This is a genomic window from Agrobacterium tumefaciens (assembly GCF_017726655.1).
Lineage (GTDB): Bacteria > Pseudomonadota > Alphaproteobacteria > Rhizobiales > Rhizobiaceae > Agrobacterium > Agrobacterium tumefaciens_B.
In genome coordinates this window covers 56,958-113,304 of record NZ_CP072308.1, presented here as the reverse complement: position 1 = coordinate 113,304, position 56,347 = coordinate 56,958, and the positions used below count along the sequence as shown (strand labels likewise).

General features: G+C 59.9%; 53 protein-coding genes and 1 other RNA gene (1 of these 54 running past the window's edge). 27 read left to right on the top strand and 27 right to left on the bottom strand.

The features are described 5' to 3' along the window. Positions 1–60 precede the first annotated feature (60 nt). A complete protein-coding gene (locus AT6N2_RS00535; protein WP_209087639.1) occupies positions 61–1,305 on the bottom strand; it encodes a PLP-dependent aminotransferase family protein in 1,245 nt (414 codons plus the stop codon). Positions 1,306–1,578: 273 nt separating this feature from the next. Between AT6N2_RS00535 and AT6N2_RS00530 the strand changes: the two genes are divergently transcribed. Further along, positions 1,579–2,028, top strand: coding sequence for an RbsD/FucU family protein (locus tag AT6N2_RS00530; protein WP_209087637.1), 450 nt, complete (start codon positions 1,579–1,581; stop codon positions 2,026–2,028). Between the two features lie 127 nt (positions 2,029–2,155). Here AT6N2_RS00530 and ilvC read toward each other — a convergent pair whose 3' ends face one another. From ilvC to AT6N2_RS00515, 3 genes are all read right to left on the bottom strand, one after another. Beyond that, positions 2,156–3,175 (bottom strand): ketol-acid reductoisomerase, encoded by a 1,020-nt coding sequence (gene ilvC, locus AT6N2_RS00525; protein ID WP_063949261.1) that lies wholly within the window; start codon positions 3,173–3,175, stop codon positions 2,156–2,158. A 49-nt stretch (positions 3,176–3,224) separates the two neighbouring features. Further along, complete coding sequence (locus AT6N2_RS00520) at positions 3,225–3,878, bottom strand: TetR/AcrR family transcriptional regulator (protein WP_063949262.1); 654 nt, start codon at positions 3,876–3,878, stop codon at positions 3,225–3,227. 222 nt (positions 3,879–4,100) lie between these two features. After that, a complete protein-coding gene (locus AT6N2_RS00515; RefSeq protein WP_063949263.1) occupies positions 4,101–5,006 on the bottom strand; it encodes an AraC family transcriptional regulator in 906 nt (301 codons plus the stop codon). A 180-nt stretch (positions 5,007–5,186) separates the two neighbouring features. Here AT6N2_RS00515 and AT6N2_RS00510 point away from each other — a divergent pair, with 180 nt between their 5' ends. Next, positions 5,187–6,233 carry an NAD(P)-dependent alcohol dehydrogenase gene (locus tag AT6N2_RS00510; protein ID WP_144577447.1) on the top strand — a complete coding sequence of 349 codons (1,047 nt, stop codon included), beginning with the start codon at positions 5,187–5,189 and terminating at the stop codon, positions 6,231–6,233. Positions 6,234–6,458: 225 nt separating this feature from the next. On the opposite strand, the gene AT6N2_RS00505 is transcribed toward AT6N2_RS00510, so the two are convergent. Both AT6N2_RS00505 and AT6N2_RS00500 read right to left on the bottom strand, forming a co-directional pair. Continuing rightward, a complete protein-coding gene (locus AT6N2_RS00505) occupies positions 6,459–7,724 on the bottom strand; it encodes an NAD(P)/FAD-dependent oxidoreductase (protein ID WP_209087635.1) in 1,266 nt (421 codons plus the stop codon). A gap of 168 nt (positions 7,725–7,892) precedes the next feature. Further along, entirely contained in the window at positions 7,893–8,648 is a 756-nt protein-coding gene (locus tag AT6N2_RS00500) for a pyridoxine 5'-phosphate synthase (RefSeq protein WP_209087633.1), read from the bottom strand. Positions 8,649–8,876: 228 nt separating this feature from the next. On the opposite strand from AT6N2_RS00500, the gene AT6N2_RS00495 reads away from it, so the two are divergent. Next, a complete protein-coding gene (locus tag AT6N2_RS00495; protein ID WP_209087631.1) occupies positions 8,877–9,578 on the top strand; it encodes a MerR family transcriptional regulator in 702 nt (233 codons plus the stop codon). On the opposite strand, the gene AT6N2_RS00490 is transcribed toward AT6N2_RS00495, so the two are convergent. Continuing rightward, positions 9,579–10,706 carry an ATP-dependent DNA helicase gene (locus AT6N2_RS00490; protein ID WP_209087629.1) on the bottom strand — a complete coding sequence of 376 codons (1,128 nt, stop codon included), beginning with the start codon at positions 10,704–10,706 and terminating at the stop codon, positions 9,579–9,581. Between the two features lie 124 nt (positions 10,707–10,830). Here AT6N2_RS00490 and AT6N2_RS00485 point away from each other — a divergent pair, with 124 nt between their 5' ends. The 5 genes from AT6N2_RS00485 to AT6N2_RS00465 all read left to right on the top strand — a co-directional run bounded on the left by AT6N2_RS00485 (position 10,831) and on the right by AT6N2_RS00465 (position 14,418). Continuing rightward, complete coding sequence (locus AT6N2_RS00485; RefSeq protein ID WP_209087627.1) at positions 10,831–12,117, top strand: SDR family oxidoreductase; 1,287 nt, start codon at positions 10,831–10,833, stop codon at positions 12,115–12,117. Then, on the top strand, positions 12,117–12,599 hold the full coding sequence (locus AT6N2_RS00480) for a DUF2269 family protein (protein WP_209087625.1): 483 nt from the start codon (positions 12,117–12,119) through the stop codon (positions 12,597–12,599). The genes AT6N2_RS00485 and AT6N2_RS00480 overlap by 1 nt, the downstream gene beginning before the upstream one ends. 112 nt (positions 12,600–12,711) lie before the next feature. Further along, positions 12,712–13,092, top strand: coding sequence for a COG4315 family predicted lipoprotein (locus AT6N2_RS00475; protein WP_209087623.1), 381 nt, complete (start codon positions 12,712–12,714; stop codon positions 13,090–13,092). Next, positions 13,076–13,633 (top strand): RNA polymerase sigma factor, encoded by a 558-nt coding sequence (locus AT6N2_RS00470; RefSeq protein WP_209087621.1) that lies wholly within the window; start codon positions 13,076–13,078, stop codon positions 13,631–13,633. The genes AT6N2_RS00475 and AT6N2_RS00470 overlap by 17 nt, the downstream gene beginning before the upstream one ends. Continuing rightward, complete coding sequence (locus AT6N2_RS00465) at positions 13,630–14,418, top strand: anti-sigma factor family protein (RefSeq protein ID WP_209087619.1); 789 nt, start codon at positions 13,630–13,632, stop codon at positions 14,416–14,418. The genes AT6N2_RS00470 and AT6N2_RS00465 overlap by 4 nt, the downstream gene beginning before the upstream one ends. A 5-nt stretch (positions 14,419–14,423) precedes the next feature. Here the strand turns inward: AT6N2_RS00465 and AT6N2_RS00460 are convergent, their stop codons facing one another. Beyond that, positions 14,424–15,017, bottom strand: coding sequence for a LysE family translocator (locus AT6N2_RS00460; RefSeq protein ID WP_209087617.1), 594 nt, complete (start codon positions 15,015–15,017; stop codon positions 14,424–14,426). Between the two features lie 164 nt (positions 15,018–15,181). On the opposite strand from AT6N2_RS00460, the gene AT6N2_RS00455 reads away from it, so the two are divergent. Beyond that, positions 15,182–16,027: an aldo/keto reductase gene (locus tag AT6N2_RS00455; protein ID WP_209089566.1), complete on the top strand. Its 846-nt coding sequence runs from the start codon at positions 15,182–15,184 to the stop codon at positions 16,025–16,027. Between the two features lie 83 nt (positions 16,028–16,110). On the opposite strand, the gene AT6N2_RS00450 is transcribed toward AT6N2_RS00455, so the two are convergent. From AT6N2_RS00450 to AT6N2_RS00440, 3 genes are all read right to left on the bottom strand, one after another. Then, positions 16,111–16,794 carry an SDR family NAD(P)-dependent oxidoreductase gene (locus AT6N2_RS00450; protein WP_209087615.1) on the bottom strand — a complete coding sequence of 228 codons (684 nt, stop codon included), beginning with the start codon at positions 16,792–16,794 and terminating at the stop codon, positions 16,111–16,113. Between the two features lie 84 nt (positions 16,795–16,878). Continuing rightward, the gene (gene ilvN, locus AT6N2_RS00445; RefSeq protein WP_063949275.1) at positions 16,879–17,451 is read right to left on the bottom strand and encodes an acetolactate synthase small subunit; all 573 of its coding nucleotides are present in this window, start codon (positions 17,449–17,451) and stop codon (positions 16,879–16,881) included. A gap of 19 nt (positions 17,452–17,470) precedes the next feature. After that, entirely contained in the window at positions 17,471–19,264 is a 1,794-nt protein-coding gene (locus tag AT6N2_RS00440) for an acetolactate synthase 3 large subunit (protein ID WP_144577425.1), read from the bottom strand. A 382-nt stretch (positions 19,265–19,646) separates the two neighbouring features. Here AT6N2_RS00440 and AT6N2_RS00435 point away from each other — a divergent pair, with 382 nt between their 5' ends. Further along, positions 19,647–21,653: an ATP-binding protein gene (locus AT6N2_RS00435; protein ID WP_209087613.1), complete on the top strand. Its 2,007-nt coding sequence runs from the start codon at positions 19,647–19,649 to the stop codon at positions 21,651–21,653. Positions 21,654–21,659: 6 nt separating this feature from the next. Here the strand turns inward: AT6N2_RS00435 and miaA are convergent, their stop codons facing one another. Continuing rightward, complete coding sequence (miaA, locus tag AT6N2_RS00430; RefSeq protein WP_209087611.1) at positions 21,660–22,556, bottom strand: tRNA (adenosine(37)-N6)-dimethylallyltransferase MiaA; 897 nt, start codon at positions 22,554–22,556, stop codon at positions 21,660–21,662. On the opposite strand from miaA, the gene serB reads away from it, so the two are divergent. Further along, entirely contained in the window at positions 22,555–23,445 is an 891-nt protein-coding gene (gene serB, locus AT6N2_RS00425) for a phosphoserine phosphatase SerB (RefSeq protein WP_063949278.1), read from the top strand. The two genes, miaA and serB, sit on opposite strands and share 2 nt — an antisense overlap. Further along, complete coding sequence (locus tag AT6N2_RS00420; RefSeq protein ID WP_063949279.1) at positions 23,442–24,005, top strand: GNAT family N-acetyltransferase; 564 nt, start codon at positions 23,442–23,444, stop codon at positions 24,003–24,005. Before serB ends, AT6N2_RS00420 begins: the two co-directional genes overlap by 4 nt. A 26-nt stretch (positions 24,006–24,031) precedes the next feature. On the opposite strand, the gene AT6N2_RS00415 is transcribed toward AT6N2_RS00420, so the two are convergent. The 7 genes from AT6N2_RS00415 to AT6N2_RS00385 all read right to left on the bottom strand — a co-directional run bounded on the left by AT6N2_RS00415 (position 24,032) and on the right by AT6N2_RS00385 (position 30,530). Further along, on the bottom strand, positions 24,032–24,781 hold the full coding sequence (locus AT6N2_RS00415; RefSeq protein ID WP_209087609.1) for an SDR family oxidoreductase: 750 nt from the start codon (positions 24,779–24,781) through the stop codon (positions 24,032–24,034). 89 nt (positions 24,782–24,870) lie between these two features. Further along, positions 24,871–26,415, bottom strand: a complete 1,545-nt coding sequence (locus tag AT6N2_RS00410; protein ID WP_144577415.1) for a Do family serine endopeptidase — start codon at positions 26,413–26,415, stop codon at positions 24,871–24,873. 192 nt (positions 26,416–26,607) lie between these two features. Further along, on the bottom strand, positions 26,608–27,543 hold the full coding sequence (hflC, locus tag AT6N2_RS00405; protein ID WP_209087607.1) for a protease modulator HflC: 936 nt from the start codon (positions 27,541–27,543) through the stop codon (positions 26,608–26,610). Position 27,544: 1 nt separating this feature from the next. After that, positions 27,545–28,666, bottom strand: coding sequence for an FtsH protease activity modulator HflK (gene hflK, locus AT6N2_RS00400; RefSeq protein WP_144577411.1), 1,122 nt, complete (start codon positions 28,664–28,666; stop codon positions 27,545–27,547). Positions 28,667–28,809: 143 nt separating this feature from the next. Then, positions 28,810–29,337 (bottom strand): dihydrofolate reductase, encoded by a 528-nt coding sequence (locus tag AT6N2_RS00395; protein ID WP_209087605.1) that lies wholly within the window; start codon positions 29,335–29,337, stop codon positions 28,810–28,812. After that, complete coding sequence (locus tag AT6N2_RS00390) at positions 29,334–30,128, bottom strand: thymidylate synthase (RefSeq protein WP_063950534.1); 795 nt, start codon at positions 30,126–30,128, stop codon at positions 29,334–29,336. The genes AT6N2_RS00395 and AT6N2_RS00390 overlap by 4 nt, the downstream gene beginning before the upstream one ends. Before the next feature lie 93 nt (positions 30,129–30,221). Beyond that, positions 30,222–30,530, bottom strand: a complete 309-nt coding sequence (locus tag AT6N2_RS00385) for a DUF2853 family protein (protein ID WP_063950535.1) — start codon at positions 30,528–30,530, stop codon at positions 30,222–30,224. Positions 30,531–30,670: 140 nt separating this feature from the next. On the opposite strand from AT6N2_RS00385, the gene ssrA reads away from it, so the two are divergent. The 4 genes from ssrA to AT6N2_RS00365 all read left to right on the top strand — a co-directional run bounded on the left by ssrA (position 30,671) and on the right by AT6N2_RS00365 (position 32,356). Next, positions 30,671–31,044: a transfer-messenger RNA gene (gene ssrA / locus AT6N2_RS00380) on the top strand. Between the two features lie 229 nt (positions 31,045–31,273). Beyond that, positions 31,274–31,786, top strand: coding sequence for an SspB family protein (locus AT6N2_RS00375; protein ID WP_063950536.1), 513 nt, complete (start codon positions 31,274–31,276; stop codon positions 31,784–31,786). A 43-nt stretch (positions 31,787–31,829) separates the two neighbouring features. Next, positions 31,830–32,033: a DUF4169 family protein gene (locus AT6N2_RS00370; protein WP_063950537.1), complete on the top strand. Its 204-nt coding sequence runs from the start codon at positions 31,830–31,832 to the stop codon at positions 32,031–32,033. A 113-nt stretch (positions 32,034–32,146) separates the two neighbouring features. After that, on the top strand, positions 32,147–32,356 hold the full coding sequence (locus tag AT6N2_RS00365; protein WP_063950538.1) for a ribbon-helix-helix domain-containing protein: 210 nt from the start codon (positions 32,147–32,149) through the stop codon (positions 32,354–32,356). Between the two features lie 450 nt (positions 32,357–32,806). Here the strand turns inward: AT6N2_RS00365 and AT6N2_RS00360 are convergent, their stop codons facing one another. From AT6N2_RS00360 to AT6N2_RS00345, 4 genes are all read right to left on the bottom strand, one after another. Then, the gene (locus AT6N2_RS00360) at positions 32,807–36,523 is read right to left on the bottom strand and encodes an AsmA-like C-terminal region-containing protein (protein WP_209087603.1); all 3,717 of its coding nucleotides are present in this window, start codon (positions 36,521–36,523) and stop codon (positions 32,807–32,809) included. Between the two features lie 91 nt (positions 36,524–36,614). Continuing rightward, positions 36,615–38,027, bottom strand: a complete 1,413-nt coding sequence (locus AT6N2_RS00355) for an FAD-binding oxidoreductase (RefSeq protein ID WP_209087601.1) — start codon at positions 38,025–38,027, stop codon at positions 36,615–36,617. Between the two features lie 129 nt (positions 38,028–38,156). Next, positions 38,157–41,303: an efflux RND transporter permease subunit gene (locus tag AT6N2_RS00350; protein WP_209087599.1), complete on the bottom strand. Its 3,147-nt coding sequence runs from the start codon at positions 41,301–41,303 to the stop codon at positions 38,157–38,159. After that, positions 41,300–42,451: an efflux RND transporter periplasmic adaptor subunit gene (locus tag AT6N2_RS00345; protein WP_209087597.1), complete on the bottom strand. Its 1,152-nt coding sequence runs from the start codon at positions 42,449–42,451 to the stop codon at positions 41,300–41,302. The genes AT6N2_RS00350 and AT6N2_RS00345 overlap by 4 nt, the downstream gene beginning before the upstream one ends. Before the next feature lie 226 nt (positions 42,452–42,677). On the opposite strand from AT6N2_RS00345, the gene AT6N2_RS00340 reads away from it, so the two are divergent. The 3 genes from AT6N2_RS00340 (at position 42,678) to AT6N2_RS00330 (ending at position 46,581) form a co-directional block, all read left to right on the top strand. Continuing rightward, the gene (locus AT6N2_RS00340; RefSeq protein WP_209087595.1) at positions 42,678–43,088 is read left to right on the top strand and encodes a carboxymuconolactone decarboxylase family protein; all 411 of its coding nucleotides are present in this window, start codon (positions 42,678–42,680) and stop codon (positions 43,086–43,088) included. 102 nt (positions 43,089–43,190) lie between these two features. Further along, positions 43,191–45,665 (top strand): ATP-dependent helicase, encoded by a 2,475-nt coding sequence (locus AT6N2_RS00335; protein ID WP_209087593.1) that lies wholly within the window; start codon positions 43,191–43,193, stop codon positions 45,663–45,665. A 103-nt stretch (positions 45,666–45,768) separates the two neighbouring features. Continuing rightward, entirely contained in the window at positions 45,769–46,581 is an 813-nt protein-coding gene (locus AT6N2_RS00330) for a glycosyltransferase family 25 protein (protein ID WP_144577396.1), read from the top strand. A 198-nt stretch (positions 46,582–46,779) separates the two neighbouring features. Here the strand turns inward: AT6N2_RS00330 and betI are convergent, their stop codons facing one another. Beyond that, the gene (gene betI / locus AT6N2_RS00325; RefSeq protein WP_209089563.1) at positions 46,780–47,373 is read right to left on the bottom strand and encodes a choline-binding transcriptional repressor BetI; all 594 of its coding nucleotides are present in this window, start codon (positions 47,371–47,373) and stop codon (positions 46,780–46,782) included. A gap of 137 nt (positions 47,374–47,510) precedes the next feature. On the opposite strand from betI, the gene AT6N2_RS00320 reads away from it, so the two are divergent. The 4 genes from AT6N2_RS00320 (at position 47,511) to AT6N2_RS00305 (ending at position 50,264) form a co-directional block, all read left to right on the top strand. Further along, a complete protein-coding gene (locus AT6N2_RS00320) occupies positions 47,511–48,410 on the top strand; it encodes a choline ABC transporter substrate-binding protein (RefSeq protein ID WP_425292736.1) in 900 nt (299 codons plus the stop codon). After that, on the top strand, positions 48,407–49,270 hold the full coding sequence (locus AT6N2_RS00315) for an alpha/beta fold hydrolase (protein ID WP_209087589.1): 864 nt from the start codon (positions 48,407–48,409) through the stop codon (positions 49,268–49,270). The genes AT6N2_RS00320 and AT6N2_RS00315 overlap by 4 nt, the downstream gene beginning before the upstream one ends. A 92-nt stretch (positions 49,271–49,362) precedes the next feature. Beyond that, positions 49,363–49,845 carry a DMT family transporter gene (locus AT6N2_RS00310; protein WP_063950547.1) on the top strand — a complete coding sequence of 161 codons (483 nt, stop codon included), beginning with the start codon at positions 49,363–49,365 and terminating at the stop codon, positions 49,843–49,845. Beyond that, on the top strand, positions 49,842–50,264 hold the full coding sequence (locus AT6N2_RS00305; protein WP_063950548.1) for a DMT family transporter: 423 nt from the start codon (positions 49,842–49,844) through the stop codon (positions 50,262–50,264). The genes AT6N2_RS00310 and AT6N2_RS00305 overlap by 4 nt, the downstream gene beginning before the upstream one ends. Before the next feature lie 13 nt (positions 50,265–50,277). Here AT6N2_RS00305 and AT6N2_RS00300 read toward each other — a convergent pair whose 3' ends face one another. Then, positions 50,278–51,558 carry a DUF2778 domain-containing protein gene (locus AT6N2_RS00300; RefSeq protein WP_063950549.1) on the bottom strand — a complete coding sequence of 427 codons (1,281 nt, stop codon included), beginning with the start codon at positions 51,556–51,558 and terminating at the stop codon, positions 50,278–50,280. A gap of 455 nt (positions 51,559–52,013) precedes the next feature. Here AT6N2_RS00300 and pncA point away from each other — a divergent pair, with 455 nt between their 5' ends. After that, positions 52,014–52,640: a bifunctional nicotinamidase/pyrazinamidase gene (gene pncA, locus AT6N2_RS00295; RefSeq protein WP_063950550.1), complete on the top strand. Its 627-nt coding sequence runs from the start codon at positions 52,014–52,016 to the stop codon at positions 52,638–52,640. Positions 52,641–52,744: 104 nt separating this feature from the next. Here the strand turns inward: pncA and AT6N2_RS00290 are convergent, their stop codons facing one another. Next, positions 52,745–52,981: a DUF2164 domain-containing protein gene (locus AT6N2_RS00290; protein ID WP_063950551.1), complete on the bottom strand. Its 237-nt coding sequence runs from the start codon at positions 52,979–52,981 to the stop codon at positions 52,745–52,747. 182 nt (positions 52,982–53,163) lie between these two features. Here AT6N2_RS00290 and AT6N2_RS00285 point away from each other — a divergent pair, with 182 nt between their 5' ends. Beyond that, positions 53,164–53,883, top strand: a complete 720-nt coding sequence (locus AT6N2_RS00285) for an AzlC family ABC transporter permease (protein ID WP_063950552.1) — start codon at positions 53,164–53,166, stop codon at positions 53,881–53,883. Beyond that, positions 53,880–54,194, top strand: a complete 315-nt coding sequence (locus tag AT6N2_RS00280) for an AzlD family protein (RefSeq protein ID WP_209087587.1) — start codon at positions 53,880–53,882, stop codon at positions 54,192–54,194. The genes AT6N2_RS00285 and AT6N2_RS00280 overlap by 4 nt, the downstream gene beginning before the upstream one ends. Here AT6N2_RS00280 and AT6N2_RS00275 read toward each other — a convergent pair. Beyond that, positions 54,191–56,032, bottom strand: a complete 1,842-nt coding sequence (locus AT6N2_RS00275) for an aminopeptidase P family protein (protein ID WP_209087585.1) — start codon at positions 56,030–56,032, stop codon at positions 54,191–54,193. The two genes, AT6N2_RS00280 and AT6N2_RS00275, sit on opposite strands and share 4 nt — an antisense overlap. 294 nt (positions 56,033–56,326) lie before the next feature. Between AT6N2_RS00275 and AT6N2_RS00270 the strand changes: the two genes are divergently transcribed. Next, positions 56,327–56,347, top strand: partial view of a hypothetical protein gene (locus AT6N2_RS00270; protein ID WP_003522343.1) — the 5' portion only. The gene runs 153 nt beyond the window's last position; the window shows 21 of its 174 coding nt (coding positions 1–21); its start codon is at positions 56,327–56,329; its stop codon lies off the right edge, out of view.

Here is a 56,347-nt window from a genome sequence, read left to right as displayed (position 1 = left end):
ATGTCCGGCAGGACAGAGGGGGGTGAAGCCGCACCCTCCACCGCTGCCGTAAGCAGATGATCAAATCGCCGGGACTACCTCAGCCGTTTCTGCCTGAGCCGTCGAGATCAACCGTCCAAGGCGCTTCATGCCTTCCTCGATCATCGCTTCGTTGGCGCAGGAGAAGCTGATGCGCAGCGTGTTCGTACCCGAACCATCTGCAAAGAAGGCGCGGCCGGGAACGAAGGCTACCTTTTCCGTGGCGATGGATTTTGCCAGAAGTGCGGCCCCATCCATACCCTCCGGCAGCGTCACCCAGATGAACATGCCGCCTTCCGGCTTCGTCCAGCTGGTGGTCTTCGGCATGTACTTCTCAAGCGCGGAGAGCATCGCATCACGCCGTGCGCTGTAGGCTGCCTTGATCTTCGCCACCTGCTTGTCAAACCCGCGCGAGGCGACGCGTTCGATGGCGATCTGGTTGATCGTCGAGGAATGCAGGTCGGCGGCCTGCTTCATCAGCACCAGCTTGCGGATGACAGGCGCGGAAGCGACGATGTAACCGACACGAAGGCCGGGCGCGAGCGTCTTCGAGAAGCTGCCGCAATAGATGGTGCGGGTGTTCTCGATGCCGCCCGAGCGGGCAATATCGAGCGCCATAATCGGCGGCACCGCCTCGCCATCGTATCGCAGCGACTGGTAGGCGGCGTCTTCGATGACGGCGATGTCAAGCTCATCGGCCAGCGCCAGAACCTTTTCGCGGCCGGCAAGATCGACGGTTTCGCCGGTCGGATTGGAGAAATCGGCCGAGAGATAGGCGAATTTCACCGCGCCGCCAAGCTTGGCGGCCGTCTCACGATAGGTCTCAGGCGTGCGGTTGCCGCCGGGATTGAGTTGATCGTAATTCGGCTCGTAGGCGTTGAAGGCGGAAAGCGCGCCGAGATAGGTCGGCCAGGTCACCAGCGCCGTATCCTTCGGCGACAGGAACAGCTTGCCGAGATAATCGAGCCCCTGCTGCGAACCGGAAACAATGAAGACGTTGTCGGCCGTGCATTCGATGCCGATCTTGTCCATTTCGCCCGCCAGCCATTCGCGCAGCGGCTTGTAACCCTCGCTCACGGAATATTGCAGTGCCGAGTTGACCTGCGAACCCGAAAAAATTTCCGCATAAGCCTGCTGGAACTCCTCTGCGGGGAAAAGAGCCGGGTCCGGAATGCCACCGGCAAAGGAAATGATGTCAGGCTGTTCGAGCAGCTTCAACAGCTCGCGAATTTCAGACGCTTTCATGCGCGAAGAGCGCGTGGCGAAAATTTGTTCCCAATTGAGCATGGGTACGTTTCCTCTTGTGTCGTTTTTGTGCGTGCATCTTTACAGAAATGTCGATACGTCAGCAATACTGACTTATCAGTTTTTCGAATTATTTCTGCCTCCCTGCACATTCCGCTTAACTGGTCTCAATCGAGGCCGATTTCGCGGACAAAGCCAGATACACCCTCTGGGAAGGCTTAACAATCTTCCGTTTGCGATTGACGCCGCGCGCTTTTCCGGCTGGATTGCGCGCCGGTGCCGCGGACGGCATGAGGATGATGGGAGTTAGAAGACATGTTGAAAAATATCGACCCGGCGCTAAACGCCGACGTTCTGCACGCGCTGCGCGCCATGGGTCACGGCGATACGCTGGTGATCTCCGACACCAACTTCCCCTCCGACTCGGTGGCTCGCCACACAGCGGTCGGGAAAGTGCTGCATATCGACAACGTCTCGGCCGCCCGCGCCATGAAAGCAATCCTGTCCGTGCTGCCGCTCGACACCCCGCTGCAGCCCTCGGTCGGCCGCATGGAAGTGATGGGTGCGCCCGATCAGCTGGAACCGGTGCAGGCCGAAGTGCAGAAGGAAATCGACGCGGCCGAGGGAAAATCAGCTCCCATGTATGGCATCGAACGCTTCGCCTTTTACGAAAAAGCCAAGCAGGCCTATTGCGTCATCACGACGGGTGAAACCCGGTTTTATGGCTGCTTTCTGCTGACCAAGGGCGTCATTCCGCCGAAGTGAGAGACCGCCGCTGGTGAAAACGGCGCATACGAGTTCGGGTGCGCTGTCGTCAACCATTCGCGCCTGACAAACGAAAAGGGCCGGAGCTTTCGCCCCGGCCGCAATATTTTCCACCAAGCGATGAAGCTTAGTTGACGGCCTTGTCGACCAGCTTGTTCTTGCCGATCCAGGGCATCATGCCGCGCAGCTTGGCGCCGACTTCTTCGATCTGGTGAACGTCGTTCATGCGGCGGATGCCCTTGAAACGGGCAGCACCCGAGCGGTATTCCTGCATCCAGTCCGAGGTGAACTTGCCGGTCTGGATGTCGTGCAGAACGCGCTTCATTTCAGCCTTGGTTTCCGCGGTGATGATGCGCGGACCGGTGACGTATTCGCCCCACTCGGCCGTATTGGAGATCGAGTAGTTCATGTTGGCGATGCCGCCTTCATAGATCAGGTCGACGATCAGCTTCACTTCGTGCAGGCACTCGAAATAGGCCATCTCAGGCGCGTAACCGGCTTCTACCAGGGTTTCGAAACCGGCGCGGATAAGTTCGACGAGACCGCCGCACAGAACGACCTGTTCGCCGAAGAGGTCGGTTTCGCACTCTTCCTTGAAGTTCGTTTCGATGATGCCCGAACGGCCACCGCCAACGCCGCAGGCGTAGGAGAGAGCGAGTTCGAGGGCGTTGCCGGAAGCGTTCTGGTGAACGGCAACGAGGCAGGGAACGCCGCCGCCCTTCTGGTATTCGCCGCGAACCGTATGGCCAGGGCCCTTCGGTGCGATCATGACGACGTCAAGCGATGCCTTCGGCTCGATAAGGCCGAAGTGAACGTTGAGGCCGTGGGCGAATGCAATCGCGGCACCATCACGGATGTTGCCGGCGATGTCGGCCTTGTAGATGTCGGCCTGCAGCTCGTCCGGCGTCGCCATCATGATGAGGTCGCCCCACTTGGCGGCTTCGGCAACGGTCATGACCTTGAAGCCGTCGGCTTCAGCCTTCTTGATCGTCGGCGAACCGGCCTTGAGCGCGATGACGACGTTCTTCGCGCCGGAATCCTTCAGGTTCAGCGCATGGGCGCGGCCCTGCGAACCGTAACCGACGATGACGACATTCTTCGCCTTGATGAGATTGAGATCCGCATCACGATCATAATAAACGCGCATTTGATGGTCCTTCCCTAATGCTTGTCTCTCAGTTGTCTGGACCGGAATCTCAGGCGACCTTGCCGCCCAGTTCCGAATGTACCTTTTCCGTCCCGTAGAGCGTCAGAAAGGCAATGACAGCCTTCTTTGCCCGGGCGGAAAAATCCTTTTCCGGCGCCTCGCCCAGCAGCATGCGCACATGCAGATCCGAAACGATAAGGCCGTAAAAACTGCGATATGCCTCTTCGGCATCATCGAAACGCAGGTAGCCGGAACGGCGACCTGCCTCGATTAGTCCCCGCGCGCGCCGGTCGATCTGGCGACGACCGCGCTCCAGGAGCAGATCACCGAGCTTCGAACCGTCCCGGCTGGCCTGGCCGATGGCGAGGCGGTTCAGCGCCAGCGACACGTCGCCCGCCAGAACATCCAGCAGATCATGCGCAAAAACCTCGAGGTGATCGGCAAGCTGCGGCGCGGAAACACGATCCCCCGCCTTCTCGAAGGTGCGGACCTTGCTCTGCTGAAAAGTGATCATCGCTGCAAGCAGGCCGTCACGATCACCGAACCACTTGTAGAGGCTTTCCTTGGAACAGTTGGCGGCCCGCGCCAGGCCCGACGTGGTGAGCGCTTTTTCGCCGCCCTCGACCAATAGACGCAACGCCTGGTCCAGAACGGCGTTCTGGCGCGGCGAAAATTCCTGCGCTGTGATCGGGTCGGAAGCCAAGTCTTTCCACTCCAATGGTTCGATTGATGTACCGTACGGTACGGTTCGAGCGCCATTTAAGCGGAGGCGGCGTTGGGGTCAAGCGGATTCTTCCGGGACGGAGAAGAATTGGTGCGGTGCAGCGTGGGATGACGTGCTTCAGGCGTGGTCGTCACTCACAGTGGATAGCGGGCGCGCTTTGCCCCTCTCTGCCCTGCCGGGCGCCTATATCGACGCCGCGCCCTACCCCGCAGCAAGCTCGCGAGAGACATCCACGTCTCGCGATGGCGCCATACCATAGAAGCGGCTGTATTCACGGCTGAATTGCGAGGGGCTCTGGTAGCCCACGCGGTGGCCGGCAGTACCGACATCCAGCCGCTCCAGCAGCATCAGCCGACGCGCCTCATGCAGACGAAGCTGCTTCTGATATTGCACGGGCGTCATGGCCGTAATCGTCTTGAAGTGATGGTGGAATGAAGACACGCTCATGCCGATCTGTTCGGCCAGTTCCTCCACCCGCAACTGGCGGGCAAAGTTTTCGCGCAGCCAGGCGATGGCGCGGGCGATGCGGTTGCCCGGGCTTCCCGCCGCGATGATGTTCATCAACTGGCCACCTGCCGGCCCTGTAAGAATGCGGTAGAGAATCTCCTGCTCGATCAGCGGCGCCATCGCGGCAATCTCGGTGGGACGATCGAGCAAACGCAACAGCCGGACGGCTGCGTCGAGAAGCTCCGGCGTGGCGGCATTCACGACGATGCCACGTTGCGCATTAACCGGCTCGGAGGGTGGATCGATCGGCACGCGACGCATGAGATCGAGCAGCTTTTCACCATCGATTGCAAGGGAAATGCAAAAATGCGGCACTTCTTGGCTCGCCTCCACCACGCGCCAGGCGACGGGGAGGTCGAGGGAGGTCAGCAGATAGTCGCCCGCCCCGTAATTGATGGTGTCCGTCCCCAGCTGAACGCACTTAGCGCCCTGGATGACCATCGCAAAACAGGGACGATAGCTCCCGTGGCAGGGTGCGCTGGGGGTGGTGCGCCGACTGATCCCGAGAGAATCGATGGCAGTCCTCACCTCGCCATCGGCTGTGGCGTGCCGCGCGGCGATGGAGGTAATCTCCTGATAGAGATTGAACGGCAGGGACATGAGGGATACCCTTCAAGTGAGGAGAAAGCCTTGTTTATCTAGAATGCCTAATGCACTTCGCAAAGAGACGGACAGTCAATTTTTGCAGGATCGTGCAAAAAGCTCGGAGGATCGCTCTAACGGCTTCAGCGTCTTCCATCGCATATTCCATCGTCCCCAAACTTCCGAAAGGATATTCAGATGGCAATTGCTAGAGGTTACGCTGCGACCGATGCGTCAAAGCCGCTTACCCCGTTCACTTTCGAACGCCGCGAGCCCAATGATGACGACGTCGTCATCGACATCAAATATGCCGGCATCTGCCACTCGGACATCCACACCGTCCGCAACGAATGGAAGAATGCCGTCTACCCGATCGTGCCGGGCCATGAGATCGCCGGCGTCGTGCGCGCCGTTGGCTCCAAGGTCACCCGGTTCAAGGTCGGCGACCATGTCGGCGTCGGCTGCTTCGTCGATTCCTGCGTCGGTTGCGCCACGCGCGATGTCGACAATGAGCAGTATATGCCGGGGCTCGTTCAGACCTACAACTCCGTCGAACGCGACGGCAAGACGGCGACGCAGGGCGGTTATTCCGACCATATCGTCGTTCGCGAGGATTACGTCCTCGCCATCCCGGAAAACCTGCCGCTCGACGCCTCAGCGCCGCTGCTCTGCGCCGGCATCACGCTCTATTCGCCGCTGCATCACTGGAATGCCGGCCCCGGTAAAAAGGTCGCGATCGTCGGCATGGGCGGTCTCGGCCATATGGGTGTGAAGATCGGTTCGGCCATGGGCGCTGAGATCACCGTCCTGTCGCAGACGCTCTCCAAGAAGGAAGACGGCCTGAAGCTCGGTGCGAAGGAATATTACGCCACCAGCGACGCCTCGACCTTCGAGAAGCTCGCGGGTACCTTCGACCTGATCCTCTGCACGGTCTCTGCCGAAATCGACTGGAACGCCTATCTCAACCTGCTCAAGGTCAACGGCACGATGGTTCTGCTCGGCGTACCGGAACATGCGATCCCGGTTCATGCTTTCTCGGTCATTCCGGCCCGTCGTTCACTCGCTGGCTCGATGATCGGTTCGATCAAGGAAACCCAGGAAATGCTGGATTTCTGCGGCAAGCATAACATCGTGTCGGAGATCGAAAAGATCGACATCAAGGATGTCAACGAAGCCTATGAGCGCGTGCTGAAGAGCGACGTGCGTTACCGCTTCGTCATCGACATGGCCTCGCTTGACGCTTAAGCGTTAGACTAGGCAAACACGCTACATCGGCACGCCGTCACCCCGGACTTGATGCGGGTCCAGCGCGATCAAGTCCCTGATCGCAAAACACTCTCTTCACGGCGCAGACGCGCCGTGGATGGATGCTGGGCAAAACCTGGCAGGACGGAGGAGACGGTTGGGTAGTTGCCGTAAATCAAGGGCGGGAAGCCGGTGCCTCCCCCCCTTTTTTCTCCGCCGCGACCCTCACGCCTCGTCCTTCAGCGTCTCTTTCTGGGTAATCAGACGCGCACTGTGCTGGCCGCTCAGATAAATCCACAGCCAGCTCCACGCCACGGCGAGCCGCGAGCGCGTGCCGATCAGGAAGTAGATGTGGGCGAGCCCCCAAATCCACCATGCCACCACGCCCTTCAGCTTGAACTTGCCGAAATCGATCACCGCCGCGCGTTTGCCGATGGTGGCGAGATTGCCCTGATGGCTGTAGCGGAAGGCCGCCGGTGAAGGTTTGCCGGAAAGTCGCGCCTTGATGACCTTCGCCACATAGGCGCCCTGCTGCTTGGCGGCGGGGGCAATGCCCGGCACCGGCTTGCCATTGTCCTGATTGACCGCTGCGGTGTCACCGATCACGAAAATATCCGCATCGTCCTGAAGGGTGAGTTGCGGACCGACAACCACGCGCCCTGCCCTGTCCGACGGCGCATCCAACCATTTTGCGGCGGGAGAGGCCTGAACGCCTGCGGCCCAGACCACAGTTCGGCTAGGGTAATGGGTCTCACCCACCGTCACCCCCTCGTCCGTGCAGGCCGATACCGGCGTCCCGAGCAGGACTTCGACGCCCAGCTTCTCGAGCGCGGACTTTGCATAGGCAGAAAGATCTTCGGTAAAGACGGGAAGAACGCGCGGCCCAGCTTCCACAAGCAGCACCCGCGCCCTTCGCGTATCGACATTGCGGAATTCCGCCGGCAGGGCTTTGTGGGCGAGCTCGGCGATCATGCCCGCCATTTCAACACCGGTCGGGCCTGCGCCGATGATGACGAAAGTCAGCAGCGCCTGACGCTCTTCCTCGCTGGTGGCGAGTTCTGCGCGCTCGAAAGCGAGAAGCAGACGACGCCGGATCGTGGTCGCATCTTCCAGCGTCTTGAGGCCTGGCGCAGAACGCTCCCACTCATCGTGCCCGAAATAGGCATGGCGGGCACCCGTGGCCAGCACCAGCGTATCGAACGAGATCGCCTGCCCTGTATTCAGATGCACGGTGCGGGCGGCCCGGTCTACACCGATTACCTCGGCGAGCAGGGTTCTGACCTCCGCACGGTCACGGTAAAGGTGACGGATCGGCCAGGCGATTTCGGATGTCGCCAGCGCCGTTGTCGCCACCTGATAAAGCAGCGGCTGGAACAGATGGTGATTACGCCTGTCGATCAAGGTAATGCGGACAGGGGCCCCCTCCAGCCCGTGTACCAGTTGCAAGCCGCCGAAGCCTCCACCCACGACGACAACATGATGGTCGTTCATATGTCTATGCCTTCCAAAGCCGGAGCTTCCGACCACACGTAAATTGCGGCCTTCGAATACCCGATCCTCAAAACAAAACTGAGATCAGCGGAACCGGTTCCGATCTATCCGCCGTCTCGCGCACGGAGCATGCGCAAGACGAAGCATAGGGCAAAAAATTGGCTTTGGTTATGAAATAGCCTGACCGCAGGCCTGCCGAAAACGCCGGACTGTTTCAGCCATACCATATTCCAGCGCGTCAGCAGTCAAACCATGGCCGATGGAGACCTCGGCGAGATATGGGATATATTTCATGAGCTTGGGCAGATTTGCGACGGTGAGGTCATGCCCGGCATTGACCGCAAGGCCGACCTCCCTGGCGTGTTCGGCTGTCTGTCCAAGCTTTTCGGCGAGCATATCGGCCTTTTGCGAATCGTCAAAGCAGCCGCCGTAGGGGCCGGTGTAGAGTTCGATACGCGCCGCGCCCGTTGCCGCCGCCAGCTCCACCGGTTCACGTTCTCCATCACCATCGGCAAAAAGCGATACGCGCATGCCGCCGGCTTTCAGACGTGAAACGACGTCCTTCAGGAAAATCCCGTGCGTGCGGAAATCCCAACCGTGGTCGGATGTCGCCTGAGACGGGTCGTCCGGCACCAGCGTCACCTGTTCCGGCTGCGTCTGTTCGCAAAGAACGAGGAAATCTTCGGTGGGATACCCTTCGATGTTGAACTCTGCTTCGGGAAACTGATCGTCAATAAGCGCCCGCAACACCGGCAAGTCGGAAAAACGGATGTGGCGCTGATCCGGCCGCGGGTGTACAGTCAGCCCGCTTGCACCCGCAGCGAGTGCAATTTGCCCGAAATGCGCGACGTCTGGCCACGGTAGATCGCGACGGTTGCGTAACATGGCGATTGCGTTCAGATTAACGGAAAGTTTTGCGGGCATGGCATGAGGCTCCGGTTCGGACGTCACCCCTGTTTCCCGCAGCTTGAAGTCATTCGCAAGAAGGCTGGCAAATTTTTTATTCCGGTGGGAACGAAATCACGCAAACGAGCATTACGGCCCTGATGTAGCATTGAAAATAAGTCATGATCAGAAGGACGTCCGCCTGAGGGAACAGGTCGCGGACGCCCTGGAAGGCAGCACACTGCCGGAAAGCGCGAGGGGGAGACTATGCAGGATGGGCGGCTGCCGTTCAAAAGCAACGGCGACGAAGACAAACCGAATTCAAGGTTCAGCAGTTTTTTACCCGATGTCAGCCTGCCCTCTTCACTGCCCGCCGAGCCAGTCCCCATTGCCGACATGGCGAACATTTTTGGCGTCACCCACAGGACACTTCATTTTTACGAAGAAAAGGCCCTGCTGACCTCAAGGCGTGTGGGCCAGATGCGGGTCTATACCCATCGCAACGTCCAGCGTATGGCCGTCATCAATGTGTGCCGCGAAGTCGGCATATCGGTCGCCACCATTACCGAGATCATGGAGAAACTCGGCCGCTCTGTCTCGCAGGAAGAGGCGGATGAGGTATTTCACACCGCGCTTCGCCAGCGAAAGCGGGAGCTGACGGCTGAGCTTTCGACCCTTCAGCGGCAGGCCCAGCAGATCGAGGATCTTCTCGTTGCCGGGGATCAGGATGCGGAAGGCGACGAGGAGGCGGAACGAACGCCGACGGCGACAATCGCCCTGAGCGAGACCGAGCGCAAATGCCTGGAACTGATGGCGGAGGGGTACGCGCCCGTCAGGCTCGCCCGCGCCCTTGGTCTTTCCGGCAGCGACCTCAATATTCTTGAGGCGAAGATCATCGGAAAGTTCAGCGCCAGCAATCGCTTTCAGGCGGTCGCCAAGGCGGTCCTGCTCGGCGTCATCCGCGCCTGATCAACGGACGATGGTGAGCGTTTCCGCCGCGCGTGTGATGGCGGTATAGAGCCACCTTTCGCGGGAATCGCGGAAAGCAAAGCTCTCATCGAAGAGAACCACATTGTTCCACTGCGAACCCTGCGCCTTATGCACCGTCAGTGCATAGCCGAAATCGAACTCGTCGTATCTCTTGCGGGTCGACCACGGAATTTCGGTCTCCACATCCTCGAACGCCGCCTTCAGAAGTTTGATCTTGGCCGCGCCGCGATCCATATCGTCGTCTTCAGGCCGGATCATCAGGTTGATACCGGGCTTCACCGTTTCGCGCGACGAGCTCATCACCTGCCAGAGCGAACCGTTGAGCAGGCCCTTGGCGGGATCGTTCCGCAGGCAGACCAGCTTGTCGCCCGATTGCGGATAATCGGCGGAAAACCCCTTGAGCTCGCGCAGACGCTGATTATAGCGGCGGCGGGTCCTGTTGGTGCCGACAAGCACCTGATCGGCCTCCAGCACCAGCGACTGCGTCACTTCAGACTTTGAAATCACCTGCGCGGAGCCATAATCGCCACGCATGATCTCCCGGCCCTCGCGCACATCCATGGCAAGATGGATGATCGGATTATCTTTCGCCTGGCGGTGGATTTCCGACAGAAGATAATCGGGCTCCTGCTCGGTAAAGAAACCACCGCCCGAAACCGGCGGCAACTGGCCGGGATCGCCAAGTACGAGGATCGGCGTGCCGAAGCTCATCAGGTCCTTGCCGAGCTGTTCGTCCACCATCGAGCATTCGTCGATGATGATGAGTGCTGCCTTGGCAAGCGGACTCTGGCGGTTGATGGAGAACATCGGCGCAATCGAGGTCTTGCCGGTTTCCTCGTCTTCAACGGTTTCCTCGCCACGCGGGCGGTAGATCAGCGAATGGATGGTACGGGCATTGGTCGCCCCGCGTGAACGCAGCACCTGCGCCGCCTTGCCGGTGAAGGCTGCAAACAGCACCTCGCCATCGACATTCTCCGCAAAATGTTTGGCAAGCGTCGTCTTGCCCGTCCCGGCATAACCGAACAGCCGGAAAACCGGTGTGCGGCCTTCCTTCAGCCAGCGGGAAACCGCCTTGAGCGCTTCGTCCTGTTGCGGTGAAAATAACATGCGCCCTCATCGCAGGATTCGAGCCTGATGCGCAACAGAAAAAGAACGAAAGATGAATCGCGCAATGAGAATGCGGCAATAAAACAGGGCTGGTTTTTAAATCACGACCGCTATCATGCCGCGCATGAAGATATTGATTCTCGGCGCGACAGGTTTCATCGGCTCGGAGGTGGTGCGTAGCCTTCACGGCAGAGGCCACGCCATCACTGGCCTGGCACGTTCCGTAACACGCGCCACCGACAAATGGCCTTTTGTGACCTGGATTTCCGCCGATCTCGCCCGCATGACGCAGGCATCGAACTGGAACGCGCTGGTCGGGGATCACGACGCCATCGTCAATTGCGCTGGCGCGCTTCAGGACGGCCTATTGGACGATCTGGCGGCGACTCAGGAAAAAGCCATGCTGGCGCTTTACGAGGCGGCGGCGCAGGCGGGTGGCAGGCTGGTGATCCAGATATCGGCCCGCACGGCGGGCGCCGCGGCCGACCTGCCCTTTCTTGCCACCAAACGCCACGCCGATGAGGCGCTCACCGCAAGCGGCCTGCCTTACGTCGTTCTACGCCCGGCCCTCGTTGTCGGTCGCAATGCCCATGGCGGCACGGCGCTGGTCCGCGCGCTTGCCGGCTGTCCTTTCATCCTCCCGCTCGTCAATAGCACAATGCCCGTTCGAACGGTCGCGATCGATGATGTAGCGGCAGCCGTTTGCGCGGCCATCGATGGTGAAGTCCCGCCGGGCAGCGATCTCGAACTCGCCGCAGAGGAAACACTGACATTGCAAGACATGGTGACCACGCACCGGCAGTGGCTTGGCCTACCTCCCGCCCCTGTCGTAAATCTTCCGGCAGCCCTCACGCGACCTGTCAGCCTGTTGGCGGATGCCGCAGGCAGGCTCGGCTGGCGCTCGCCGCTGCGTTCAACCGCCATGACGGTCATGTCGGAAGGCATCATCGTGGAGAGTGAGGCGCAACCGACGATGACATCGCTCAAGACACTGAAGCAGACGCTGACCGCTCACCCTTCCGGCGTGCAGGACCTGTGGTTTGCCAGATCCTATCTGCTGAAACCGCTGGTCATTCTTTGCCTGTCTTTGTTCTGGTTGTTGTCCGGCCTCATACCGCTGCTGAATATCAACGAAGCAGCGGCGCATTTTCTGGCCTTCATGCCGCAGGCGCCAGCAATCGCCCTTACACTCGCCACCTGTCTCATCGATATCGCCCTCGGCGTCGCCGTCCTGTGGCGGCCGCTGGCCAGAAAGGCGCTTATCGGCATGCTGCTCGTCAGCGCAGCCTATCTGACGGGCGGCAGCCTGCTGGAGCCGGGCCTGTGGCTCGATCCGCTCGGTCCCCTCGTCAAGGTGCTGCCCTCCATTGCCCTGACTTTCGTTGCCCTCGCCACGCTGGATGAACGCTGATGACGCTTGAGGAACTGCTGCGGCTTGCCCATGTCATCGGCGCAACGGTGCTGTTCGGCACCGGCGCGGGCATCGCCTTTTTCATGGTGATGGCGCGGCGAACGGAAAACCCGGCACTGATCGCGCATGTGGCAGGCACGGTCGTCATTGCCGATACGATCTTCACCGCCACCGCCGCGATCATCCAGCCAGTGACCGGCTATTTTCTGGCGCGCATTATCGGCTGGCCGCTCACCGAAGGCTGGATCGCCCTTTCGCTTGGCCTTTATGTCTTCACCGGCATTTTCTGGTTGCCGGTGGTGTGGATCCAGATGAGGCTGCGCGATATCGCCCGAGACTGCGCCGCCAGGGGACAAGACCTGCCGGCGCAATGGTTCCGCCTTTACCGCATCTGGTTCGCCTGTGGTTTTCCCGCCTTCTTCGCGGTTTTCAGCATCATCTGGCTGATGCTCAACAAGCCGGATATTCCCCTGTTCGGCTGATGCGGCGACATGACTAAACCGGAAAAAACGACGTTGAGCCGGGAATAAACCGGCGGGTGGCGGTGTCTCTTGATGTGCTGGCGGCTTGAGCCCGTCTGAACCCAAGGAGGATATGTCCATGAGAATCCGCTTTATCGTCCCCGCCATCGTTCTGGCCTTCGCCGGAACGGCCTATGCCGCTCCCGCGGTGGAAACGGTCAAGACCGCCAAGGGCAATGTGCTCGCAGGCGAAAAAGGCATGACGCTCTACACTTTCAAGAATGACAAGAAGGGCGTATCCAATTGTTACGACAAGTGCGCCGCGAACTGGCCGCCGTTTTTCGCGGCAGCCAGCGACAAGGCCGAGGGAGCTTACTCGCTCGTCAAGCGTAAGGATGGCAAGATGCAGTGGGCCAAGGACGGCATGCCGCTTTATTACTGGGTCAAGGACATGAAAAAGGGCGATGCCACCGGCGACGGCGTGAATGGTGTCTGGGATGCCGCAAAACCCTGACGGCATGACTGGAAAAGCGCGGGGGAGCCTCTCCCCCGCAGCCGGCACCTTCGAAGCGGAGATGCTGGCCCTCATTCCCATGCTGCGCCGTTATTCCCGCAGCCTTTCCAGCTCCGATGCCGATGGTGAGGACCTCCTGCAGGAATGCGTGGAAAAGGCGCTCGCCAACAAAAGACAATGGCGCGGAACCGGTTTGAAAACATGGGCTTACACGATAATGACGAATCTTTATCGCAACCGCCACCGCGCCGAGAAACGTCACCCGTCCGAGAGCCTTGACGGCCACGAGAGCATCGCTGGCACGGACGCGTTTTCCGACACTCTGGAGAACGATCGTCTGCACGGCGCGCTCGCCCTTCTTTCGCCAGAGATGCGGGCGGTGCTGATGCTGGTGACAGTGGAGGGCTACACCTATCAGGAGGCGGCCGAGACGCTGTCCATCCCGCTCGGCACCGTCATGTCCAGATTGTCGCGTGCCCGCGAAACCCTTCGCCAGCACCTGGCGGCGGATAACATCATACCCCTGCGGAGACCACGATGAACCGGCGAGAGGCCATTAGCCAGGACGATCTGCACGCCTATGTCGACGGGCTTCTGTCCGACGAAAATCGCGCTGCTGTCGAAGCCTGGCTCAGCGAAAGGCCGGAAGAACGCATCCGTGTAGAGGAATGGCAGAAGCAGGCCGATATTCTCCGCAACGCCTTCACCGCCTACGCCACGACCCATCCACGGGACGTATCGATGCTCAACCCGCCAGCCGCGAACGATGCCGCGCGGCTGAAGCCAGCGCTCGTCAAGATCGCAGCGGGGCTGATGATCTTCTTGGCGGGCGCTGCGGCAGGCAGGCTCCTGCCGGCGTCTTTCTCGACGCCACAGGACGTCACCCTCGCGGCCGCGACAACGGATATTCCCTCGCAGGCGAAAACCGCCTATCTCATCTATGCGAGCGAGGTGCGTCATCCGGTCGAGGTGGGCGCTGGAGAGCAGCAGCATCTCGCCGCATGGCTTGGCAAGCGGCTGGGTTATCCATTCGCCATCCCCGATCTGTCGAAGCTCGGCTATGACCTCGTCGGAGGACGCCTCATCCCCGTCAGCGGCAAGCCGGGGGCGATGCTGATGTATCAGGACAAGACCGGCCGGCGGGTGACGGTGCTGATCGGCCATAACGAGGAGAACCGCACCACGAGCTTCCGCATGGCGAGCGCGGACGGGATCGAGACCTTCTACTGGATCGACAATGAACTGGGTTACGCCGTATCGGCCGAACTGACGCGTAAGGAGGTGCAGGCCATTGCCGAGGAATGTTACCGGCAGTTTCCGACGTAAGGATGCTACTTCAGCATCGGCCAGAGGCTTACGACGAGCAGCACGGCCATGGTGATGTTGAACCATTTAAGCCGCACCGGCACCGACAGCCAGTCGCGAAGGGCAGAGCCGAAACCAGCCCAGGTCGAAACACTCGGCAGGTTGACTGCAGCAAAAGCGAGGCCAACGATCAGAACCGTCAGGAAATATTGGGTCTCGCTGGTGTAGGTCGCCATGGCGGTAACGGCCATCACCCAGGCTTTCGGGTTGACCCACTGAAAGGCGGCAGCGGCAAGGAAACTCATCGGCTCGGACGCAGCAGAACCTTCGCCGAGACTGCGCGAGGTGCCAATCTTCCACGCGATCCAGACGAGATAGAGCCCACCCGCGAATTTCAGCCCCGTGTACAGCGCTGGCACGGAATGCAGCAGGGCGCCAAGACCGAGGCCTACGCCGATCAGCAGCGACAGGAACCCCACCCCGATGCCAAGCATATGGGGGATGGTGCGGCGGAACCCGAAATTCACGCCTGATGCGAACAGCATCATATTGTTCGGCCCCGGGGTGATGGAGGTGGTGAAGGCAAACAGCACCAGCGCAATGAAGGTTTCAACGGTCATGGTTTCTCCTTGAAAAGAAACCCTACCCACGCCACCAGCATCAGACCAGCCGGCCGGATCGATGACCGCGGTCAAATTTTTTGATGGATCGATCCTTCCCCTGCCGGGTTTGAGAAGTCGCGACAATGGATTATCGTCCGATCATCAAGCGCTGGAGCACACCCATGTATGACGACATTCCCTCCGTCACCCTGCCCTCTGGCAAGCAGGTTCCGGCTCTTGGCCTTGGCACCTGGAACATGGGGGAAACAAGATCATCCGAGCGGCAGGAGATAGAAAGCATCCGCAAGGCGATCGACCTCGGCATGACACTCGTCGACACCGCCGAAATGTACGCTGACGGCAGGTCGGAAGAGGTTGTCGGCGCGGCAATCGCCGGCCGTCGCGACGAGGTGTTTCTCATCACCAAGGTCTACCCCTGGAACGCCAGCGCAAGGGGCGTTGTCGACGCATGCGAACGCAGCCTCGCAAGGCTCGGCACCGACCGCATCGATCTCTACCTGCTGCACTGGCGCGGCGAGCATCCGCTGGCGGAAACCGTATCTGCCTTCGAGCGGCTCAAACGGGATGGCAAGATCGGCGACTGGGGCGTTTCCAATTTCGATAGCGAAGACATGCAGGAGCTTTTTGCGGTTCCAGAGGGGCGCAACTGCGCCGCCAATCAGGTGCTCTACAATCTCTCCCGGCGCGGTCCCGAGTTCTCACTGCTGCCTTGGTGCCAGGAGCATGGCGTACCGCTGATGGCCTATTCCCCCATCGAGCAGGGCCGGATCCTGAAGAACCACGAACTGATCCGCATCGCCAAGGCGTATCAGGCAACTCCTGCCCAGCTGGCTCTGGCCTTTCTTCTCGAAAGAGACGGCGTCATCGCCATTCCGAAATCCGCCAGCGTCTCCCGCGTCGAGGAAAACCGGGGTGCGACGGACCTGGAGATCACCGATGAAGACTGGGCAGCTCTCGACGCAGCCTTCCCGCCGCCGACACGCAAGACAGCGCTGGAAATGCTGTGATCGCAACAACTTGAAGCGTGATGCGGAATCGGTTTCCGAAGGAGCTGAATCACTTTCACAAGAGCCGCTGACGGCAAAGCGGCTCACTCCTCGTAGATCATCTTCCTGGTCATGCCACCGTCAAGGACGAGGACCTGCCCCGTCATGAAGCCCGCATCGGCAAGATAAAGCACCGCATCTGCGATGTCCTTCCCCCTCCCCACTCTGCCCACCGGATGCTGTTGGTGATCCTTGGCACGCAACTTTTTATCATCGGCGATCCATCCCGGCGCGATTGCATTGACGCGGATGCTCGGCCCAAGGCTGATTGCGAGGGCATGTGTCATCCCCGTCAGGCCTCCCTTCGATGCCGCATAGGCCTCGGTCTGCGGCTCCGACATGAAAGCGCGTGTCGAGACCATGTTGACGATGCTCGCACCCTCCCGCATCAGCGGCACCGCGCGTCGGGTCATTAGAAAGGCGCTCGTCAGGTGACTGTCGGTGATCTTTCGCCAGGCAGCCAAGGTCATCTCGTGAATGAGTCCGTTATCAGGGTTGGCGATGCCGGCATTGTTGACGAGCAAATCGAGCTTATCCCATTCGAGCGCTTTGAATGCCTGGTCGACTGCCTGCTCATCCGCAACGTCACACTCGAGGGACCGATACGGGGCTTCATCCTTTTTTAGATCGAAGGAAGCGACGTCCCAACCTTTGCTGAAAAGGGTTTCGCATATGGCCGAGCCAATCAGTCCTGCTCCGCCTGTGACGATTGCACGCTTTTTCGTCATCCGCTTCTCCTCGCATCAAGGGTAATAAAAAACCGCCCCGGCAAATGCACGAGGCGGTCCTTTGTTTCATCGAACGCCGAGGCTTTACATGCCTTGTGGGCCGCGGTTCATCGCGGCAATGCCGGTGCGGCAGATTTCGATCAGCCCGAGCGGCTTGATGATCGCCACGAACTGGTCGATCTTCGACGACTTGCCGGTGATTTCGAAGATGAAGTGCTCCACCGTCGCATCCACGACCTTGGCCTGAAACGCATCGGCAAGCCGCAACGCCTCGGCGCGCACTTCACCTGTGCCGGCAACCTTGATCAGCGCCACTTCCCGCTCGATTGGCCGCTCCTGCCCGAGTTCGCGGGCGCGAACCGTCAGGTCGAGAACCCGGTGCACCGGTACGATCCGTTCCAGCTGCGCCTTGATCTGCTCCAGGACGATAGGCGTGCCGCGCGTCACGATGGTGATGCGCGACAGATGCGCCTCATGTTCCGTTTCCGAAACCGTCAGGCTTTCGATGTTGTAGCCACGGCCGGAAAACAGGCCGATGACCCGGGCGAGAACGCCCGGCTCGTTGCTGACGAGAACCGACAGCGTGTGGTTTTCGACGGCAGCCGTTTCCTTCTGAATGAAGTAGGCGGAGCCGGTGGGTTGTAGGTGTGCGTTCATGTCCTTTTCCTCTCCCGGCTCAGACTAGCTGACGGCCCTTGGCGTCAATGGCGTTGGCGACCGCTTCATCCGTCGCCTCATCCGGCAACAGCATCTCGTTATGGGCTTTACCAGACGGGATCATCGGGAAGCAATTGGCAAGGTTGGCAACACGGCAATCGAAAATAACCGGCTTCTTGACCGCGATCATCTCGGCAATCTTGTCGTCCAGCTCTTTCGGGTCGTCGCAATACATGCCAACCGCGCCATAGGCTTCCGCCAGCTTGACGAAATCGGGCATGGCTTCGGTATAGGAGTTGGACAGGCGGTTGCCGTGCAGCAGCTGCTGCCACTGCCGCACCATGCCCATATACTGGTTATTGAGAATGAAGATCTTCACCGGCAGGCCGTATTGGATAGCGCAGGACATTTCCTGAATGCACATCTGAATAGAGGCGTCACCGGCAATGTCGATAACCAGCGCATCGGGATGCGCAACCTGAACGCCGATGGCGGCCGGCAGGCCATAACCCATCGTGCCGAGACCGCCCGAGGTCATCCAGTGGTTAGGCTCCTCGAAACCGAAGAACTGCGCCGCCCACATCTGATGCTGGCCAACTTCCGTGGTAATGTAGGTGTCGCGTCCCTTCGATGCCTCATAAAGCCGCTGCAGCGCATATTGCGGCATGATGACATCGTTTGAGTTCTTGTAAGCGAAGGAGTTGCGGGCGCGCCAGCGTTCGATCTGCGACCACCAATCCGCCGTCTGCGCCTTCTCCGGCTTCTTCGGCAGGGCGCGCCACAAGCGAACCATATCTTCCAGAACGTGGCTGACATCACCGATGATCGGGACGTCGACGCGAACCGTCTTGTTGATCGAGGACGGATCGATATCGATGTGGATCTTTTTCGAATTCGGCGAGAAGGCGTTGATGCGGCCGGTAATCCGGTCGTCGAAACGCGCGCCGACGCAGACGAGAACGTCACAATCATGCATCGTCATATTGGCTTCGTAGGAACCGTGCATGCCCAGCATGCCGAGCCAGTTCTTGCCGGAAGCCGGATAGGCGCCGAGACCCATCAACGTCGAAGTGATCGGAAAGCCGGTCAGCTCGACCAGTTCGCGCAGCAGGCGGGTGGCTTCCGGGCCGGAATTGATGACGCCGCCGCCGGTATAGAAAACCGGCTTCTTTGCCTTGGACATCAATTCGATGGCGGCATGGATGGCATTGAGGTCGCCCTGAACCTTCGGCTTGTAGCTCTTCTGCTGAATGGCGGCGGAAGGCGGCGTATAGGTGCCGGTGGCGAACTGGATGTCCTTCGGAATATCGACAACAACAGGACCCGGACGGCCGGTCTGCGCAATGCGGAAAGCCTCATGGATGATGCCAGCCAGCTCGTTGACGTCCTTGACCAGCCAGTTGTGCTTCGTGCAGGGGCGTGTGATGCCGACGGTATCGCATTCCTGAAATGCATCCGAGCCGATCAGCGTGGTGGGAACCTGGCCGGACAGGCAGACGAGCGGAATGGAATCCATCAGCGCATCCTGCAGCGGGGTGACCGCATTGGTCGCGCCGGGACCGGAGGTGACAAGCATGACGCCAACCTTGCCGGTGGAGCGGGCATAACCTTCGGCCGCGTGGCCGGCGCCCTGCTCGTGGCGCACGAGAATATGCTGGATGTCTTCCTGCTGGAAAATCTCGTCATAGATCGGAAGAACGGCACCGCCGGGATAACCGAAGATGTGCTCGACGCCATTGTCCTTCAGCGCCTGCAGAACGATCTCCGCACCTGTCATGCGATTGCTGTTTTCCGTATTGTCCTTATCCGTCATTGCCTGTTTCCATCCCGCTTTGGCTTTGGATATCGAGGAGCCCGAGGGCCTGTTTGAAGACATAAAAAAAAGGCCCCTAGAGGAGCCTCGTTCAGCGCATGGGTGCTTTCGCCGGATGGTTACACCATCCTGCCCATGCGCCGTCCCACCACGATAAGTACGTTAAGATTTTTCATGGGCCGGAGTGTTAGCCACAAAAGCCCCAGCCGTCAACGCATTTTGCGGGAAAAAATCGCCGTCGCCTTCTTTTATTACTTTAAATCGTATCCCCACGAAATTTTCGAATACGGCAAGTACACATGTTGTTAAGCATAATCTTCTATATCAGGAGGGCGACTGTTGCCCGAACCACCGCGATCATCCGCATGTCACGGGAAAAGATGTGACGAACGACACGTTTCATAGCGCGTCCCCCATGGGCGAAAACGAACGGCGATCCGGCGAGCAGCCGGCGAACCGCATGCTCGGCCGCGTTATCGCCTGCGACGGGTCGCGCGCGACGATCGCCGCGGAAACGGAAGCGGGTACCACGGATGTCTCGCAACTCTGGTCCGTCGGGAGATTGATCTCCATTGAAATGGGTACGAGCCGCGTCGCAGCCCTCGTCTTCGCCATGCGCACGAGCGAAGAATTTTGGGCGGCGGACAGACCGAACAGGCTTCTGATCGACGTCGAAATGGTCGGCGAGGTCTACCGCACGGAGGATGGCAGCGAGCGCTTCTCCACGGGCATTTCCCGCTACCCCTATCTCGGCGCGGTGGCGCACCGCATCCGCACCGCGGATCTTGCCAAGATTTTCGACAGCAGCCGCCGTGATGCCTGCGTGATCGGCAAACTGACCCAGGACGACAGCATCAATGCCGCCATCAACATTCCGCAGATGCTGTCAAAACATTTCGCCGTCGTCGGATCGACAGGCGTGGGCAAGACGACAGCGGTATCTCTGCTTCTGAACAAGGCAATCGAAACAGACCCGAAACTGCGCGTGCTCATTCTCGATCCGCATAATGAATTTGCCGCCGCCTTCCCGGACCATTCCGTCGTCATCGACACCGACACGCTGGACCTGCCCTTCTGGCTGATGCGCCTCGAGGAATTTGCGGAGGTCATATTCCGCGGCCGCAGGCCAGTGCCGGAGGAAATGGATTTTCTCCGTGACCTCATTCCGGAAGCCAAGAAGGCGTTTCGCGGCAGCGATGGGTCCGCTGTCCGACGCACTTCCGATAAAAGTGCTATTACACCCGATACGCCGGTGCCCTATCGCATCGCCGATCTTCTCGCCCTCATCGACGAGCGCATCGGCCGGCTGGAAGGACGCGGCGAAAAACCGGCGCTGCGATCGCTGAAAGGCCGCATCCTCTCGGCCATCAATGATCCGCGCTATAATTTCATGTTCTCCAGCAACACGATCAGCGACACCATTCTGGAGACAGTCGCACATATTTTCCGCATCCCCGGCGATGGCAAGCCGATTTCCGTTTTCCAGCTGTCCGGCATTCCCTCCGAAGTCGTGAACTCGGTGGTCTCGGTCCTGTGCCGCATGTCGTTTGAACTGGCGGTCCTCGCGCGAGGATCGCTGCATATGCTTGTCGTGTGCGAAGAGGCGCATCGTTATGTGCCGGCAGACCCGGAGCGCGGCTTCTTCCCGACCCGGCAATCCATCGCCCAGATCGCCAAGGAGGGCCGCAAATACGGTATTTCGCTCGGCGTCATCAGCCAGCGGCCAAGCGAGCTTGACCAGACAATCCTGTCGCAATGCTCGACCGTCTTTGCCATGCGGCTGTCGAATGAGATCGACCAGAAGATCATTCTGTCGGCCGTACCGAACGCCTCGACCTCGACCACAAGCTTTTTATCGTCCATCGGCAACGGCGAAGCCATCGCTTTCGGCGAGGCCGTCAGCGTGCCGATGCGAATGCGTTTCGACCGCGTGCCGACAGCCAAGTTGCCGAAGGCGAGCGGCGCGGTCAGCCATGCGCCCAACGAGACGCCCGACACGGTGGACCTGAACAGCATCGTCACCCGCATGCGCGCCACGACAAAGCCGCTCATCAGCGGTTTCCAGCAGAGCTTCGAAGCCTCCTTCCCCGATTTGCCGGACCCCGCGCCCGCGCCAAAGCAGCCGCCAGATGTGAGCCGCTGGAAACAGGAATTGGGCGCAACCGCTGGCGCTCACGAGCCCTACCGGCCGGACATGCTGCCCGGCCGCACAGTCGCGCCGCCGACAGGTCGGTCCACGACCGATATAGCTTCAACCGCCGTCAACGAACTTCGCAAGGCGAGCCTCCAGATGCAGGCGCAGAATGGCCCGCCACCAACTGAGAGCCGCCCTTCGCTGCGCGACAGCCTGTTGAAAAAACCACTCGGCAGTCTCTACCGAAAGGACTGAGCCGCCCTACGGTTGGATACGCGTCCAGTCGTCTCCCATCTGGTTGCGAAACCATGTCATCTGCCGTTTGGCATATTGGCGGGTCGCCGCTGCCGATCTTTCGATCACCTCCTCCTCACCCACGCGCCCGGCCAGCATATCGGCGATCTGGGAAACCCCGATCGCCTTCATCGCCGTTGCGTCGGGCGCGAGGTCAAGCGCGAGAAGCGCTTCCACTTCCTCCACCGCACCGCTTTGCATCATGGTCTCGAAGCGGCGATTGATGCGATCGTGCAGCACCGACCTTTCCGGCAGAACGACGAATTTTTGAGCGCGCTCCGGATCGATAATCAACGGTCCCTTCGCCTGCTGAAAATCCCGGATCGATTTCCCCGTGGCCGCGAGCACCTCCAGCGCCCGGACGATGCGCTGCCCGTCCCCCGGCTGGAGCGTCTGCGCCATGGGCGGATCGCGGCTCACCAATTCGGCGTGAAGTTTTGCCGCCCCCTCCTCGATCAACCGGGCGCGCAGCCCTTCACGAATGTCATCGGGAACGGCGGGCATATCGGAGAGGCCACCCGTCAGCGCCTTGAAATAAAGCCCCGTGCCGCCGACGATGACCGGAAAGCGCCCCTGCCCGCGCAAATCGGCAAGGAGGCCTATAATGTCCCGCAGCCACTCGCCTGTCGAATAGAGGCTGCTGGCCGGAACATGGCCGTAAAGCAGATGAGGCACGCCTTCCATTTCCTCTTCGGATGGCCGGGCGGTCAGCACCCGCAGCGTGTCATAGACCTGCATGCTGTCGGCATTGATGACGACGCCATCCCGCTCCCGCGCTAAGCGAAGCGCAAGCGCGGACTTGCCGCTTGCCGTCGGTCCGGTTATCAGGATCGCATCAAAATTCTCATCAAGGTTTTTCATCATGGCTCTCGTTGCCACGCTTATCGCCAATCCGTCAAATCCCGTTCTGACACCGGCCCTCGGCGAAGCGGCCGCAAAGGCGGTGAGCGCATCCGGGCTCTATTGGCTGGCCGATGGCATCGCCTGCGATATCGCCCTGCCCTCCGGCACCGCGGCTGAGCAGGCGCGAGGCGCGATTGCCGCCACGCTCGCCGGAAAGCCGATCGATATCGTTATCCAGGAACAGGATCAACGGCGCAAGAAACTGCTGATCGCCGATATGGATTCGACCATGATCCAACAGGAATGTATCGACGAACTGGCGGCCGAAGTCGGGTTGAAGGACGAGGTGTCCGCCATTACCGCCCGCGCCATGAACGGCGAGATCGCGTTCGAGCCGGCGCTGCGCGAGCGCGTCGCCCTGCTAAAGGGCCTGCCTGTCTCCGTCATCGACGACGTCATCGAAAAGCGCATCACGCTGACACCGGGTGGCAGGGAACTCATCGCCACCATGAAGGCGAAGGGCTACTACACGGCCCTCGTGTCAGGCGGCTTTACTGTCTTCACGAGCCGGGTTGCCACAACGCTCGGTTTTGACGAGAACCGTGCCAATCTGCTGGGTGAAGCCAATGGCGAACTTGACGGTACCGTTGCCGAACCCATCCTCGGCAAACAGGCCAAGGTGGATGCGCTGACCGACATTGCCGAAAAGCTCGGCATCTCGCCTGATGAGGCAATGGCAGTCGGCGACGGCGCCAACGATCTCGGCATGCTGCACGTTGCCGGTGCCGGCGTTGCCCTGCACGCGAAGCCCGCCGTCGCCGCCGAAGCGCAGATGCGCATCGACCACGGCGATCTGACCGCGCTTCTATACATTCAGGGCTATCGCAAGACGGATTTCGTCGTTCCATGATCATTCGCGAGACAGAGAGACTCATTCTGCGCGAGTGGAAGGAAAGCGACCGCGACCTGTTCCGCGAAATCAACGCGGATGAAAAGGTCATGGAATTTTTCCCCTTCCGCCGCAGCCACGCGGAAGCGGATGCGGTGCTCGAAACCATCAACGGCATGATTCGCGGCAGCGGTTACGGCTTCTACGCCATGGAACTGCGCGAGACCGGCGAAGTCATGGGGTTCTGCGGCATATCCCCCGTCATGAACCTCGATCCGCCCTTCCCGATCGGCACGATGGAAATCGGCTGGCGGCTCGCTACTCGCTTCTGGGGGCATGGTTATGTGACCGAAGCCGCCCAATCGCTGCTCGTCATGGCCTTCGATGAAAAGGAGACGCCCGAAATCGTCTCCTTCGCCGTCCACGACAATCACCGTTCGACGGCAGTGATGGAGCGCATCGGCCTGAAGCGCGACCCGTCGCGCGATTTCGACCATCCGCGCGTACCGGAAGATACCCACCCGCATCTGCGGCCGCACGTGACCTATGCGCTGACGCTGGAGGAATGGCGGGCGCGATAGCGACACCGACCCGCCTTTTCAGACGGTCATTTCACCGCGGCATTACCGCCATCGGCAAACAGCGCCACCCCGGCCACGAAACTCGCCATGGGGCTTGCGAGAAAGAGCGCCGCCTGCGCAATTTCCTCGGGCTCGGCAATACGCTTCATGGCATGCAGCCCGGCAGCCCACTCCTTTTGCGCCTGATCGCCTGCCATCGGCGTATCGACGCCGCCGGGCAGCAGCGCATTGGCGCGAATGCCGCTGGCGGTATAATCGGCGGTAATCCCCTTCACCAGCCCCATCAATCCCGCCTTCGCAGCACCATAGGCCGACATGCCCGGTAAACTGACGCTGGTGCCGACGAAGCTCGAGGTGAAGACAATAGATCCGCCGCCCCGCTGCAACATCGCAGGGATCTGATAGCGCGCACCCAGAAAGGCGGATGTCAGGTTGACGTTGAGGACATAGGCCCATTCCTCAGGCGAAATCTCCGCCATCGGCTTCGGGGCACCCACGGCGCCCGCATTGTTGACGGCGATATCGAGCCCGCCGAACACGCTGGCGGCCGCATCCACCAGCCGCGCATGTGTTTCCGCAACACCGGCGTCACCGGCAACGGCGTGCACACGGCCACCGGCTCCACTGATTTTGTCAGCGACCTCATCCAGCGCCTTCTCGCCGCGCGCATTGATGACGACGGCAGCGCCCTGGGCGGCAAACAACGTCGCTGTCGCGCGACCTATTCCTGACGACGCACCGATGATGATCGCGACTTTATTGTCGAGTAGTTTCATGTCCTTGACCTCCGTTCAATGGAGGCCAAGGGATAGGGAGATGACGAGGCCGCAGCCACCCGATTCCTGATGGACCGGGCTGAAATCGCCTATTCCAGCGGCAGCGCTACAACGCGCAGATTGCCCTGGGCATCCGCCACCATCATATGGGCGTTCTTGCGGCCTTCCGATTTCAGCCCGTTGACACGCACCAGCACATCGCCTGGAACTTCCATGAAATCCTGACCAACTTCGACGATAACGTCGCCGGCCTTCATGCCCTTCTGTTCGGCGGCGGAACCGGGCTCGACGCTGGCGACCAGCACCCCTTCCACGCTTTCGGCAATGCCCTTTTCGCTGCGCAACTCATTGCTGAGCACCACGAGATTCATGCCAAGGACGGTCTGCGGTGCCTCGCGCACTTCGGGCGTCTGGTCCTGCGCCTGATCGTCGGCGCCATCGTCGTCTTCAGGGGCAAGCGTGCCACCATCGCCGTCTTCGCTCTGCTGGTCTTCGGCCGACGCCTTCTCATCGGTCGTATCCTGCAACTGGCCGAGCTTGACCTTGACGGTCTCTTCCTTGCCGTCGCGATAGACGACAACGTCGACTTCCTTGCCCACAGGGCTTTCCGCCACGATGCGCAACAGGTCGCGCATTTCATTGATGTCCTTGCCGTCGAATTTCAGGACGACATCGCCGGCTTGGATTGGGCCGTTCTCTACCGGACCACCCTTCGCAACGCCGGAAATGAGCGCGCCCTTGGCGCTATCCATACCGAGGCTCGCGGCCACGTCATCTGTGACGGGCTGGACACGAACGCCGAGCCAGCCGCGGCGTGTCTCGCCGAATTCAATGAGCTGCTGGACGATATTCTGCGCAAGCTCCGTCGGCACGGCAAACCCGATACCGATCGAACCGCCGCTCGGCGAAATGATCGCCGTATTGATACCGATCACCTCGCCCTTCATGTTGAAGAGCGGGCCACCGGAGTTGCCTTTGTTGATGGCCGCATCCGTCTGGATGAAATTGTCATAGGGGCCGGCATTGATGTTACGGCCGCGCGCCGAAATGACGCCCACGGTCAGCGATCCGCCGAGGCCGAAGGGATTGCCGACCGCCATCACCCAGTCGCCGATACGCATGCTGCGCGAATCACCGAACTTGACGGCCTTCAACGGCGCCTTCGGCTCCACCTTCAGGACGGAAAGATCAGTCTTGGTATCGGTGCCGACCAGTGTCGCCTTGAGCTTGGAGCCATTCGGGAAAATCACCTCGATGGCGTCAGCGCCTTCGATCACGTGGTTATTGGTGACAACATAGCCGGCAGGGTCGATCACGAAACCGGAGCCAAGCGAATTGACCTTTTCGCCGCCTTCCGGCTTCTGGCTGTCGAAATAGTCCTTGAAGAACTCCTGGAAGGGCGAACCTTCAGGCAGTTTCGGCGGAACCGGGCCCTTGCCCTCCGTCTTGACGTTCTGCGAGGTTGAAATATTCACCACCGCATCGAGCAGCGGCGCGGCCAGATCAGCGACCGATTCCGGCCCATGGCTCTGCGCTCTTGCCGCAACCGGCGCCGCAAGGCTGCCCGCCATGAGCGCCATGCCCGCGACTGCGGCAATGCTGCTGCGAAAGGGCGAAAGAAGGGTCACGGCCATAAGCGTCCTCGCGTTTCAAATCGTCATGCCCTGCATATATCGTCAAAGCATAAGGCGGAATGATGAAGTGTAAAAATACCTTTTCGTGAACAGGCGTGGACGCCATGCCCCTGACCACAGCTTTGGCACGAAAGCTGACCAAAAAGAAAGGGCCGGTAAAAACCGGCCCCTCCAAAATCAATCGATCCGTTATCAGTTCGCCGGCGCTGGCGCTGCGGGAGCGGCAGGGGCTGCCGGAGCGGGGGGGGCCGCACCGTCGATGTTGTTGAAGTAACGGAAGAAGGTCGAATCCGGCGACAGGACGAGTGTCGTGCCGTTGCCGTTCAGCGCGTTGGCATAGGCCGACATCGAGCGGTAGAACTCGAAGAAGTTGGGATCGCGCTGGAAGGCCTCGCCGAACACCTTGTTACGCTCAGCATCGCCTTCACCGCGCAGCACTTCGGACTGGCGACGGGCGTCGGATTCCAGTTCCACGACCTGACGGTCGGCGATGGCGCGGCGACGCTGCGCTTCTTCGTTACCGCGGGCGCGGATCAGTTCGGCCTCGGCCAAACGTTCCGACTTCATGCGCTCGAAGGTCTGCTGCGAGACTTCCTGCGTCAGGTCGGTACGGCGGATGCGGACATCCACAATGCTGATGCCGAGCGATTCCGCATCGGGGCGCAGATCGTCGCGGACTTCCTGCATCATCGACGCGCGTGCATCCGACAGCGCCGATTCAAAGCCGCGCAAACCGTAGACCCGGCGCAGCGAGGCGTCGAGGCGGGTGCGCAGGCGCGATTCCGCCGACATCTGGTCGCCCGACACCGTCTGGCGGAAGCGGCGCGCATCCGTAATGCGATAGACCACGAAGGCATCGACCTCGTAGAACTTACCGCCGGAGACCTGAACGCGGATATTGTCATGATCGAAACGCAACGCGCGGTTTTCGACATATTGGACGCGATCGGCATCCATGAAGGCGAAAGGTAGCTTGAAGTACAGGCCCGGCGACGTTTTCACGTCCTGGATCTGACCGAAGCGGACCACGATGGCCTGCTGGCGCTCATTGACCACGAAGATCGAGGAATAACCCAGGAAAAGCAGGATGGCGAGACCGACGAGAACGGCCGTAAGACGGTTGCTCATATCAGTTGCCTCCCTGCTGTGCTGCGCCCGGATTGTTGCGCATGATCTCGTTCAGAGGCAGATAAGGCACTACGCCCTGTTTCTCATCGATGATGATCTTGTTCGAGCCCTTGAGGACCTGTTCCATCGTTTCGAGGAACATGCGCTGACGGGTCACGTCAGGCGCCGTGCGATACTGGTCATAGATCGAAACAAAACGCTGCGCTTCACCCTGTGCCTCGTTAACGACGCGCGACTTATAGGCGTTCGCTTCTTCGAGAATCTGCGCGGCCTGACCGCGCGCGGCACCGAGCTTCTGGTTGGCGTACTGGTTGGCTTCCTGAACGAAACGGTCTTCGTCCTGTTCGGCACGCTGCACTTCATCGAAGGCGTCGGCCACTTCACGCGGCGGAGCCGCATCTTCAATAGCCACGGCATTGATGGAGATGCCGGCGCCATAACCGTCCATGGTGGACTGGATGATGCCGCGCACATCGGCCGCAATCGCCTGACGGTTATCGCGGAAGATATCCTGTGCCGGACGACGACCGACGACCTCGCGCATGGCGCTTTCGGAAACCTGCTGCAGGGTTTCAGCCGGCGTGTCGACGTTGAAGAGATAGGATTTCGGATCAGAGACCGTGTAGAGCACCGAGAACTGGACGTTGACGATGTTCTGGTCGCCGGTCAGCATCACGCCGCTGGATGACGACGAGGACGCGCGCGAGCCGATATTCTGCTGCTGCTCCGTGACCTTGACGATTTCCACGGTCTCGATCGGCCAGAGATGGAAATGCAGGCCCGGCATCGAGATTTCGTCCTTGGGACGGCCGAAGCGCAGCTCGACGCCGCGCTCGTCCGGCTGGACGGTGTAGATGGACTGAATGCCGATAAAAACCAGAACGACAAGAACCACGATGGCGACAACGCCGCCATTGAAACCGCCGGGCAGCACATTCTTGAAACGGTCCTGGCTGCGCCGGATGATCTCTTCCAGATCGGGCGGGCCGCCATTGCCGCCGCCGCCACCGCCGCGCGGCCGGTTAGGCCCCTGTCCCCATGGGCCGCCACCGCCGCCCTGGTTGTTTCCTCCACCGCCGCCGCCCCAAGGGCCGCCGCCGCCATTCTGATTGCTCCAGGGCATCAATACCTCTTTATAAAAGCCTCTCCCGGTTCCGTTCGAAAGCGATTGCTCGCGTGCGGCGGGAATATCGACCCGTTATAGGAAGGAGAAACGTTTGTTTCAACGCAGAGGTGGTAACTAAATACCCAATCAGGGTAAATAGTTCACTTTGCCGCGGCCCTTCGCACATAAGTGGTAAACAGAACCGGATAACTGTCCTTTTCCCCTGCAGGAGCGGGGATTTCGTCAGTTTTCTCGAAAACGGCGGGGTCGATTTCCGGAAAAAAAGTGTCGCCGTCGAGTTTTACCGCCACGTAGGTGACGGAAAGTTGATCGGCAAAGGGCATGGCCTGACGGTAAATCTCGCCGCCACCGGCAACGAAAACTTCATCGACGCCTCGTTCAACGGCTCTGGCTTTTGCCAAATCGAGGGCTTCTTCCAGCGAGCCGACCACGTCGACGCCTTCCGGCCGGTAATCCGCATTGCGGCTGACGATGATATGCGGCCGGCCCGGCAATGGACGTTCGCCGACAGACAGAAACGTCTTGCGGCCCATGATGAGCGGCTTGCCCATCGTCATCGCCTTGAAGCGCTTGAGATCGGTCGACAACTTCCACGGCATGTCGAGATCGCGGCCGATGACGCCGTTCTCGGAGACTGCGACAATGATGGTGACGCGCGGCTCACTCATACTGCGATCGGTGCCTTGATGCTTGAATCGGCCTCGTAGTTCTCCAGCGTAAAGTCTTCGAACTTAAAGGCGAAAAGGTCCTTCACGTCGGGGTTCAGCCGCATCGTCGGCAATGCTTTCGGCGTGCGCGTCATCTGCAGCCGCGCCTGTTCGAAATGGTTGGCATAGATGTGCGCGTCACCGAGCGTGTGAACGAAATCGCCAGGTTTCAGGCCAACCACCTGCGCCACCATCAGCGTCAAAAGCGCATAGGAGGCGATGTTGAATGGCACGCCGAGGAAGATATCGGCCGAGCGCTGGTAAAGCTGGCAGGAGAGCTTTCCATCCGCAACATAGAACTGGAACAGGCAGTGGCAGGGCGGCAACGCCATCTCGTCCACCAGCGCTGGGTTCCAGGCCGAAACAATGTGGCGGCGGGAATTGGGATTGGTTTTCAAAGCCTCGATCAGAAGGGCGATCTGGTCGATATGGCGTCCGTCCGGTGCGGGCCAGGAGCGCCATTGCGCGCCATAGACCGGACCGAGATCACCGTTTTCGTCGGCCCATTCATCCCAGATGGAAACGCCGTTTTCCTTGAGATAGGCGATGTTTGTATCGCCCTTCAGGAACCACAGCAGCTCATGGATGATGGAGCGCAGATGCAGCTTCTTGGTGGTGAGAACCGGAAAACCTTCCGAAAGATCGAAACGCATCTGATAACCGAAGACAGAGCGTGTGCCCGTGCCGGTGCGGTCTCCACGGTCGGAGCCGGTTTCCATGACATGCCGGAGAAGATCGAGATATTGTTTCATACGTTCTGCCGCCGATTCCCTGATACAGAGGGACTATATAATAGCACAGGGCGGCAGAACCAATCACCGAATACGGGCTATCCCCGGATCAAATCAGAGCGACTGCAGCTTGTCGAGTTCCTTGGCCACCAGATAATAGAAAGTCACACGCGACTTGGACCGATCCGCCGCCATGGCTTTGGCAGCAGCGGCAATGGCCTTGTCAGCGCTGTCATCGGTCACACCAAGCTTCTTGACGCACCAGCTCGCCTTGACGCGCGCAAGTTCTTCTGGATCGGAGGCGGACACCAGTGAGGAATCCCGGTTACGCAGGGCAATACCGAGATGTTTGACGATCTTGCCGACAATCGCTTCATCGGCTGCGGCATCGTATTTTTTCACATCTGCGAGATAGTCAGTCATGTCCACTCCTTCGTGTGCCCCCGGCCCGGTTGCTTCAAATGACCGGTTGCATGGAGAATGAGACAGCAATCCCTCGTCGTCAAGAATTGTCTAAATTGCGCAGGTAGTGGACAAATCCTTTTCATCGAATTGTCATCTCCCCCCTTTTCTCGCGCGGGTGAAACGCCTATATGAACCTTGCCGGGGCAACCCGGCTATGGCGATAAACGGTCGGTGTAATAAACCTATTGGACCCGGGGGCGGTACCCGGCGCCTCCACCAAAAACCGGCGGACCTTCACCTATGGAAGGCCGGCTTTTGATGGGGGCGAAATAGGATCGACAAGGGCGTAAAGATCGAACTTTTGCTCGGCATGATACCGCCGTTATCGGGTCACAAGTGTAGTTGCAAACGACAACAACGCTAAGGAATACGCTCTCGCTGCCTAATGGCGGTGCGGGAATTCCGCTCTAAGTCCTCACGGTTAGCCCCGTGAGGCGGGGTTCGGAGGTACCTGGCAACAGAAACCTCCACCTTCTCCATTTTGCCTGAATTGATTATATGATACCTGACTTGCAGACGGCATCGGCTTTTCCGTTGCTGCCGTTCCGGACATTGCGTATACTTGTCCAAAGCATAAGCCTTGAGGATCAGAAATGGTTCGGACATGGGATTACGCTAAGATTCAAAGTGTTACAGCGTCCTAGGCGCGCAGTCCGCGCCGTGCATGAAAAGACGTTCGAATAAGGGAAAGACAGGACCGCATGGGGCAGGATCATATCCGTTACGACATTCTCGCACAGGATGCCCTTCGCGGCGTTATTCGCAAGGTTTTGGGTGAAGTGGCCGCGACGGGCCGCCTGCCCGGCGACCATCACTTTTTCATCACCTTCCTGACCGGCGCCCCGGGCGTGCGCATTTCCCAGCACCTCAAGGCAAAATACGCCGAGCAGATGACCATCGTCATCCAGCACCAGTTCTGGGACCTGAAGGTTACCGAAACCGGCTTCGAAATCGGCCTCTCCTTCTCCGACACGCCGGAAAAGCTGGTCATCCCCTACAATGCCATCAGAGGTTTTTACGACCCCTCGGTGAATTTCGAACTCGAATTCGACGTGCCCCTGGCAGAAGAGGAAGAAATGGAAGAGGCGGAAATCACTGCCTATCCCGTTTCCCATGAGGCGAAACCGGCCGCTGCTTCCGAGACGCCGAAGGCCGGCGAGGAAAAGAAGGAAGGGTCCGTCGTTTCGCTCGACGCCTTCCGCAAGAAGCAATAACGGTTTTACCCCCGGCTTTCGAAACTCGAGGAGGCATATCCCCATGGCGGCCGATATCGTCAATCTGCGCCAGTTTCGGAAACAGAAGGTCCGCAGTGAGAAGGAAAAGCAGGCGGAGCAGAACCGCCTGTCCTTCGGCCGCACCAAAGCGGAAAAAAATCTCACGTCAGCGCTGAATGCCAAAGCCGAAAAGGCGCTCGATCAGGGTCGGCTCGACAAGAGCGATGAAAACGGCGGTCAAGACTGAACGTCCAACCGCGTGCTGCGAATGTTGGGGCCAACGGAAAAGAATCGCAAAACAGGGACTTGCCGGCGAGACATGATTCATACCCTCAACCGGACCCGCCGGAGCCTGATCTGATGATCCGCAAGCACTCCGCGACGTTGCATGGCCATCGCACCAGCATTTCACTCGAAGATGCCTTCTGGGACGAGCTGAAAATCATCGCGGAAAAGCGCAAGATCAGTTTTGCGGCCCTACTTGCCGAAATCGACGACAATCGCGCCGCCGACAGCAATCTGTCGTCGTCGCTCAGGGTTTACGTGCTGAACTGGCTGAAAACCCGTTGAGTCCATACTGGATCCGTCATCTGCGATGACCCGGCATCCCCGGTGAACGGGGAATTGGGATATGCGCGAGTGCTTTCGCTTTTGCCGGACGCATTCCAGCCCGGCACGTCGGCCCATCAAGCACTATAAGAATTCCCGCACAAAACTCGTAAAGCTGTGAAAGCATTCCTTAAACATTCGAAGGCTAATTTGCGCTGCAAGGCGATTTGGTATTGCGTAGCCTTGCCCATCAGGACTGGTTTCAGGTCGCTTTGACGCATCGTTAAATCGTGACGAGCCTGTCGCCTCCACCCTCTCTATCCTATATGACGAACACCGACTGCGAGTGATCGCTCTAAGTCTGCCCGCACGCGCGCGGCGCATCGGGTTTACACGGAACCGCGCCGGATGCGCTGTCTCTTCGAGAGCATCATCTGGACGAAAAGCCGTTCCGCGGTTTCCTGGGAAAGATTATGGCGTCGCAGCCGGTGCTCCCGGCGCGAGTTGCCGTATCGCGTCTTCTGTCGGTGGTACGACGAGGGCCGGGGCGGATTGTCGCTCCGGTGCCGGCTGTTGCTGCTGTTGCTGCTGTTGCTGTTGCAGCCGCTCCTGCTGTTCCTTTTCCTGGCGCAGGCGCTCTTCGGCTGCCGCCTTCTGGCGGGCTTCCTCTTCCGCCCGCGCCTTGGCTTCCGCCTCCGCCCGCTCCTTTGCGGCCTGCCGTTCTGCCGCCTGCGAGCGGTAGAGTACGACTTCGCGGCGCAGCCGCTGCTTTTCAAGAACGCTCGCCTGCATGGCCTCCACCCGGCGACGTTCCTTTTCGAACGCTCGCAGCGAGAGGAAATTGCTGAGCGCGGACACATCCGTCGTCAAAGCCGGAGCGGCAAGCGGGCCGTTATAGTTGAGACGCACCGAAGGCTCGGCCCCTGCGACCGTTTCGGTGCCGGGATTGAACAGGAGATCGAGGTCACCGTTCACAGTGGAAGCCGCCAGATCGACGCTCGCATCGGCCGTCAGCGTGACGGGATCGATGCCAGCGCGCAGGTTCTGGAAATGAAGCGCACCGCCGTTCAACGAGAATGGCAACGCCACATCCCCAAGTCCGATTTCGCCCTGCCACAGCGTCTGATCCACCAGCGGACGCACCTTCGGCGCGTCGATCGGCTGCTGCAAGCCGTCCGCTGCCTGCAGGATCGGGGCAAGAGCGCCGGGGTTGAGACCCTTGACGACAAGCCCGCCCGCCCGGATTTCACCAGAGCCACCCGCTGCCTTGAGCATTTCAGCAACACTTTTACCCGTCGATTCCGCCGTCAGGTCGATAGCGACCTTGCCCGTCGCAACCGGGCCGTTGGCATTGGCCCACAGGATGGGCTCCGGGTTTGCATCGGTCACCGCAATCTTGGTGCGGAAAATTCCTGCCCCCTCGCCGGTCGACATGGCAAGGCGACCCGTGAGCTTGCCGCCCATAAAGGTGCCGCTGACATCATCGAGCGAGAGTGAGCCGGCATCATGCGTGACCCTCGTCGAAAGACCCGTCACGGTGCCCAATGGACCGGCCTCGAAGCTCTCCGCTTTCAGCGCCAGCGACGCCTTGAGCTGCGGGAACGCGGCCATGGCGAGCGGCTTGGCGTTGAGCGCGCCGGTCTCCGGATCGATCACCGGGCCATACATCGCGTCTCCCAGCCAGGCGAGATCGACCGTCCTTAAGGAAAGGTCACCGTCGACGGGATAGGGCGCGGCGCGTTGGAACGCCAGATTTCCCGAGAATGGATTTCCGCCCACCTGGCCGCCGATGGACGACATAGCAATCTTCTGCCCATCAACGGTGACTTTCGCATTGGTCTTCACTGCCAGACCACCGCCGAGCTGCGGCAGGCCAACGGCGTTCATGATGAGATAGGGCTCGATATCAGCACTTTCGAGCGCGACATCCGCGCTGCCTTCACCGAAATTGCCGGCGGCCACGGAGAAGGAACCGTTCATCGAAAAATGTGTGCGTTCGGTAGAGAAGCGCAATTCTGTCTGGGCAGGCGAGCCGAGCGTGCCATTGAGTTTGAGGGACAGGAGCCCCTCCCCATCCGCATCGAAAGGCAACGGATTGAGACCGGCCTGACCAAACAGGATCGCGGTCGACTGGTTCTTCAGGACGGCTTCCAGCGACATGGCCGTATCGTCTGTTATCGACAGGAAATCCGGCATCTTGGCAACGGCTGAAAGCCGGCTGCCATTGACGGTGCCGGAAACGGCGACATTAGCGCCGCCATTTTCACTGTTGACCGAAACGTCAACGGCAAGGTCCGAATTCGCATACCAGGGCGCGCTCGCCGCCAGGCGGCTGAGGAACGGATGGTCAGGCAACTTCTGCTGCAGCATGGCGAACAATGGCTGCATATCCGCCGCATGCAGGTTTACCGTGCCCTTTCCCGCATATTTGAGCAGCGAACCCTGCAACTCTCCCCTAGCCTTCACTTCCGCACCGGCGATATCGCCGGCCGTCATGTTTTCAAGCGAGAGCACACCTCCTGCAATATTAAAGGTTGTCTCGACCTTGTTGGCGGTCACGCCGGCCATATTGAAGCGGTCGGCCTTGAATTTCGCGGTAATGCGATGATCGAGGACGGAACCGCCGACCTGATCGCCAAGCGCCAGACTGCCGAGCGCCCTCAGCGCGTCGAGATCGATTTCGTTGCCCGAGAGATCGATGGAGAGATTGGACTCCTTGCCGTCCGAGCGTCGCTCCAGAGCGCCCTTCAGCGATGCGTCTCCGATGGCAAGTTCCAGATTATCGAAACGCTGGTTGAGCGTCGTCAGCGAGACATCGGCAGAGAAACCGGCGGCGTTGAGCTGGCGGATTGCCGGATCGACTGAGCCGGAAAGCCAGTTCGCCAGCCCCGAGGGCTGGTTGGAGGCGAGCAGCATATTGCCGTTGAAAGCCGGACCGCCAAGCAGCGTCAGCGATCCCTTCGCTTCCAGCTGCGTCCTGCCCGGCAGCGTCGCCACGGCATTCACCACCTGCCAGCCGCTGCCATCCGGGCGAACATCCAGCCGGATGTCGCGGATTGTCGTGTCATCGGACACCAGCGCTGGAAGGCTGATGCTTGCCTTCCCCGGCACAGGCGGCACCGGAATGCGCGCCACCATCGCGGCAAATGCCTCGATGCGCTGACGGACGGATACGGTCGGCTGGCGCGACGTCTTGCCCGTCTGCACGACAGGCGGCGCAAAGCGCGCGACGTCGATCTGCTGGCCGTCGGCCGTCAGCAGGAATTCCGGCTTGGCGCCGGTATCAAGCGTTGCCTCCCCCGTCACGACGTAAGGATTTTCGCTGCCGCCAAGCTCCATGCGGTAGCTCGAAATTCGCACGCTCTCATTGGTGAGCTCGAAGCTTCCACGGGTGCGCGGTGAGGAAAAGATCGATTGTCCGGCTTGCTGTTGCTTCTGTTTCTGATCTTCGCGGAAGGTGAAGGCAAAGGATCCGCTATAGGCCGGCTTTCCCGCCGTTGCGGCGATCGCACCATCGAGATCGACCTCGACAGGATGTTCATCCGGCACAAGGCGCAGCCTGAGACCCATGCGGCCATTGGCATAATCCGGCTCGCTGCTGGAGAGGGAGAAGGAACCGGGGTGCCCGTCGACAGCCGCGCGCCCCTCGGCTTTCCAGGGGCCGGCGAGAGAATTTGCAGACATATCGGCGTTGAGGCCCGTCACGATACGGTTTCGGCCAGACTGCTCATCGATGAATTCGATTTGCCCGCCTTCGATCTGTACGCTTTCGAGAACCACGGTGCGCGCCGGGATTTCGGCACGGCTACCCCGCATCCAGTCCAGCGTACCGTCTTTCAGCAGTCTTATCTTGGCCTTGGGTTCTTCGATGCGCATGTCGAAGATGCGCGCTTCGCCAGAAAGAAAAGGCGCAAGCTCGGCATCCATGGAGAACCGCGCAACCTGAATGAGCGGCGATCCATCCGCATCCGTTCCGGCGCGCACATCATGCAGCGTTACCGACGGGAAAGGCAGGATACGGGCCTCGACGCGGCCGTGTACGACGACTTTCTTGCCAAGGATACGACTTGCCTGGTCTTCAAAATCACGACGGAAATCGGTCCAGTCGACAAAATAGGGAATGAGCAGCGCCGAAAACAGCACCAAGGCCAGCAGTCCGCCCAGAAAAACCAGAATACGTCCGAGCACTGACCTGCATCTCCCTTCGCGAACGCTGCAAACCTATTCTTTTCTGCCTTAACGGCAAGCAGCCTTTTGTACCAATCAAATGTGAGAATGATCAGACAAGCCGGAACAATTTGCCCGGATTGAAGATATTGTCGGGATCGAGCGACGTTTTGATGGCGCGCATCACATCCAGTGCATTGCCGGCCTCTTCGGCGAGAAAACTCATCTTGCCCTGGCCGATGCCGTGTTCGCCGGTGCACGTGCCGTCCATGGCGATCGCGCGGCGGTTGAGGCGGGCGACAAAGGCTTCCGTCTTCGCGACGCTTTCGGCATCCTTGCCATCGAACAGAATAAGCACATGGAAGTTCCCGTCACCCGCATGGCCGACGATCGGCGCCAGAAAGCCGTTCTCGGCAATATCCCGCTGCGTTTCCACCACGCAATCGGCCAGCCGCGAGATCGGCACGCAAACGTCGGTGGAGAGACCATCAAGATGGGGAGCAAGCGCGCGCGACGCCCAATAGGCATCGTGACGCGCCTTCCAGAGCTTGGCGCGCTCGGCAGCATCGCCCGTCCAGCGAAAATCGACGCTGCCGCATTCCGCTGCGATCTCGGCGAACTGCTGCGATTGCAGCGCCGCCGTCTCTTCCGTGCCGTGGAACTCCACGAAGAGCGTCGGCTTCTCCGCATAGTTCAGGCCGGAATAGGCGTTGCAGGCGCGCACCTGCACCTCATCAAGCAATTCGATGCGGGCGACCGGAACGCCCATCTGGATCGTCATGATGACGGCGTCGCAGGCAGTCTTGATACTGTCGAAGGTGCAGACACCGCCCACGATCTTTTCCGGGATACCCTGTAACCGCAGCGTTACGGACGTGATCACGCCAAGTGTGCCTTCAGCGCCGACAAAGAGCCGTGTCAGATCGTAGCCGGCAGAAGACTTGCGGGCGCGGCGCGCCGTGCGGATCTCCTCGCCATTGGCAACGACGGCGGTGACCGCGAGCACATTGTCTTTCATCGTGCCATAACGCACGGCATTGGTGCCGGAAGCGCGTGTCGAAGCCATGCCACCGATCGAGGCATTCGCGCCCGGATCGATCGGGAAGAACAGGCCGGTATCGCGCAGATAGACATTAAGATCTTCGCGCGTTACGCCCGGCTCCACCGTCACGTCAAGATCTTCGGCATTCACCTCAATGATACGATTCATCCGGCTGAAATCGATGCAGATTCCGCCGCTGGGCGCATTCACCTGCCCTTCCAGCGAAGACCCGGTCCCGAAGGGAATGACGGGCACCTTATAGTGCGCGCAGGCCTTCACCACAGCCTTCACATCATCGGCGCTCTCGGCAAAGACGACGCCGTCTGGCGCCTGCAGGGTCAAATAGGTAGTGGTGTGGCCGTGCTGCTCGCGAAACGCCTGGCCGGTCTGGACTTTCTCGCCCAGCTGCTGCTTCAGCACCGCGAGCGCAGACGCGATACCTTCTTCGTTCCGTTTACCCGCCACCACATCCTTCAGCGCCATCGTCCGTCTCCGCCCCAACATCTGCCCGTAACGGATTCGAACCGTTACGAAATTTCGTCAGGTGGTATGGGATAAGGTCAGCGCTTTGTCCAGCATCGCGATTTCACTGCTTGTGGTTTGGCGTCGATCCTATTCCGCGGCAAGCAACGGCTTGTCCTCCTCCAGCGCCTTGCGGCGGGCGGCAAGTTCCAGCTCGCGATGCAGACGAATTTCCTCATCCGCCTGCGGTTTGGCGAAACGGGCGATCAGGAGATAGGAAACCGGCGTGATATAAAGCGTCACCAGCGTCGCAAAACCCAGACCGCCGACGATGACCCAGCCAAGTGCGATACGTGCTTCCGCCCCGGCCCCTTGCGCCAGCACGAGCGGCACGCCGCCGAGAATGGTGGCGATCATCGTCATCATGACCGGGCGCAGACGGATGCTGGTGGCCTTTTCGATAGCCTCGCGCACGGTTGCTCCCTGATCGCGCAGATGGTTGGCGAATTCGACGATAAGGATACCGTTCTTCGCCATCACCCCGACGAGCAGCACGAGGCCGATCTGGCTGTAGACGTTGAGGCTGGAGCCGGTGACGAGCAGCGCGATGACGGCGCAGGCAAGGCCGAGCGGCACCGTCGACATGATGATGATCGAACTCAGCACGCTTTCAAACTGCGCAGCAAGCACCAGGAAGATGATGGCGATCGCAAAACCGAAGGTCAGCAGCATCCCGCTCGAATTTTCCTCCAGCGTGGCCGCCTCGCCAAGCGGCAGCAGACGCGCGCCGGGCGGCATCACGGATTGCGCCAGTTCGTTGACTTTTTGCAGGGCCTGACCGAGCGAAACGCCGTCCTTCAGGTTAGCGGTAAAGCCAACAGAGGGGAGTTGCTGTTCGCGGTTGAGCTGCGGCGCCACCGCATTCTCCCTGAGCGAGGCGATGACCGACATTGGCACGATCTTGCCGTCACCCGTTTTCAGGAACACGTTTTCAAGATCGGTGGGATCGTTGATCGGTCGGGTGGAAGACAAGAGCCTGACCGGGATGGCATCGCCATCCACGAAGACGTCAACGATCGAGCGACCTTCCAATAGAGATTGCATCGCGCGCGACAGGCCGGTGATGTCGATGCCGAGATCGGAGGCGCGCTCGCGGTCGATGGACACGGAGAGCTGCGCCTGATTGGGCTCGTTGTCGAAGCGCGGCGTGTCGAACAGACCGCTCTCTTCCATCGAAAGCAACAGCTTCTGCGTCGCCTCCGTCAGCGCCGCGTAATTGCTGCCGACCATTGCCATCTGCAAGCCATTGCCGGCGCCGCGGATGCGAAGGCTGTTCGGCTGCATGGCATTGCCGCGCAAGGCCGGAACCTTGTTGGCGGCGGATGTGACGTCAGCGGCGATCTGGTTCTGCGTGCGCTCGCGATCCGCCCAGGGAGCGAGCGTCAGTACCATGAATCCAGTATTGGACGAGCCGTTCATGCCGGTGATGGAGTAGATGTTGCGGATTTCCCCACTGTCGCGCAGCGGCTGCAGGTTTTCCTCGATACGTTGCAGCTGGTCGCGCGTATATTCGAGGCTCACGCCCTGCGGCGCGGTGACCCGCATCATGATAGAGGCGCGGTCCTCGCGCGGCGTCAGTTCGTTCTGGATCATGCCAAAGGCGATCCATGACAGCCCGGAAAAGATCACGGCAGCGACGATGACGATCAGCGGGTTATTGAGGCAGGCGGACAGCGTCGATTTATACGTCGCAGCGAAAACATTGCCAAACCACGCAAGCGGCCCGGTCGGCTCCTTCAGCCCCTCCTTCAGCATGCGCGAAGCGAGCATCGGGCAGAGAGTCAAAGCCACGATGGATGACAGGCCCACCGCAAAGGCCAGCACGAAACCGAACTCGCGGAACAGGCCGCCAAGTTGGCCCGGCAGGAAGGAGAGCGGGATGAAGACGGCGGCAAGCGTCGCGGTCGTCGCTATGACGGCGAAAAAGACCTCCTGCGTGCCGAGAACGGCAGCCGCGCGCGGCCCCATGCCTTCCGCCCGGCGGCGTACGATGTTTTCCAGCACTACGATCGCATCGTCAACGACGAGGCCGGTCGCAAGCACGATGGCAAGCAACGTCAGAATATTGACCGAAAAGCCGACCATATAGATGGCGATGATCGTGCCGATCAGCGCAACCGGCATGGTGATCGCCGGAATGAGCGTCGCGCGCCAATCGCGTAGAAAGAGATAGAGCACCACAACGACGATGACCGCCGAAAGCCCGAGCGCGATCTCCACCTCATGCAGCGCACCCTCGATGAACACCGCATCGTCGCTGGTTACCACGATGCGCGTTCCCTCGGGCAGATTGGCCGACATCGTTTCGACCGCAGCCTTCACGCCGGTGGAAATGTTGAGCGTGTTGGACTGCGCCTGGCGAATGACGCCAAGGCCGACGCCCTGTACGCCATTGGAGCGCAGCGACGTCGATTCGTCATCCGCGCCAAGCATGACGGTCGCGACGTCGCGAAGGCGGATATTGTCCTTGATGAGGAGATTGGAGAAGTCCTCGGGTTTCGTCAGGCTCGCCGTGGCGCGCACGACGATATCCTGCGTCGCGCTTTTCAGCGATCCCGCAGGCACATCGAGAGCGGCGCTGGCGAGCGCATTGGAAACATCCGTGACCGTCAGACCACGACTGGCAAGCGCCGCCTGATTGAGATCGACGCGGAAAACCTTTTCCTGATCGCCATAAAGCTCCACATCGGCGACACCATCGACAGCGGCGAGACGGTCGATAATTTCGTCATCCACCAGTTTGGTCAGGTCTTCCATGCTGAGCGTGGACGAGGTGACCGCAAGACGCATGATGGGCTGGCTGTCTGAATCCGCCTTGATGATCTGCGGCTCGTCGGCATCGTCAGGCAACTGGTTGGTCACACGGCCGATGGCATCGCGCACATCATTGGCCGCGACGGCCATATCGACGTTGTCCCCAAATTCCATCGTGACGCGGCTGGTGCCGAACTGCGAATTGGACGAGATGGATTTCACGCCACTGACGCGGGCAACCGCCCCTTCAATGGTCTGCGTCACTTCCTGGTCAATGGTCTCAGGCGCCGCCCCCTCATAGGTCGTCCTGACGCTGATCGTCGGCCTGTCGACATCCGGCAGTTCGCGCACTTCAACACCCACAAGGGCTGCAAGGCCGGCGACAACCAGAAGCGTGTTGAGGACGGCCGCAAGGATGGGCCGGCGCACGAAAAGCGCGGTAAAGGCAAGCTTGGAGTCCTGACCGGAGGGCGACTGCGTCATTGGCTGGCAACCTCCTCAGCCTTCGGCGCATTGCCGATGCGGACAGCGCCGCCTTCCCTGACGCGCTGCAATCCTTCGATAACAACAGGCTCGCCTTCCGCCAGCTCGGCTTTCACCAGTACCGCGTCCGGGTTGCGCTGCACGATCTGCACCCGCACCTTGTTCGACTTGTTGTCTACGACACGCCAGACATAGGAGCCTTCCGCGTCCCACTGCACTGCCAGCGGATCGACGGAGGCATAGGTCTCGCCGGCAAATCGCATGGTAACGCCGAAGGACATGCCAGCCCTCAGCTCGTCCTTCTCATTGCCGAACTTCGCACGGATACGAATGGTGCGGCTCGCCTCATCCACGCGGTTGTCGACCGCCTCGACCTCGCCGGTGAAGGTTTCGCCGGGCCGCGAAATGGACGTAGCCTCAACCGGCATGCCGATCTTGATCGCCGTCGCAAAACGCTCCGGCGCCCAGAAATTGACGAGAATTTCGGACCGGTCATCAATGCTGACGATGGTGGACTGTGTCGTGACGTTATCACCGATATTGGCGGCAACGATGCCAGCAACGCCATTGATCGGCGCCACGATATCGCGCCGCTTCAAATTGAGCTCCGCGGTGCTGAGCGCAAGCTTTGCAGCTTCCTCCGCGATCTGCGCATCAAGCACGTCGAGGCGGGCGACGGATTTCAGGTTCTTGTAGGAATTGGATTTTTCGACGGCACTGCGCAGCGCGACCTGGGCTTTGTCCCGTTCGATCAATTGTTCGTCGTCATCCAGACGCGCCAATACCTGGCCCTTCACCACACGCTGTCCCGATGAAGTGCGGATTTCCGCAAGTGTGCCGGAGACCTGCGGCATGACCACGACCGACTGGATCGCCTGGCCATTGCCGATCGCGTTCAGACGATCGTTGACGACGCCTCGCTTCACCGGGGCCGTCACCACGAGCGTGGCGTTGGAACTGCGGCGCGCACCGTTGCCGTTCTGGCCAGCCGATGCCCCTGCCGCCGCAACCTCAACGGCGCCGGGCACCGGTTTTGAAAGTCCGACGCTGGCGAGCACATTACGGGCCTCGGGCGAATAAAAGCCCCAGAGACAGAGCCCTGCCCCAACGACGGCCAGACTGACACCCACCTGTTTCCAGACCCGCATATAGTTCTCCGGTTGATCATCACAGCATAAATCGCCCCTTGAATCATAGACTTCGGGACGTCCGCAGTATTCCTGCTTGCCAGAAACGAGGCAACGCACAAATCCGTTTCTTACGTATTTGTAATTTGTAATGGATTTTCGGTGAAAGCGCGACCGAGACCATTATTATCGCAAATGTTCTCACACGCGGATAACCTATCCGGGAGGAAACGAGCCGGAGGAAGCTATGAGCACTGTCATGAAAACACAAAATCCAGAAGCCGATCCGCGTGTGAAAGCGGTCTTCGATGATATCCGGACCACCCGCAAATCGGATTTCATCAACAATATGTGGCTGTATCTCGCCTTTGACCCCGATCTCCTGGAAAAGACATGGGCCGAGGTCAAGGCGGTGATGGCGACACCTTCGGCGCTCGACCCGCTCGTGAAGGAAATGATTTACATTGCAGTGTCCGTCACCAATGGCTGCTCCTACTGCGCCCACTCCCACACCGCGGCCGCAAAAGCCAAGGGAATGACAAACGAACAGCATGCCGATCTGATGCGGGTGATCGCGCTTGCCGGCAAGACCAACCAGCTTGCGGTAGCCCTGCAAGTGCCCGTCGATGCCGCTTTTGATGCTGACCAGAGTGCATGAACCCGAAATAATGCCTTGGAATAGGCGTTTTGAGCGGTGATACCGGAATAAAAGCAGAACGCGGTTCTGGCCTTTACATCCCGAATCACTACATTGGGCCGCATGAGCAACAGTTTTGACGATATGCCGTTCTTCGATGAGGAACCCGTGGCGCCGCGCAGGGCAACGAACAATGCCCCGTCCGAAAACGGCGGCGGGCTTGGAATTGCCGCCCGCGCCATGGCCGCCCGTGATCAGACGCGTGCCGCGCCAGATTATCTTTCCGGGCTCAACCCGGAACAGCGCGAAGCGGTTGAAACGCTTGACGGCCCGGTTCTCGTCCTCGCGGGCGCCGGCACCGGCAAGACCCGTGTTCTGACAACCCGCATCGCCCATATTCTCGCCACTGGCCGCGCCTATCCGAGCCAGATCCTCGCCGTGACCTTCACCAACAAGGCCGCACGCGAGATGAAGGAACGCATCGGCGTTCTCGTCGGCGGCGCGGTCGAGGGCATGCCCTGGCTCGGCACCTTCCACTCCATCGGCGTCAAGCTTCTGCGCCGTCACGCAGAACTCGTCGGCCTGAAATCGGATTTCACCATTCTCGATACGGACGACGTGGTGCGGCTGATCAAGCAGCTCATCCAGGCCGAAGGTCTCGATGATAAGCGCTGGCCGGCCAAACAGTTCGCCGGCATGATCGACGGCTGGAAGAACAAGGGCCTGACGCCGCCGGATATTCCTGAAGGAGACAGCCGCGCCTTCGCAAACGGCAAAGGCCGCGAACTGTACACCGCCTATCAGAACCGGCTGAAGACGCTGAACGCCTGCGACTTCGGCGACCTGCTGCTGCACCCGATCAGCATCTTCCGCCGGAACACCGATATTCTGAAGGAGTATCACCAGAAGTTCCGATACATTCTGGTGGACGAATATCAGGACACCAACACGGCGCAATATATGTGGCTGCGGCTCTTGGCCCAGCGCGCCAAGGGCGAGCCACAGAATGTCTGCTGCGTCGGTGACGATGACCAGTCGATCTATGGCTGGCGCGGCGCGGAAGTGGACAATATCCTGCGTTTCGACAAGGATTTCCCCGGCGCCAAGGTCATCAAGCTCGAACGCAATTATCGTTCAACCGAGCATATTCTCGGTGCGGCCGGCCATCTCATCGCCCATAATGAGGGCCGTCTCGGCAAGACGCTGTTTACCGAACGCAGCAGCCCTGATGACGAAAAGGTCGTGGTGCATGCGGCCTGGGATTCCGAGGAGGAAGCCCGCGCCGTCGGCGAAGAGATCGAGCAGCTTCAGCGCAAAGGTAACATGCTGAACGACATGGCGATCCTTGTCCGCGCCTCCTTCCAGATGCGCGAATTCGAAGACCGGTTCGTCACGCTCGGCCTCAATTACCGCGTCATCGGTGGCCCGCGCTTTTATGAGCGCCTCGAAATCCGCGATGCCATGGCCTATTTCCGCCTCGTCTGCCAGCCGGCTGACGATCTCGCCTTCGAGCGAATCGTCAACACACCGAAACGCGGTCTGGGCGACACAACGATCCGCAACCTGCACGACTATGCGCGCGCGCGTGACATTCCGATGCTGGCCGCAGCCGCCGACATCATCGAGACCGATGAGCTGAAGCCGAAGGCACGCAAGGCGCTGTTCGATGTGGTGCAGGATTTCCGCCGCTGGCAGGGTCTGCTCGAAAACACCGAACACACCACGCTTGCCGAGCAGATCCTCGACGAAAGCGGCTATACCGCCATGTGGCAGGCCGACAAGACGGCCGAAGCACCCGGACGGCTTGAGAACCTCAAGGAACTCATCCGCTCGATGGAAGCCTTTGAAAGCATGCGCGGTTTCCTCGAGCATGTCGCACTCGTCATGGATGCCGAGCAGAACGAAAACCTCGATGCCGTCTCCATCATGACGCTCCATTCCGCCAAGGGTCTGGAATTCGACACCGTCTTCCTGCCTGGCTGGGAAGAAGGCCTGTTTCCGCACCAGCGGGCGCTGGACGAAGGCGGACGCTCCGGTCTTGAGGAAGAACGTCGTCTTGCCTATGTCGGCATCACCCGCGCCAAGAAACTCTGCCATATCTGGTTCGTCTCGAACCGCCGCATTCACGGGCTGTGGCAATCCACCCTGCCCTCGCGGTTCCTGGACGAACTGCCGTCCGCCCATGTGGACGTTGCAGCATCCGACAGCAGTTACGGCGGATATGGCGGGCGCGGCGGCTACGGCCAGTCGCGTTTCGACAAGGCCGATCCCTTCGCCAACACCTATTCCACCCCCGGCTGGAAACGTGCGCAGCAGAACCGCAGCGACGCAACCCGCGACAACTGGGGCACACGCTCCGGCCACGCGGTGGAGCGCATCGGCTACGGCGAAAGCGGCCCCCGTACCCGCACCATCGACGGGGAACTGGTGGCGAAATCCGTCGCTGACACGCCGTCAAAATTCTTCGTGGGCGACCGCGTGTTCCATATCAAGTTTGGCAACGGCAATATCGCCGCCATCGAGGGGAACAAGCTCACGATCGACTTCGACCGCGCCGGCCAGAAGCGCGTGCTGGATGGATTTGTGGAAAAGGTTTGATTCGACAACTATGAGTGCCCGCAGACCTCTTTTTCCGTAGCCCAGGTCATGCCGTTGCAATAAAGGAGTTGCATTGGGATGTGGAGAACGGGTGAGGACTGCCTTGCATATATTACCGAAGAGCCAGCGCAAGCTTGCGGTTTTCCTGATCAACATGGACAGCGCCACAAAGCGCCTTGCCGACATGAATGCGCGTCTCGATGCGTTAGGCCTCGAGGCCGAACGCGTTCCCGGCGTCAACGGCAGGGAACTGAACTATCCCATTCCGGAGTTCAGCGAGCTCTCCTACATGCTGATGCATGGCCGCCGCACCTCTCCGCCCGAGATCGGCTGCTATTTGAGCCATGTTGCCTGCGCCAGCCGGTTTATGGACGCTGACGCGGACATAGCGCTGATCCTCGAAGACGACGTGGTCTTCGACGGGGATTTTCTGGATGCCATTGATGAGGCCGTGCTGAACGGCCGGGACTGGGACATTCTGCGGCTCACGACGGTCAGCAATGGCCGGAAATTCGCGTTTCGACGTCTGTCCAACGGCCGTTCTCTGGCAATTGCCCTCACACGTGAAAAAGGATCGGGCGCCTATCTCGTCAACCGCCGGGCCGGAAAGTGGATCGCCAGTCTCATTCCTATGCGGCTCGCCTACGACATCGCCTTCGACCTGGAATATCTCGCCGGCCTGAAGTCCGCCTTCATCTACCCGCTCTGCGCGACGCAGGATGCCGATGGCGAGAGCCAGATACAGAACAATCTTCGCATCTACCGCCTGCCCCGCTGGCGTTACTTCACCGTTTTGCCCTATCGCGCCTACCTTGAAACCACCCGCTTCCTGCTGCGCGGTTTCCGATTGCTTGTGGCTAAGGCAACGGTAGCGTTACAGCGGGACAAGCGCAAAACACTGGCTGCCGGGCACTGACCGCCCGGCTCACGTTTCGCCAGGCGTAAAGCCGATCAGATAAACTGCCGCAACCACGGCTGCGAGAATGAAAATCGAGATGACGAAAATCGTCATCCTGTTCAATGGCTTGCGAGTCGTTTTCTTCATGCCGGAATAATGCGGCGGGACAGACCTGGTTCCATGGCCTTTGATCCATCTTGCCCGATGGGCGTGCAGTCAGGCGGTGGCGTCCGCGCTCGGCAGTCGGTGTGACAGGTAATCATCCATCTGCGCCATCGCCTCCTGTCGCGAAAGGCCGCCGGACTGCAAGCCAGACCGAAGCCATAACCCGTCGATCAGCGTGGTGATCCCCAGTGCTATCGGTTCGACGTCCTCCTCAGGGACGAGATGCCGCAATGCGGAGAGCAGATTCGACCGCATGCGCGCATGGATCACCTTTTGGATCCGCGCAAGCTGCGGCTCACGGGGAACCTCGGCGCACAACGAAAGCCACGCATGGCAGATCGACGGCTGAAAGAAGCTCTCGTCGAAATTCGCATCGATAATTGCCTGCAATCTCTCCCGCGCGCTTGTGGCGCGATTGAGCCGTGCCACGACTACCTCCGCCAGCTTCACATTGGCTTCGCGCATAGCATGCTCGAAAAGCTCCTGCTTGCTCGCAAAATAATGCAGCACGATGCCTTTGGAGGCGCCCGCCTGCGCCGCAACCCGCTCTAGAGTTGCCCCCGCCATTCCCTCTCTCTGCAACACTTCGAATGCTGCCCGTCTTAGCTCAGCCCGGCGAATATCGCTTATTTTAGTGAGTCGCATTTCAGTCTCCTTACAGAGACACATTGACAAATTTTCCGGAAAGATCAATTATTGTCCCACGGGTCAATTTAGTGACCTATAAGGCAAAGGATTGACTGATGGGACGGTTTAGGACGGTTCTTTCCGCGACAGCATTGATGATATCTGGCGCAAGCGCGGCTTTCTCAGCCGACCCCGAAACCTGTCGGGTCGTTCGCATGGCGGAACCGGGCTGGAATGACCTCGCATTCACCACCGGCATCGCCTCGACACTGCTAAAGGCGCTTCACTACCAGCCGCAAAGCCAGTTGCTCGGCATCGACGTCATCTACACCAGCCTTAAAAGCAAAGACCTCGACGTCTTCCTCGGCTATTGGGATCCGGCGATGGTCAATTATTACAAGCCCTACAAGGAAGACGGTTCGGTCGAAAAAGTCCGCACCAACCTTGTGGGCGCCAAATATACCTTTGCCGTGCCGACTTATGTGTGGGAGGCCGGGGTCAAGGACTTTTCCGACCTGCAGAAGTTCGCCGACAAGTTCGACAGGAAACTCTATGGCATCGAGCCCGGCTCGAACCAGTTGATGCTGAACGCCGTCAATGACCCGTCGCTCGGCCTGAAGGACTGGGAGGTCGTCGAATCCAGCGAACAGGGCATGCTGTCGCAGGTCGCGCGCTTCAGCCGCAACAAGACGTTCATCGTCTTCCAGGGATGGGCACCCCACCCGATGAACAGCAAGTTCGACATCAAATATCTCACTGGTGGCGACAAATTTTATGGACCCAACTTCGGTGCTGCCACCGTCGATACGCAAGTCCGCAAGGGTTATGGGCAGCAATGTCCGAATGTCGTGGCACTGCTGCAAAACCTCGAATTCGACGTCGATTTCGAAAACAAAGGCATGGACCTGATCATGAACGGCGGCCTGTCGCCGGAAGATGCGGCGCTGCAAGCCATTAAAGCGGAGCCGCAGCGGCTTGAGAAATGGCTGAAAGACGTCTCCACCGCCGATGGGCAGAACGGACTCTCAGCGGTAAAGGCGGAGCTTGGGCTATGACGGCGTTGTCTTTGGATCACTGGGAAGATCGCAAGCGCTATATCGACCTGCCGCGCAAACGGCAAATGGCGTTCATCGATACAGAAGGCCCCGGGCCCGTGCTGCTGATGTTGCACGGCTTTTCCGACACCAGCCGCAGCTTTTCGATGCTGGAGCCCTACTTGCAAGAGTACCGACTGATTGTTCCGGATTTGCCGGGACATGGATCATCCTCCATCGGACATGGTTTTCACGTCGCCGACTTTGCGGAAACCATCGACCGTTTCCTGACCCTTATGGGCATCTCTCGGCTGTTTCTGCTGGGCCACTCCCTCGGAGCGATGACAGCAATTGAGCTGGCGGCCCGCCGTTCCTGCTCCGTCCGTGCGATGGGGCTGATTTCCGGCACGCTGGAGCCGGATTTTGGCTCTGAAAGCACGCTCACCCAGGATATCCTCGCCTTGCGCGACCCGATCAAGCCGACGGGCGGCTTCCTGCGCGACTGGTATTTCTGCAACCATCCGGTCAACGAGGATTTTCTCGGCAGAATGAAGCATGACGCGGCTAACATGCCGGCGGAAATCTGGCATGGCGTCGTGAAAGCCTTCGCAGAAACGAATCTGCGCCACAGTGCTTCCAAGATAGATGTTCCCGTGCTCTGCATTTCCGGCTCGGAAGACCCGCTCTTTGACGAATCTCACAGACAGCAACTTGCCGAGGCCTTTCTAACGGCCCAGTCGGTGACGCTGCCGGGGCAAGGACACAATCCACACTGGGAAGATCCACGCTGCGTTTCGACTTTGGTCACAGAGTTCTTCGCGGAAGTAATGATGCAAGCCGGCGCGCGCACCAACATCCAGACGTCCATTGGAGATCGCTGATCGCTTTAACGGACCCCTGTAACCCGAGAATTCGATTTCGCTTCCGGCACCGATAGGATAACGCTTCACAGCGCAATCAAAATTCGGCCGCCATGACAGATACGACCCATCCACGTCTCAATCCGCTGCACCTCGCCGCTGCCTTTGCCAGCGGCTGTCTTCTGACATTGATGGTCCATTTCAACGGCCAGCTCGCCCACTACGGCAGCGCCCTGTTTTCGTCCTGGACCGCACACGGCACCGGGACGGTGGCAGCACTGATCTATCTCGCCGTCATGCGGCCAAAGAAAGACAGGACAGCTCCGGAAAAACCGAAAGCGCCGCTATGGGCCTATTGCGGCGGGGTGGTCGGCGCAGCCATCGTCATTCTCACCTCCACGGCCGTCAATTCGCCGCTGGCGCTATCAGGCACCATTGCGCTTGGCCTTGGAGGGCAGGTGATATTCAGTCTGCTCGCCGATCTTTTCGGCCTTTTCGGCCTGCCGAAAAGGAGGCCGGACCTGCGGGACCTGGCCGCCGTGGCGCTCATCCTCTGCGGCAGCGCCCTCATCATCCTTGTCGGGAGAGCCGCATGATTGTCTGGATCGCCATGGCTTTTGCCGGCGGCGTCTTCGTCGCGCTCAGCCGCCAGATCAACGGTCGCCTCAGCCTCTCCAATTCGCCGCTGATCGCCTCCTTCTGGAACCACATTGTGGGTTTCGGCGTCCTGACCGTTATCGGGCTTGCCGTCGGCGGTCTCATTCCGCCGGGCGCGGCGGAGGCACCATGGCTTGCCTATATTGGCGGCCCGATCGGCGTCGTTTTCATCGCCTCAGGAAGCTGGCTCATCCCCCGCATCGGTGCGGTCAATACTGCCCTTCTCGTCATCAGCGGGCAGATGGTGTCAGGCGTGGTTCTCGATTTTTTCAGCGAACACCCGCCGAAAATCTGGGCCTCTGCACTGGGAATCCTGCTTATCCTTGCCGGCATGGTGCTGACGCAACGGCGTCGCTGAAACCAAAACGCGATCAGGAATCCTTGCCACGCGAGAACATGCCGAACAGGGTCTTTCCGCCGCTCTTGCCGCCGCTGCTTGCCAGTGTCGGACGATTGCCGTTCAGCTTCGGCACAACCACCATGCGCTTGACTTCGCCGCGCTTGAAGGCAGCCAGGAAGCGCGAATAATCGCGGAACACCACGCATCCGTTCGACTCGCCGCGTTTCGCGAGCATGTAGGTATGGGCAAGAAGACCGTCGCGGCCGTGCGGATTGACACCGTTTTCCGGCGTCAGGCGAATGGCTTCGACACCGTGGAAGCGCGCTTCGCGCATCGTCAGTCGATAGCTGGAAGGCGGCGTCGAGCCGCGCATCTTCACATGCACATAGTCGGGATTGTCACGCATCTTGCCGATGCCCGAATGGGCTTCCAGCTTTTCGCCATTCGGCATGTGCACGACACCGGAGGAGATATCGTAGATGGCGGTGCCATTCCCGCGGTCCGGCCACGGAACGGCATCCATCTTGCTTGGCTCGCGCATCGGATTGTCAGGCTTTGCAAAGGCGAGCATGGCGCCCGTGCTCTGCTTTGGCGGCGCGGGCGCGCGCAGCGGAACCGGCGCATCGAAAGCAGGAGCGGAAGCGACGGCCGGAACATCAGCCTTGGATGACGTGGCAGGACGCGGCGACGGCTCAACGGCCTCGGCGGTCGCAACTTCAGGCCGGAAACTCGGCAGCGGCACATCGTCCGGAAGCAGACTGCTTGCTTCTTCCTCGATCTGCGGTCGCGCCAGCGCCACTTCAAATGCGGGATGCTGGGGGACGGTGCTCTGATAGGCCACGTCCGAGGTGCGGCCCAAAGCGGAATCAACGATTGCCGATGGCTTCAGGGCGGCAAGTTCCTTTACCGTCGCCTGCCCCTTGGCATTAGCAGCCGCACCAAAACGCTCGCCGAATTCCTTCGCGCCAATTTCAGGCATGATGCCGGCAAGGCGAACCGCTTTTTGCTGGACGTGGTTATGATCGCTCAACCGGGAAAACTTGCGCACGTGAATATCGCGTGCAGTTGCGTGTGCGATCGCGGTTTCGGCTGAATCGAGTTTTGCGACCAGAGTCTTTTCAAATTGCCCCACGCCATGCGAGGCAGCCGCCATGCTGTGCAGCGAGGCAAAGGCCGCGACGGCAAACAGTCCGGCAAAAACGCCGCCGCCGAGGAGCGCGGACATGCGCCCGTGCGAAGAGGATTTGCCTCTCTTGGCGGAAGACGAACCGGCAAAGCCGGCATCATTATAGGCCGCAGCAGAAAACGCCATGATACTCGTTACTCGAACCGTTCACGCACATCCGGTCGATGCCGGAGGGATTTTGGGACATCCGAAGAGCCGGTGAACACCACGCCGCTTTCGGAACTGACTGGTTCGAAGCATGCCGAATTATGGTAACCAAAGTGTTTACGAGTCCCTGCAAAAATATTTCGTTAAGGTCTGCGCATCTTAAGGCGAAGGCAAAACAATGACTTGCGCGGGCACAGCGTGCATCCGCACTGCATCGTCCCGGGAAATGCCCTTGTAAGGGCCGTCATCGGCCTGGAAAACTTCCGTCGCCACATCGTCAGGTAAATTCCGACTTGGCCGGAAATTTGCTGCAAATGCGGCAGGACTGCGACATGGCAAGCCACCGTGCGTTCAATGTCCTCTGCACGACAGGTCGAAAATGACTTGATCCGCCAAAGCCGGCTTGGCATCCTTTAAAAAAACGGGAGGCCATCATGAAGGCGCTGCTGCTCATCGATATACAGAACGGGTTCTGCCCGGGCGGCAATCTGGCGGTTGCCGATGGAGACAAGGTCGTGCCCATTGCCAATGCGCTGATCGACAATGGCGGCTATGATCTCATCGTCGCCTCGCAGGACTGGCACCCGGAAAATCACGGCAGCTTCGCCTCGCAGCATCCCGACAAGAAACCGTTCGATATGGGAGAGCTCTCCGGCAAGCCGCAGATGATGTGGCCGGACCATTGCGTGCAAGGCACGCCCGACGCCGAATTTCATGCCGACCTGAAAACGGAGGCCTTCGATTACATCCAGCAGAAGGGCGAGAACCCCGCAATCGACAGCTACTCCGCTTTCCGCGACAACGATCAGGTGGCCACAACCGGCCTTTCCGACTATCTGACGCGCCAGGGCGTGACACAACTCGACATCTGCGGCCTTGCAACAGATTACTGCGTCAGTTTTTCCGTACTCGATGCGCTGGAGATGCTGCCCGGCGTCAAGGTCCGTTTTATCGAGGACGCCAGCCGCGGCATCGATCCGCAGGGTATCAAGGCCGCGATTGCGACGATGCGGGAAAAAGGTGCGACGATTCTGAAAAGTGGCGACATTCTGGGCGACTAGAACATTTCCACCCGAAGTGAAAACGCTTCGGCGTCGGACAATGCGGCAATAACAAAAGGCTAAAGCATTTTCGGTGATCCCATGGTCACAGGAAATGCTCTAGATCAGCGAGGCTTGGCCTTCTCGAGCACGTCGATATCTCCGGCCGCGTCATCAAGCCGTCTCAAGATCGCCGTCTGGGCATCGCGAAGCCCCTGATTGTAGAAAACATATCCGATTTCTTCGGCCAGAAAATCGACGAAGATTTCCGCCTGCAGGAGACCGATTTCGGCTTCGGCCTCCCGGGCAAGATAAGCCCTGATACGAGCGGCCAAATCGGCCTTTTCCTGCTTTTCCAGCATTGATTTTCCACTGTCCGGCATCTGAGACCCGCGTGGAGACCCGGCGCGAAGCCGGTGGATATTGCGCTCCACAGCAAGCGTTACCGTAACGGAAGCTTCAAGTTAATCAATCGATCCATTCACGCAATTCGTTTGCCAGTCGGACAGGACGGCGATAGAGCGGCGGCAAGGAGTTTCCAAACATGTCTAATTTAGATTTCCGCGAGGGGTTGAGGAGCGGGTTCCCGATCGCCCTCTCCGCCGCCCCCTTCGGCGCACTGTTCGGCGCAGTCGCCGCCGACAACGGCCTCAGCATCACCGAAGCCACGATCATGAGCGGCACCGTTTATGCCGGCGCGAGCCAGCTCGTGGGTATCGAACTTTTCGGCCAGAAGGTTGCGCCCTGGCTGATCGTTCTTTCGGTCTTCGCGGTCAATTTCCGCCACATCCTCTATTCGGCCGCCATTGCCAGAATGATCTCGAACTGGTCGTTTTTGCAGAAGGCTACCGGCTTCTTTGTCCTTGTCGATCCGCAATTCGCCGAATCCGTGCGGAAATACGAGAATACCGGCCGAGTGGATTTCTCCTGGTATATGGGCTTCGCGGCCCCGATTTACCTGCTGTGGATTGTCATGACCGTTGTCGGCGCATCGCTCGGCAACCTCGTCGGGGACCCGAACGCCATCGGTCTTGATGTGCTGCTGCCGATCTATTTCATGGGTATGGTCCTCAGCTTCCGCCAGCGGGAGAATTTTTATCCGGTGATGCTGGCGAGCGCTGTTGGCGCGACGGTGGCCTATCACTTTGTCGGCTCGCCCTGGCATGTGAGCCTTGGTGCGGTGGCCGGCATCCTTGTCGCGGTCATCTATCCGCCGAAGCCGAGCGAGAGGTTGAGTGCCGAGAACGGGGTGGACGCGCCATGAGTGACATGTTGCACGGCGATACCCTCTTCCTGATCGCGCTTGCCGCAATCGCCACTTATCTCACCCGCGTTGGTGGCTATGTGCTGATGACACGAATGAAATCGATCCCACCACGCATGGAGGCGGGATTAAACGCGGTGCCGGTTGCGGTCCTGACCACGCTTGTCGCACCCGCCTTTTTCGAAGGCGGATACGAGGTAAAGATCGGCATAGTGGCAGCCCTTCTGGTCTGCCTGCGCTTTCCTGGCCTGACGATGCTTGTCATCGGCTGGGCCATCGTCATTGCCATGAGGCATTTCGGGCTCTTTTAAACAGCCCGCTCAAGGGGCCTGGTTGCAGCAACCAGCCAAGCCTTCACCTCTTCATCCGTGATCAACGGCGAAAGCTTTTCCAGAACCCCCGCGTGATAGGCATTCAGCCAGTTGAGTTCTTCGTCGGTAAGGAGCGCCGTGACGATCAGCCTGCGGTCGATCGGGCACCAGGTCAGCGTCTCGAAGGAAAGCATCGGCTGGTCGCCGCCGGGTACGTCTTCAGCCTCGCGTACATAGATCAGGTTCTCGATGCGGATACCGAAGGCGCCGGGGCGGTAATAACCCGGCTCGTTCGACAGGATCATGCCAGGCAGAAGCTCCTGTGTCGAAAGCCGCGAGATACGCTGCGGACCCTCATGCACGGAAAGATAAGAGCCGACGCCGTGGCCGGTGCCATGCGCATAATCCGCGCCTGCCTTCCATAGCGCGATGCGCGCCAGAGGATCGAGATCGCACCCGCGCGTTCCCTTCGGGAACCGTGCGGTGCTGATGCCGATCATCCCTTTCAGGACCAGTGTGAAGAAGCGCTTCTGTTCGTCCGGAACAGCACCGATCGCAACCGTGCGGGTGATATCGGTAGTGCCGTTGACGTATTGCGCACCCGAATCGACGAGGAACATCTCGCCGTCGGCGAGTGTCCGGTCGGTGTCTGTCGTCACGCGGTAATGGATGATCGCGGCGTGTTCGCCCGCACCGGAAATCGTGTCGAAAGAGACGTCCTTCAGCGGGTTCTGCAGGCCCTGCCCCACCTTGATGCGCGCTGCCTCCAAAGCCTTGACCGCAGCAATTTCGGTGACGCTGCCGGGCTGCTGACTGTCCAGCCAGCAGAGATAGTCGACCATGGCCGCTCCATCCTGCACATGCGCGGCGGCCGAGCCCGCAAGCTCCGCCTTGTTCTTGCGCGCCCGCGGCAACCGCACCGGGTCGGCCTCTTCGACCAGCGCCCCTCCCGCCGCGGTGATGGCGCCGGTCAGCGCCACCGGCGTCAGATCGGCATCGATCATTACCCTGCCCTTGGCGCTGGCAATGGCATGCAGACGGTCGGCAATTGTCGAGGGCGGCAATTGGGTGGCAAGCTGCGCCAGATAGGCTTCGGCCTCGATGCCGGTTTTGCGCTTGTCGAGAAAGATATCTGCCCGGCCATCGGCGTAAACTATCGCGCGGGCAAGCGGATGCGGCGTGTGTGGCACGTCGTTTCCGCGAATGTTGAAAATCCAGGCGATGGAGGACGGGTCGGTGACGAGCAAGGCATCCGCGCCCTTCTCCGCAACCGTTTTAGCGAGCGCTGCGATCTTGTCCTTCGACAGCGTGCCGGTGAAAGCCTCCGGCTGGATGACAACGGGCTCCAGCGGCTCGGCCGGCCTGTTCTCCCAGAGAGCATCCAGTGGGTTCTTTTCAACGAGCACCACGGAACCGCCCTTGCCGGCCAACGCCTTTTCAAGCCGTTTCAGCTCCGCACCGGTATGCAGCCATGGATCGATACCGAGTCGGAAACCCTTTGGCGCATGGTCAGCAAGCCAGACGGAAGGCGGCGCGCCCACGAGATCACCGCCGGTGAACACCGATTGATCGACCTGCGACGTGAGTTGGGTCGTGTAGCGGCCATCGACAAACACCACCGCCTGCGTGCGCGTCACCAGCGCCATGCCGGCAGAGCCGGTAAAGCCCGTCAGCCACGACAGGCGTTCGGCGCACTCAGGCACATATTCCCCCTGATATTCATCAGCGCGCGGCACGAGGAATCCGTCGATACCGAGTGTATCGAAACCGGCGCGCAGCGCCTCGACACGGGCCTTGCCAAATTGCGGCGCGGATTTGTTTTCGAAGGTCTGGAACATGGGTGTCTTTCGGGAACTGTCATGACAAAAGCGGTCGCTCGTGTGAACACAGGCAAGCGGCCGGAAAGGACAATGCCATGCGGGTGAAGCCGGTTTCAAGCCATATATGACAGCGCAGAATACGGCGACAAATTGTGCATTCTGCGCGTCAAAAGTATTACTCAAGACATCATGATATGCGACATACGCATATCTACCGTGAGCATTCCCACCTAACCAAACAAAAACACATCGCTTATATCAAGAACAACACAGCGAGAGAGACACTCTCCTGGCAAACAAGGATTTGAAGCAATGGCTAAATCTTTCCTCCGC

Bases quoted from the DNA above. Each gene is read 5' to 3' on its own strand.
- serB (WP_063949278.1), top strand. From the start codon at position 22,555: ATGGCTCTCGTTGCCACGCTTATCGCCAATCCGTCAAATCCCGTTCTG.
- AT6N2_RS00280 (WP_209087587.1), top strand. From the start codon at position 53,880: ATGAGTGACATGTTGCACGGCGATACCCTCTTCCTGATCGCGCTTGCC.
- AT6N2_RS00420 (WP_063949279.1), top strand. From the start codon at position 23,442: ATGATCATTCGCGAGACAGAGAGACTCATTCTGCGCGAGTGGAAGGAA.
- AT6N2_RS00460 (WP_209087617.1), bottom strand. From the start codon at position 15,017: ATGACCGTTGAAACCTTCATTGCGCTGGTGCTGTTTGCCTTCACCACC.
- AT6N2_RS00345 (WP_209087597.1), bottom strand. From the start codon at position 42,451: ATGCGGGTCTGGAAACAGGTGGGTGTCAGTCTGGCCGTCGTTGGGGCA.
- AT6N2_RS00340 (WP_209087595.1), top strand. From the start codon at position 42,678: ATGAGCACTGTCATGAAAACACAAAATCCAGAAGCCGATCCGCGTGTG.
- AT6N2_RS00510 (WP_144577447.1), top strand. From the start codon at position 5,187: ATGGCAATTGCTAGAGGTTACGCTGCGACCGATGCGTCAAAGCCGCTT.
- AT6N2_RS00395 (WP_209087605.1), bottom strand. From the start codon at position 29,337: ATGAGTGAGCCGCGCGTCACCATCATTGTCGCAGTCTCCGAGAACGGC.
- AT6N2_RS00415 (WP_209087609.1), bottom strand. From the start codon at position 24,781: ATGAAACTACTCGACAATAAAGTCGCGATCATCATCGGTGCGTCGTCA.
- AT6N2_RS00470 (WP_209087621.1), top strand. From the start codon at position 13,076: ATGCCGCAAAACCCTGACGGCATGACTGGAAAAGCGCGGGGGAGCCTC.
- betI (WP_209089563.1), bottom strand. From the start codon at position 47,373: ATGCGACTCACTAAAATAAGCGATATTCGCCGGGCTGAGCTAAGACGG.
- AT6N2_RS00305 (WP_063950548.1), top strand. From the start codon at position 49,842: ATGATTGTCTGGATCGCCATGGCTTTTGCCGGCGGCGTCTTCGTCGCG.
- AT6N2_RS00505 (WP_209087635.1), bottom strand. From the start codon at position 7,724: ATGAACGACCATCATGTTGTCGTCGTGGGTGGAGGCTTCGGCGGCTTG.
- ilvC (WP_063949261.1), bottom strand. From the start codon at position 3,175: ATGCGCGTTTATTATGATCGTGATGCGGATCTCAATCTCATCAAGGCG.
- AT6N2_RS00440 (WP_144577425.1), bottom strand. From the start codon at position 19,264: ATGACGGATAAGGACAATACGGAAAACAGCAATCGCATGACAGGTGCG.
- AT6N2_RS00290 (WP_063950551.1), bottom strand. From the start codon at position 52,981: ATGCTGGAAAAGCAGGAAAAGGCCGATTTGGCCGCTCGTATCAGGGCT.
- AT6N2_RS00285 (WP_063950552.1), top strand. From the start codon at position 53,164: ATGTCTAATTTAGATTTCCGCGAGGGGTTGAGGAGCGGGTTCCCGATC.
- AT6N2_RS00365 (WP_063950538.1), top strand. From the start codon at position 32,147: ATGATCCGCAAGCACTCCGCGACGTTGCATGGCCATCGCACCAGCATT.
- AT6N2_RS00475 (WP_209087623.1), top strand. From the start codon at position 12,712: ATGTCCATGAGAATCCGCTTTATCGTCCCCGCCATCGTTCTGGCCTTC.
- AT6N2_RS00315 (WP_209087589.1), top strand. From the start codon at position 48,407: ATGACGGCGTTGTCTTTGGATCACTGGGAAGATCGCAAGCGCTATATC.
- AT6N2_RS00495 (WP_209087631.1), top strand. From the start codon at position 8,877: ATGCAGGATGGGCGGCTGCCGTTCAAAAGCAACGGCGACGAAGACAAA.
- AT6N2_RS00480 (WP_209087625.1), top strand. From the start codon at position 12,117: ATGACGCTTGAGGAACTGCTGCGGCTTGCCCATGTCATCGGCGCAACG.
- AT6N2_RS00535 (WP_209087639.1), bottom strand. From the start codon at position 1,305: ATGCTCAATTGGGAACAAATTTTCGCCACGCGCTCTTCGCGCATGAAA.
- AT6N2_RS00320 (WP_425292736.1), top strand. From the start codon at position 47,511: ATGATATCTGGCGCAAGCGCGGCTTTCTCAGCCGACCCCGAAACCTGT.
- hflK (WP_144577411.1), bottom strand. From the start codon at position 28,666: ATGCCCTGGAGCAATCAGAATGGCGGCGGCGGCCCTTGGGGCGGCGGC.
- AT6N2_RS00275 (WP_209087585.1), bottom strand. From the start codon at position 56,032: ATGTTCCAGACCTTCGAAAACAAATCCGCGCCGCAATTTGGCAAGGCC.
- AT6N2_RS00350 (WP_209087599.1), bottom strand. From the start codon at position 41,303: ATGACGCAGTCGCCCTCCGGTCAGGACTCCAAGCTTGCCTTTACCGCG.
- AT6N2_RS00385 (WP_063950535.1), bottom strand. From the start codon at position 30,530: ATGACTGACTATCTCGCAGATGTGAAAAAATACGATGCCGCAGCCGAT.
- hflC (WP_209087607.1), bottom strand. From the start codon at position 27,543: ATGAGCAACCGTCTTACGGCCGTTCTCGTCGGTCTCGCCATCCTGCTT.
- AT6N2_RS00300 (WP_063950549.1), bottom strand. From the start codon at position 51,558: ATGGCGTTTTCTGCTGCGGCCTATAATGATGCCGGCTTTGCCGGTTCG.
- AT6N2_RS00465 (WP_209087619.1), top strand. From the start codon at position 13,630: ATGAACCGGCGAGAGGCCATTAGCCAGGACGATCTGCACGCCTATGTC.
- AT6N2_RS00370 (WP_063950537.1), top strand. From the start codon at position 31,830: ATGGCGGCCGATATCGTCAATCTGCGCCAGTTTCGGAAACAGAAGGTC.
- pncA (WP_063950550.1), top strand. From the start codon at position 52,014: ATGAAGGCGCTGCTGCTCATCGATATACAGAACGGGTTCTGCCCGGGC.
- AT6N2_RS00355 (WP_209087601.1), bottom strand. From the start codon at position 38,027: ATGGCGCTGAAGGATGTGGTGGCGGGTAAACGGAACGAAGAAGGTATC.
- AT6N2_RS00410 (WP_144577415.1), bottom strand. From the start codon at position 26,415: ATGGCCGTGACCCTTCTTTCGCCCTTTCGCAGCAGCATTGCCGCAGTC.
- ilvN (WP_063949275.1), bottom strand. From the start codon at position 17,451: ATGAACGCACACCTACAACCCACCGGCTCCGCCTACTTCATTCAGAAG.
- AT6N2_RS00530 (WP_209087637.1), top strand. From the start codon at position 1,579: ATGTTGAAAAATATCGACCCGGCGCTAAACGCCGACGTTCTGCACGCG.
- miaA (WP_209087611.1), bottom strand. From the start codon at position 22,556: ATGATGAAAAACCTTGATGAGAATTTTGATGCGATCCTGATAACCGGA.
- AT6N2_RS00500 (WP_209087633.1), bottom strand. From the start codon at position 8,648: ATGCCCGCAAAACTTTCCGTTAATCTGAACGCAATCGCCATGTTACGC.
- AT6N2_RS00485 (WP_209087627.1), top strand. From the start codon at position 10,831: ATGAAGATATTGATTCTCGGCGCGACAGGTTTCATCGGCTCGGAGGTG.
- AT6N2_RS00375 (WP_063950536.1), top strand. From the start codon at position 31,274: ATGGGGCAGGATCATATCCGTTACGACATTCTCGCACAGGATGCCCTT.
- AT6N2_RS00450 (WP_209087615.1), bottom strand. From the start codon at position 16,794: ATGACGAAAAAGCGTGCAATCGTCACAGGCGGAGCAGGACTGATTGGC.
- AT6N2_RS00310 (WP_063950547.1), top strand. From the start codon at position 49,363: ATGACAGATACGACCCATCCACGTCTCAATCCGCTGCACCTCGCCGCT.
- AT6N2_RS00455 (WP_209089566.1), top strand. From the start codon at position 15,182: ATGTATGACGACATTCCCTCCGTCACCCTGCCCTCTGGCAAGCAGGTT.
- AT6N2_RS00515 (WP_063949263.1), bottom strand. From the start codon at position 5,006: ATGTCCCTGCCGTTCAATCTCTATCAGGAGATTACCTCCATCGCCGCG.
- AT6N2_RS00335 (WP_209087593.1), top strand. From the start codon at position 43,191: ATGAGCAACAGTTTTGACGATATGCCGTTCTTCGATGAGGAACCCGTG.
- AT6N2_RS00490 (WP_209087629.1), bottom strand. From the start codon at position 10,706: ATGTTATTTTCACCGCAACAGGACGAAGCGCTCAAGGCGGTTTCCCGC.
- AT6N2_RS00390 (WP_063950534.1), bottom strand. From the start codon at position 30,128: ATGAAACAATATCTCGATCTTCTCCGGCATGTCATGGAAACCGGCTCC.